Source organism: Pseudomonas sp. S09G 359 (assembly GCF_002843605.1).
Taxonomy (GTDB): Bacteria; Pseudomonadota; Gammaproteobacteria; order Pseudomonadales; family Pseudomonadaceae; genus Aquipseudomonas.
Genome location: NZ_CP025263.1, coordinates 1,445,048 through 1,502,718, shown reverse-complemented (window position 1 = coordinate 1,502,718; position 57,671 = coordinate 1,445,048). Strand labels below are relative to the sequence as shown.

General features: G+C 60.1%; 51 protein-coding genes (2 of these 51 running past the window's edge). 17 read left to right on the top strand and 34 right to left on the bottom strand.

Translation table 11 applies throughout. From position 1 onward, the window contains the following. The 6 genes in view from CXQ82_RS06780 to pdeM are tightly spaced (at most 57 nt apart) and all read left to right on the top strand, a layout consistent with a single transcriptional unit that may run on beyond the window. Positions 1 to 501 carry the 3' portion of an ABC transporter permease gene (locus CXQ82_RS06780; protein ID WP_053137181.1) on the top strand. The gene continues 228 nt to the left of window position 1, outside the view, so the window shows 501 of its 729 coding nt (coding positions 229-729); its start codon lies off the left edge, out of view; its stop codon occupies positions 499 to 501. Beyond that, on the top strand, positions 498 to 1,208 hold the full coding sequence (locus tag CXQ82_RS06775) for an ABC transporter permease (RefSeq protein WP_101267306.1): 711 nt from the start codon (positions 498 to 500) through the stop codon (positions 1,206 to 1,208). The genes CXQ82_RS06780 and CXQ82_RS06775 overlap by 4 nt, the downstream gene beginning before the upstream one ends. 9 nt (positions 1,209 to 1,217) lie before the next feature. After that, on the top strand, positions 1,218 to 2,336 hold the full coding sequence (locus CXQ82_RS06770; protein ID WP_101267304.1) for a succinylglutamate desuccinylase/aspartoacylase family protein: 1,119 nt from the start codon (positions 1,218 to 1,220) through the stop codon (positions 2,334 to 2,336). Between the two features lie 13 nt (positions 2,337 to 2,349). Then, positions 2,350 to 3,114 (top strand): ABC transporter ATP-binding protein, encoded by a 765-nt coding sequence (locus tag CXQ82_RS06765; RefSeq protein ID WP_101267303.1) that lies wholly within the window; start codon positions 2,350 to 2,352, stop codon positions 3,112 to 3,114. Between the two features lie 57 nt (positions 3,115 to 3,171). Beyond that, entirely contained in the window at positions 3,172 to 5,652 is a 2,481-nt protein-coding gene (locus CXQ82_RS06760) for a ligase-associated DNA damage response DEXH box helicase (RefSeq protein ID WP_101267301.1), read from the top strand. Continuing rightward, positions 5,652 to 6,302, top strand: coding sequence for a ligase-associated DNA damage response endonuclease PdeM (gene pdeM / locus CXQ82_RS06755; protein ID WP_101267299.1), 651 nt, complete (start codon positions 5,652 to 5,654; stop codon positions 6,300 to 6,302). Before CXQ82_RS06760 ends, pdeM begins: the two co-directional genes overlap by 1 nt. Before the next feature lie 280 nt (positions 6,303 to 6,582). Here pdeM and CXQ82_RS06750 read toward each other — a convergent pair whose 3' ends face one another. Both CXQ82_RS06750 and dcd read right to left on the bottom strand, forming a co-directional pair. After that, a complete protein-coding gene (locus CXQ82_RS06750; protein ID WP_010212420.1) occupies positions 6,583 to 6,780 on the bottom strand; it encodes a hypothetical protein in 198 nt (65 codons plus the stop codon). A 107-nt stretch (positions 6,781 to 6,887) separates the two neighbouring features. Beyond that, on the bottom strand, positions 6,888 to 7,454 hold the full coding sequence (gene dcd, locus CXQ82_RS06745; protein WP_003189215.1) for a dCTP deaminase: 567 nt from the start codon (positions 7,452 to 7,454) through the stop codon (positions 6,888 to 6,890). Between the two features lie 389 nt (positions 7,455 to 7,843). Between dcd and CXQ82_RS06740 the strand changes: the two genes are divergently transcribed. Continuing rightward, complete coding sequence (locus tag CXQ82_RS06740) at positions 7,844 to 8,053, top strand: cold-shock protein (protein WP_002554837.1); 210 nt, start codon at positions 7,844 to 7,846, stop codon at positions 8,051 to 8,053. A gap of 213 nt (positions 8,054 to 8,266) precedes the next feature. Here CXQ82_RS06740 and rpoS read toward each other — a convergent pair whose 3' ends face one another. From rpoS to CXQ82_RS06700, 8 genes are all read right to left on the bottom strand, one after another. After that, on the bottom strand, positions 8,267 to 9,271 hold the full coding sequence (gene rpoS / locus CXQ82_RS06735) for an RNA polymerase sigma factor RpoS (protein WP_101267297.1): 1,005 nt from the start codon (positions 9,269 to 9,271) through the stop codon (positions 8,267 to 8,269). A gap of 106 nt (positions 9,272 to 9,377) precedes the next feature. Beyond that, entirely contained in the window at positions 9,378 to 10,214 is an 837-nt protein-coding gene (locus CXQ82_RS06730) for a peptidoglycan DD-metalloendopeptidase family protein (protein ID WP_101267295.1), read from the bottom strand. Between the two features lie 208 nt (positions 10,215 to 10,422). After that, positions 10,423 to 11,058, bottom strand: a complete 636-nt coding sequence (locus tag CXQ82_RS06725) for a protein-L-isoaspartate(D-aspartate) O-methyltransferase (RefSeq protein ID WP_177343936.1) — start codon at positions 11,056 to 11,058, stop codon at positions 10,423 to 10,425. Positions 11,059 to 11,099: 41 nt separating this feature from the next. Then, positions 11,100 to 11,849: a 5'/3'-nucleotidase SurE gene (surE, locus tag CXQ82_RS06720; protein ID WP_101267293.1), complete on the bottom strand. Its 750-nt coding sequence runs from the start codon at positions 11,847 to 11,849 to the stop codon at positions 11,100 to 11,102. Then, positions 11,837 to 12,895, bottom strand: a complete 1,059-nt coding sequence (gene truD / locus CXQ82_RS06715) for a tRNA pseudouridine(13) synthase TruD (protein ID WP_101267291.1) — start codon at positions 12,893 to 12,895, stop codon at positions 11,837 to 11,839. Before truD ends, surE begins: the two co-directional genes overlap by 13 nt. Continuing rightward, positions 12,892 to 13,365 carry a 2-C-methyl-D-erythritol 2,4-cyclodiphosphate synthase gene (ispF, locus tag CXQ82_RS06710; protein ID WP_012722614.1) on the bottom strand — a complete coding sequence of 158 codons (474 nt, stop codon included), beginning with the start codon at positions 13,363 to 13,365 and terminating at the stop codon, positions 12,892 to 12,894. Before ispF ends, truD begins: the two co-directional genes overlap by 4 nt. 54 nt (positions 13,366 to 13,419) lie before the next feature. Continuing rightward, complete coding sequence (gene fghA / locus CXQ82_RS06705; protein ID WP_101267289.1) at positions 13,420 to 14,265, bottom strand: S-formylglutathione hydrolase; 846 nt, start codon at positions 14,263 to 14,265, stop codon at positions 13,420 to 13,422. An 8-nt stretch (positions 14,266 to 14,273) separates the two neighbouring features. Next, positions 14,274 to 15,386 (bottom strand): S-(hydroxymethyl)glutathione dehydrogenase/class III alcohol dehydrogenase, encoded by a 1,113-nt coding sequence (locus CXQ82_RS06700; RefSeq protein ID WP_101267287.1) that lies wholly within the window; start codon positions 15,384 to 15,386, stop codon positions 14,274 to 14,276. Between the two features lie 109 nt (positions 15,387 to 15,495). On the opposite strand from CXQ82_RS06700, the gene CXQ82_RS06695 reads away from it, so the two are divergent. Together CXQ82_RS06695 and CXQ82_RS06690 are read left to right on the top strand one after the other, a co-directional pair. Then, on the top strand, positions 15,496 to 16,395 hold the full coding sequence (locus tag CXQ82_RS06695; protein WP_101267285.1) for a LysR substrate-binding domain-containing protein: 900 nt from the start codon (positions 15,496 to 15,498) through the stop codon (positions 16,393 to 16,395). Positions 16,396 to 16,461: 66 nt separating this feature from the next. Then, positions 16,462 to 19,509 (top strand): membrane-targeted effector domain-containing toxin, encoded by a 3,048-nt coding sequence (locus CXQ82_RS06690; RefSeq protein ID WP_101273730.1) that lies wholly within the window; start codon positions 16,462 to 16,464, stop codon positions 19,507 to 19,509. Between the two features lies 1 nt (position 19,510). On the opposite strand, the gene ispD is transcribed toward CXQ82_RS06690, so the two are convergent. The 23 genes from ispD to rpsB all read right to left on the bottom strand — a co-directional run bounded on the left by ispD (position 19,511) and on the right by rpsB (position 45,662). Beyond that, positions 19,511 to 20,221: a 2-C-methyl-D-erythritol 4-phosphate cytidylyltransferase gene (ispD, locus tag CXQ82_RS06685; protein WP_101267282.1), complete on the bottom strand. Its 711-nt coding sequence runs from the start codon at positions 20,219 to 20,221 to the stop codon at positions 19,511 to 19,513. Further along, positions 20,218 to 20,496: a cell division protein FtsB gene (ftsB, locus tag CXQ82_RS06680; protein WP_003172294.1), complete on the bottom strand. Its 279-nt coding sequence runs from the start codon at positions 20,494 to 20,496 to the stop codon at positions 20,218 to 20,220. The genes ispD and ftsB overlap by 4 nt, the downstream gene beginning before the upstream one ends. Positions 20,497 to 20,667: 171 nt before the next feature. Then, the gene (eno, locus tag CXQ82_RS06675) at positions 20,668 to 21,957 is read right to left on the bottom strand and encodes a phosphopyruvate hydratase (protein ID WP_003189193.1); all 1,290 of its coding nucleotides are present in this window, start codon (positions 21,955 to 21,957) and stop codon (positions 20,668 to 20,670) included. A 157-nt stretch (positions 21,958 to 22,114) separates the two neighbouring features. Then, positions 22,115 to 22,960 carry a 3-deoxy-8-phosphooctulonate synthase gene (gene kdsA / locus CXQ82_RS06670; protein WP_065877156.1) on the bottom strand — a complete coding sequence of 282 codons (846 nt, stop codon included), beginning with the start codon at positions 22,958 to 22,960 and terminating at the stop codon, positions 22,115 to 22,117. Positions 22,961 to 22,965: 5 nt separating this feature from the next. Beyond that, the gene (locus CXQ82_RS06665) at positions 22,966 to 24,597 is read right to left on the bottom strand and encodes a CTP synthase (RefSeq protein ID WP_101267280.1); all 1,632 of its coding nucleotides are present in this window, start codon (positions 24,595 to 24,597) and stop codon (positions 22,966 to 22,968) included. Between the two features lie 273 nt (positions 24,598 to 24,870). Then, positions 24,871 to 26,181: a tRNA lysidine(34) synthetase TilS gene (tilS, locus tag CXQ82_RS06660; protein WP_101267277.1), complete on the bottom strand. Its 1,311-nt coding sequence runs from the start codon at positions 26,179 to 26,181 to the stop codon at positions 24,871 to 24,873. Positions 26,182 to 26,342: 161 nt separating this feature from the next. Next, entirely contained in the window at positions 26,343 to 27,290 is a 948-nt protein-coding gene (locus CXQ82_RS06655) for an acetyl-CoA carboxylase carboxyltransferase subunit alpha (protein WP_003172288.1), read from the bottom strand. 138 nt (positions 27,291 to 27,428) lie between these two features. Next, positions 27,429 to 30,950 (bottom strand): DNA polymerase III subunit alpha, encoded by a 3,522-nt coding sequence (gene dnaE / locus CXQ82_RS06650; protein WP_101267275.1) that lies wholly within the window; start codon positions 30,948 to 30,950, stop codon positions 27,429 to 27,431. 76 nt (positions 30,951 to 31,026) lie between these two features. After that, positions 31,027 to 31,659 carry a ribonuclease HII gene (gene rnhB, locus CXQ82_RS06645; protein ID WP_101267273.1) on the bottom strand — a complete coding sequence of 211 codons (633 nt, stop codon included), beginning with the start codon at positions 31,657 to 31,659 and terminating at the stop codon, positions 31,027 to 31,029. After that, the gene (gene lpxB, locus CXQ82_RS06640) at positions 31,656 to 32,795 is read right to left on the bottom strand and encodes a lipid-A-disaccharide synthase (RefSeq protein WP_101267271.1); all 1,140 of its coding nucleotides are present in this window, start codon (positions 32,793 to 32,795) and stop codon (positions 31,656 to 31,658) included. Before lpxB ends, rnhB begins: the two co-directional genes overlap by 4 nt. A 2-nt stretch (positions 32,796 to 32,797) precedes the next feature. After that, positions 32,798 to 33,574 carry an acyl-ACP--UDP-N-acetylglucosamine O-acyltransferase gene (gene lpxA, locus CXQ82_RS06635; protein WP_101267269.1) on the bottom strand — a complete coding sequence of 259 codons (777 nt, stop codon included), beginning with the start codon at positions 33,572 to 33,574 and terminating at the stop codon, positions 32,798 to 32,800. Continuing rightward, positions 33,571 to 34,011, bottom strand: coding sequence for a 3-hydroxyacyl-ACP dehydratase FabZ (fabZ, locus tag CXQ82_RS06630; RefSeq protein WP_003172281.1), 441 nt, complete (start codon positions 34,009 to 34,011; stop codon positions 33,571 to 33,573). The genes lpxA and fabZ overlap by 4 nt, the downstream gene beginning before the upstream one ends. Before the next feature lie 111 nt (positions 34,012 to 34,122). Then, positions 34,123 to 35,178, bottom strand: coding sequence for a UDP-3-O-(3-hydroxymyristoyl)glucosamine N-acyltransferase (lpxD, locus tag CXQ82_RS06625; RefSeq protein WP_101267266.1), 1,056 nt, complete (start codon positions 35,176 to 35,178; stop codon positions 34,123 to 34,125). A 3-nt stretch (positions 35,179 to 35,181) separates the two neighbouring features. After that, the gene (locus CXQ82_RS06620) at positions 35,182 to 35,685 is read right to left on the bottom strand and encodes an OmpH family outer membrane protein (protein ID WP_003172279.1); all 504 of its coding nucleotides are present in this window, start codon (positions 35,683 to 35,685) and stop codon (positions 35,182 to 35,184) included. Between the two features lie 45 nt (positions 35,686 to 35,730). Continuing rightward, complete coding sequence (gene bamA / locus CXQ82_RS06615) at positions 35,731 to 38,118, bottom strand: outer membrane protein assembly factor BamA (protein ID WP_101267264.1); 2,388 nt, start codon at positions 38,116 to 38,118, stop codon at positions 35,731 to 35,733. Positions 38,119 to 38,192: 74 nt separating this feature from the next. Then, positions 38,193 to 39,545: a sigma E protease regulator RseP gene (gene rseP, locus CXQ82_RS06610; protein ID WP_101267262.1), complete on the bottom strand. Its 1,353-nt coding sequence runs from the start codon at positions 39,543 to 39,545 to the stop codon at positions 38,193 to 38,195. A gap of 40 nt (positions 39,546 to 39,585) precedes the next feature. Next, the gene (gene ispC / locus CXQ82_RS06605) at positions 39,586 to 40,776 is read right to left on the bottom strand and encodes a 1-deoxy-D-xylulose-5-phosphate reductoisomerase (protein ID WP_101267260.1); all 1,191 of its coding nucleotides are present in this window, start codon (positions 40,774 to 40,776) and stop codon (positions 39,586 to 39,588) included. Next, positions 40,773 to 41,579, bottom strand: coding sequence for a phosphatidate cytidylyltransferase (locus CXQ82_RS06600; RefSeq protein WP_101267257.1), 807 nt, complete (start codon positions 41,577 to 41,579; stop codon positions 40,773 to 40,775). Before CXQ82_RS06600 ends, ispC begins: the two co-directional genes overlap by 4 nt. Continuing rightward, the gene (gene uppS / locus CXQ82_RS06595) at positions 41,580 to 42,335 is read right to left on the bottom strand and encodes a polyprenyl diphosphate synthase (RefSeq protein WP_101267255.1); all 756 of its coding nucleotides are present in this window, start codon (positions 42,333 to 42,335) and stop codon (positions 41,580 to 41,582) included. 17 nt (positions 42,336 to 42,352) lie between these two features. Further along, positions 42,353 to 42,910 (bottom strand): ribosome recycling factor, encoded by a 558-nt coding sequence (gene frr / locus CXQ82_RS06590; RefSeq protein WP_003189163.1) that lies wholly within the window; start codon positions 42,908 to 42,910, stop codon positions 42,353 to 42,355. Beyond that, positions 42,907 to 43,650 (bottom strand): UMP kinase, encoded by a 744-nt coding sequence (gene pyrH, locus CXQ82_RS06585; protein WP_003172271.1) that lies wholly within the window; start codon positions 43,648 to 43,650, stop codon positions 42,907 to 42,909. Before pyrH ends, frr begins: the two co-directional genes overlap by 4 nt. A 208-nt stretch (positions 43,651 to 43,858) precedes the next feature. Then, entirely contained in the window at positions 43,859 to 44,722 is an 864-nt protein-coding gene (gene tsf, locus CXQ82_RS06580) for a translation elongation factor Ts (RefSeq protein ID WP_053254736.1), read from the bottom strand. Between the two features lie 202 nt (positions 44,723 to 44,924). Further along, entirely contained in the window at positions 44,925 to 45,662 is a 738-nt protein-coding gene (rpsB, locus tag CXQ82_RS06575) for a 30S ribosomal protein S2 (RefSeq protein ID WP_003189158.1), read from the bottom strand. 1,255 nt (positions 45,663 to 46,917) lie between these two features. Here rpsB and map point away from each other — a divergent pair. The 4 genes from map to CXQ82_RS06555 all read left to right on the top strand — a co-directional run bounded on the left by map (position 46,918) and on the right by CXQ82_RS06555 (position 52,702). Then, positions 46,918 to 47,700 carry a type I methionyl aminopeptidase gene (gene map / locus CXQ82_RS06570; protein WP_101267253.1) on the top strand — a complete coding sequence of 261 codons (783 nt, stop codon included), beginning with the start codon at positions 46,918 to 46,920 and terminating at the stop codon, positions 47,698 to 47,700. A gap of 69 nt (positions 47,701 to 47,769) precedes the next feature. Further along, on the top strand, positions 47,770 to 50,466 hold the full coding sequence (locus tag CXQ82_RS06565) for a [protein-PII] uridylyltransferase (RefSeq protein ID WP_101267250.1): 2,697 nt from the start codon (positions 47,770 to 47,772) through the stop codon (positions 50,464 to 50,466). 158 nt (positions 50,467 to 50,624) lie between these two features. Beyond that, on the top strand, positions 50,625 to 51,824 hold the full coding sequence (dapC, locus tag CXQ82_RS06560) for a succinyldiaminopimelate transaminase (protein ID WP_101267247.1): 1,200 nt from the start codon (positions 50,625 to 50,627) through the stop codon (positions 51,822 to 51,824). A gap of 161 nt (positions 51,825 to 51,985) precedes the next feature. Continuing rightward, positions 51,986 to 52,702 (top strand): M12 family metallopeptidase, encoded by a 717-nt coding sequence (locus CXQ82_RS06555; protein ID WP_101267245.1) that lies wholly within the window; start codon positions 51,986 to 51,988, stop codon positions 52,700 to 52,702. Positions 52,703 to 52,788: 86 nt separating this feature from the next. On the opposite strand, the gene CXQ82_RS06550 is transcribed toward CXQ82_RS06555, so the two are convergent. Further along, positions 52,789 to 54,432: a Na+/H+ antiporter gene (locus tag CXQ82_RS06550; RefSeq protein ID WP_101267242.1), complete on the bottom strand. Its 1,644-nt coding sequence runs from the start codon at positions 54,430 to 54,432 to the stop codon at positions 52,789 to 52,791. A gap of 281 nt (positions 54,433 to 54,713) precedes the next feature. Here CXQ82_RS06550 and CXQ82_RS06545 point away from each other — a divergent pair, with 281 nt between their 5' ends. The 4 genes from CXQ82_RS06545 to CXQ82_RS06530 all read left to right on the top strand — a co-directional run. Then, positions 54,714 to 55,022, top strand: coding sequence for an arsenate reductase (locus tag CXQ82_RS06545; protein ID WP_229999207.1), 309 nt, complete (start codon positions 54,714 to 54,716; stop codon positions 55,020 to 55,022). A 32-nt stretch (positions 55,023 to 55,054) separates the two neighbouring features. Beyond that, positions 55,055 to 56,089, top strand: coding sequence for a 2,3,4,5-tetrahydropyridine-2,6-dicarboxylate N-succinyltransferase (dapD, locus tag CXQ82_RS06540; RefSeq protein WP_101267240.1), 1,035 nt, complete (start codon positions 55,055 to 55,057; stop codon positions 56,087 to 56,089). A 69-nt stretch (positions 56,090 to 56,158) separates the two neighbouring features. Further along, positions 56,159 to 57,364 (top strand): aminotransferase class V-fold PLP-dependent enzyme, encoded by a 1,206-nt coding sequence (locus CXQ82_RS06535; protein ID WP_101267237.1) that lies wholly within the window; start codon positions 56,159 to 56,161, stop codon positions 57,362 to 57,364. Beyond that, a protein-coding gene (locus CXQ82_RS06530; RefSeq protein ID WP_101267235.1) for a SufE family protein crosses the window boundary here: on the top strand, positions 57,361 to 57,671 show its 5' portion. 133 nt of this gene lie beyond the right edge of the window; only the first 311 of its 444 coding nucleotides appear in the window; its start codon is at positions 57,361 to 57,363; its stop codon lies beyond the right edge, outside the window. Before CXQ82_RS06535 ends, CXQ82_RS06530 begins: the two co-directional genes overlap by 4 nt.

Sequence of the window (57,671 nt, the reverse complement as noted above, 5' to 3'; positions counted from 1 at the left end):
GTGCTGATGCTGCTGATTTTCTACAGCCTGCAAACCTGGCTCACCGGCCTTACCGACTTTATGGAATGGGAGTACATCGAGATCGACCCATTCAGCGCCGGGGTGATCACCCTGGGCTTTATCTACGGTGCGTATTTCACCGAGACGTTTCGCGGCGCGATCCTCGCCGTGCCCCGTGGCCAACTGGAAGCCGCCACCGCCTATGGGCTCAAGCGTGGCCAGCGGTTTCGCTACGTGACCTTCCCGCAAATGATGCGCTTCGCGTTGCCTGGCATCGGCAATAATTGGATGGTGATGCTCAAGGCCACCGCGCTGGTGTCGATCATCGGCCTGGCAGACCTGGTCAAGGCCGCCCAGGACGCCGGCAAGAGCACCTACCAACTGTTCTATTTCCTGGTGCTCGCCGCGCTGATCTACCTGTTGATCACCAGCGCGTCCAACTTTGTCCTGCGCCGTCTTGAACGTCGCTACTCGGCAGGCTCCCGGGAGGCAGTGCGATGATCGAACTCTTGCAGGAATACTGGCGCCCCTTCCTTTATAGCGACGGCCAGCACATCACCGGCCTGGCCATGACCATGTGGCTGCTCAGCGCCGCCCTGGTGATCGGCTTCCTGGTGTCGATCCCGCTGTCCATCGCCCGGGTTTCGCGCAACCGCCTGGTGCGGTGGCCGGTGCAGTTCTACACCTACCTGTTTCGTGGCACGCCGCTCTATATCCAGTTGCTGATCTGCTACACCGGCATCTACAGCATCGCTGCGGTGCGTGAACAACCGCTGCTGGATGCGTTCTTTCGCGACGCGATGAACTGCACCATCCTGGCCTTCGCGCTCAATACCTGCGCCTACACCACGGAGATTTTCGCCGGTTCCATCCGCAGCATGGCCCACGGCGAAGTCGAGGCGGCCAAGGCTTACGGGCTCAGCGGCTGGAAGCTCTACGCCTATGTGATCATGCCGTCGGCGCTGCGCCGCTCGCTGCCGTACTACAGCAATGAAGTGATCCTGATGCTGCACTCGACCACGGTGGCGTTTACCGCGACGATCCCCGACATTCTAAAAGTGGCACGGGACGCCAACTCGGCTACCTTCATGACGTTTCAATCATTTGGCATCGCCGCGCTGATCTACCTGACCGTGACCTTTGCCCTGGTCGGTCTGTTTCGGCTGGCGGAGCGCCGTTGGCTGGCGTTTCTCGGGCCGAGTCACTAAGGAGATCGTATGCGTCATCAGGTACATGAACTGATCGCGCCAGTGCCAGGCACGGCGCGGCAGATTCACAGTTTTCACTTCGGCCCGCAGCAGGCCCAAGGCAAGATTTATATCCAGTCATCGCTGCATGCCGATGAGCTGCCGGGCATGCTGGTGGCTTGGCACCTCAAGGTGCGTCTCGCCGAGTTGGCGGCGGCCGGGCGGTTGTTGAGCGAGATCGTGCTGGTGCCCATTGCCAACCCGGTAGGCCTGGAACAGGTGTTAATGGATATCCCGCTGGGCCGCTACGAGCTGGAGAGCGGGCAGAACTTCAATCGCCTGTTTGTCGACCTCAGTGAAACCGTCGGCAATCAGGTCGAGGAGCTGCTTGGCGATGACCCGCAGCAAAACCTCGAACTGATCCGTACCGCACTGAGCAACGCCCTGGCCGCGCAAACCGCCGACACCCAGTTGCAATCCCAGCGCCTGGTGCTGCAACGCCTGGCCTGCGATGCCGACATGGTGCTGGACCTGCATTGCGACTTCGAAGCCGTGGCTCACCTGTACACCACCCCCGAAGCCTGGCCGCAGGTGGAAGCGCTGGCGCGGTATATAGGCTCGGAAGCCAACTTGCTGGCCACCGACTCCGGGGGGCAGTCCTTCGATGAATGTTTCACGCTGGTGTGGTGGCAATTGCAGCAACGTTTCGGCGCGCGCTTCCCGATCCCCATGGGCAGCTTTTCGGTAACCGTCGAGCTGCGCGGCCAGGGGGATGTCAACCATGGCCTGGCAGCCCTCGATTGCCAGGCGATCATCGACTACCTGATTCACTTCGGCGCCATCAGCGGCGAAGCGGCGCCCTTGCCTGACCTGCCCTACCCGGCCACCCCGCTGGCGGGCGTCGAACCCGTGGCGACGCCGGTCGGCGGCCTGCTGGTGTTCAGCGCCCTGCCCGGAGAATACCTGGAAGCCGGGCAACTGATCGCCGAAATCATCGACCCCATTACCGACCGCGTAACGCCTGTGCACTGCCAGAAGGCCGGCCTGCTTTACGCCCGTTCGCTACGCCGCATGGCCACTGCCGGGATGGTCATCGGCCATGTCGCCGGCACCGAGGCCTACCGTAGCGGCTACCTACTTTCGCCTTGAGGATGCACGCCCCATGTACAAATTGACCGTTGAAGGCCTGCATAAAAGCTATGGCGACAATCAGGTGCTCAAAGGTGTTTCGCTCAAGGCCAAGACCGGTGACGTGATCAGCCTGATCGGCGCCAGCGGCTCGGGTAAAAGCACCTTTTTGCGCTGCATCAACTTCCTCGAAACCCCCAACGACGGCGCCATGACCCTCGACGGCCAGCCGATCCGTATGGTCAGCGACCGCCACGGCATGCGCGTGGCCGACGACGCCGAGCTGCAACGCCTGCGCACCCGCCTGGCGATGGTGTTCCAGCACTTCAACCTGTGGAGCCACATGAGCGTGCTGGAAAACATCACCATGGCCCCGCGCCGGGTGCTGGGTTGCAGCAAAAAGGACGCCGAAGACCGCGCCCGTCGCTACCTCGACAAAGTGGGTTTGCCTGCCCGCGTGGCCGATCAATACCCGGCGTTCCTGTCCGGCGGCCAGCAGCAGCGGGTGGCCATCGCCCGCGCATTGGCCATGGAGCCGGAGGTCATGCTGTTCGACGAACCCACCTCGGCCCTCGACCCGGAGCTGGTGGGCGAAGTGCTGAAGGTGATCCAGGGCCTGGCCGAGGAAGGCCGCACGATGATCATGGTGACCCACGAGATGAGCTTTGCCCGCAAAGTGTCGAGCCAGGTGCTGTTTCTGCACCAGGGCCTGGTGGAGGAGCAAGGCGCGCCAGAGGATGTGCTGGGCAACCCCAAGAGCGAGCGGTTGCAGCAGTTCCTGAGCGGCAATTTGAAGTAAACCTTTGCAGCACCTGGAGGGTCTGTGGAATAGGCCCTCCAGAGTGTTCGCAGCCGCATGGCAAAACCCCTCGATTTCGCCAAACAGTGGTTTGCCGCCAAGGGCTGGAAACCGTTCGCCTTTCAGAAAGACGTGTGGGCCGCGGTGCGCAACGGCCAATCGGGCCTGCTGCATGCCAGCACCGGCGCGGGTAAAACCTATGCCTTGTGGTTTGCCGCGCTCAATCGTTTCGCCATCACCCGTGCGCCCGCCACCGGCAAACGCAAGGCGCCGGCGGAGCCGCTGACGGTACTGTGGATCACGCCCATGCGTGCGCTGGCCGCCGACACCGCCCGCGCCCTCGAGGCCCCGCTTGAAGCCCTGCAGATTCCCTGGAGCGTCGGCTTGCGTACCGGCGACACCAGCAGCAGCGAGCGCGCGCGCCAGACCCGCCGCCAACCCACCGCACTGGTGACCACCCCCGAAAGCCTGACCCTGATGCTCGCCCGCGCCGACAGCGAAGTGAGCCTGGCGCACCTGCGCATGGTGGTGGTGGATGAATGGCATGAACTGATCGGTAACAAACGCGGCGTGCAGCTACAACTGGCCTTAGCGCGGCTGCGGCGTTGGCATCCCGAACTGATGGTGTGGGGGATTTCGGCGACCTTGGGTAACCAGTCCCACGCCTTGGAGGTGTTGGTCCCACAAGGCGATGGGATCAATGTGCAGGGGCAAACGGCCAAGCAATTGCGGGTCGACACCTTGCTGCCACCGGTCGCCGAGCGCTTTCCCTGGGCCGGGCATATCGGTTTGAAGATGCTGCCGCAAGTGGTGGCCGAGGTCGAAAGCAGCAGCAGTTGCCTGGTGTTCACCAATACGCGCGCGCAGTCGGAGATCTGGTACCAGGCCCTGCTGGAGGCGCGTCCGGATTGGGCCGGTTTGATTGCCCTGCACCATGGCTCACTGTCCCGGGAAACCCGCGACTGGGTCGAGCGCGCACTCAAAGACGGTCAGCTCAAGGCGGTGGTGTGCACCTCCAGCCTGGACCTGGGGGTGGATTTTCTGCCGGTGGAGCGGGTGCTGCAGATCGGCTCGGCCAAGGGCGTGGCGCGCCTGATGCAACGCGCCGGGCGTTCGGGGCATGCGCCGGGGCGGCCCTCGCGGGTGACGCTGGTGCCGACCCACAGCCTGGAATTGGTCGAGGCTGCAGCAGCACAGGACGCGATAGCCCAGCGGCGCATCGAAGCGCGGCAATCGCCGCACAAGCCGCTGGATGTTCTCGTACAGCATCTGGTGAGCATGGCCCTGGGCGGTGGGTTTACCCCCGAGGCGTTACTGGCGGAAGTCCGGGGGGCGTGGGCCTATCGCGACCTCAGCGACGCCGATTGGGCCTGGGCCCTGGGGTTTGTGCGCCATGGCGGCCTGTCGCTGACCGCCTACCCGGATTACCGCCGCGTGGAGCCCGATGAGCATGGCATCTGGCGGGTTCCCGATGCACGGCTGGCTCGGCGCCATCGCATGAGCGTAGGCACCATTGTCAGTGACGCCAGCATCCAGCTGAAATTTTGGAGCAAGGGCGGTGGCGGCAAAAACCTGGGCAGTGTCGAAGAAGGTTTTATCGCGCGGCTCAAGCCCGGCGATGGTTTTTTGTTTGCCGGGCGCTTGCTGGAATTGGTCCGGGTGGAAAACATGACCGCCTATGTGCGCCGCAGCACCGCGAAAAAAGCCGCCGTACCGCGCTGGAATGGCGGGCGCATGCCGCTTTCCAATGAGCTGGCCCAGGCGGTGGTCGAGCGTTTCGACGCGGCAGCACACGGGCATTTCGACGGCCCGGAGATGCAGGCGGTGCAACCGTTGTTACAGACGCAGTTGCGCTGGTCTGGGTTGCCGACGCGCGAGCACTTGCTGGCCGAGGCGTTGAAATCGCGTGAAGGCTGGCACCTGTTTCTCTACCCGTTTGCCGGGCGCCAGGTGCACCTGGGGCTAGCGAGTTTATTGGCGTGGCGGGTGAGCCGGGCGCAGCCGGTGACCTTCTCGATTGCCGTCAACGACTACGGGTTGGAATTGCTGAGTGCCACGCCGGTGCAGTGGCCGCTTTTATTGGACGAGACGCTGCTGAGTCCTGAACATTTGCTGGCTGACGTAGCAGCCAGCCTGAATGCCGGGGAACTGGCCCTGCGCCGCTTTCGCGAGATCGCGCGGATCGCCGGGCTGGTGTTTGCCGGTTATCCCGGCGCGCCGAAAAGTACGCGCCAGGTGCAGGCATCCAGCGGGTTGTTCTTCGAAGTGTTCAAGCAATATGACCCGCAGAACCTGTTGCTGGCCCAGGCCGGGGAAGAAGTCCTGCGCGATGAGCTGGATATTCGTCGGCTGGAAGAGACGTTACGCCATCTGTCGGCGCTGAAACTCGACCTGCATAGGATCGAACGGCCTACGCCGCTGGCGTTCCCACTGCTGGTGGAGCGCATGCGCGAGAGCATGAGTTCGGAAAAACTCTCGGAGCGCATTGCGCGGATGGTCAAGGACCTGGAGAAGGTCGCGGATAACGGGAAGCGCTGATGCACTGCACACTGACGCTCGAGGGTGAAGAGCTATGGTTGCTGGCGGACAAGGCGGTGTACTGGCCTGCACGCCGCTGCCTGCTGATTGCCGATGCCCATTTTGGCAAGGCTTCGGCGTATCGCAGCCTGGGGCAGCCGGTGCCGCAGGGCACCACCAGCGAGAACCTTGCGCGGCTGGAGCGGCTGATAACGGCGCTGCCGTGCGAACGGCTGATCTTTCTCGGTGACTTCCTGCACGGCCCCGGCTCCCATGCCAGCAGCACGCTGGACGCCTTGAGGGGCTGGCGTGAGCGGAATGCGGAGATTGGCATGACCTTGATTCGTGGCAATCACGACAAACGCGCTGGCGACCCGCCTGAGGATTTGAGGATCGATGTGGTCGCCGAGCCACTGTTGATGGGCCCTTTCGCCCTGCAACACGAACCGGACGCCCATCCCAGCCACCACGTGCTGGCAGGGCATGTGCACCCGGTGTATCACTTGCGCGGCAAAGGGCGGCAGCGTTTGCGCCTGCCGTGTTTCCTGATTGGCTCGAGGATCAGCCTGCTGCCGGCGTTCGGCGCATTTACAGGAGGTTATGCGGTGGAGCAGGAAGCAGACTGCCGAATCTTCGTGACCGGCGATCACGAGGTGTGGCCAGTGGGTTGACTGGTTTGCCAGATCTGTCGCAGATCAGCTTCTGTGGCGAGCGGGCTTGTTGTGGAGAGCGGCTTCTTGTGGAGAGCGGGCTTGCTGTGGCGAGCGGGCTTGCCCGCGTTGGGCTGCGTAGCGGCCCCAGTAAAGTCACTGCATTTTTCCTGAAAGAACATTAGCGGCTGGTTTTGGGGCTGCTTCGCAGCCCAACGCGGGCAAGCCCGCTCGCCACAAGAAGCCGCTCGCCACAACAAGCCCGCTCGCCACAAGAAAGGTGTCTGAGTTTAAGCAGGTATCAGGCAACAGGCGCCGGTGGTGGCTCGTCCGGAAGGGTCGGCTCACCGGGTTCGGTAGGCTGTGGGTAATCCGGCTCGGGTTGGCCAGGGATGCCGCCCGCGTAGGCGGGGTCGGCCATCAGGGACCAGGCCAGAACACCAATCTGGTTGGGTTCAAGCCGGGCAAGTTCGGCGCTGATTCGCGGGTCGATCTTCATAAAGTACTCCTCAAGCGTGGCCCAGCGCGTTTTGCACGCGCCGGGGCAGTACACCCAATAGAGTCACTTTCTGCAGACTAATTCCCTTGGCGTGTAGGACCTTTCGATCAAGCGCGTGGGAGGGTAACGCCGCGCTGGCCCTGGTACTTGCCTGCGCGGTCTTTGTAGGACACTTCACAGGCCTCGTCGGACTGCAGGAACAGCATCTGTGCCACGCCTTCGTTGGCGTAGATTTTCGCCGGCAAAGTGGTGGTGTTGGAGAACTCCAGGGTCACGTGGCCTTCCCACTCCGGCTCAAGCGGCGTCACGTTGACGATAATGCCGCAGCGAGCGTAGGTGCTTTTACCCAGGCAGATGGTCAGCACGTCGCGGGGAATACGGAAGAACTCCACAGTGCGCGCCAGGGCGAAGGAGTTTGGCGGGATGATGCACACGTCGCTTTTAACGTCGACGAAGCTTTTTTCGTCGAAGTTCTTCGGATCGACGATCGCCGAGTTGATGTTGGTGAACACCTTGAACTCATCGGCGCAACGCACATCGTAGCCGTAGCTGGAAACCCCGTAGGAGATCACGCGTTCGTCGCCTTCGCCACGGATCTGGCGCTCTACGAAGGGCTCGATCATGCCGTGCTCTTGCGCCATGCGGCGAATCCACTTGTCCGATTTGATGCTCATGGCGGGTGTCCTGAATAGCGAGGTGGAAAAATTCTGTTGAGCATCTTACCGGGGCCGGCGTTGGGGTTCAAAGGGCATGGGGGATTTGTTGATGAATGCACCACCACCTATAAGCCGCAGCCAGCGGGGCTGGGACCGACGCCCCGTCCGGTAGCGACGGTAAATACCACCGCCAGTCACGAAAATAGAGAAACCTTCTGAAATACCATTGGCACGTCCCGGAAAAAGGGTTAAGGTGGCGCCACTGTGCTGCTTGTGTCACTGAGAATCTCTACACGATATGTTGAATTTCGATCCAACCATCTCCAAGAATTTTTCCTGCTCTTTGCACTCAGTCTCGGCCAGGGCTTTTCCTGAGTCGCAGTTAACTTTGTCCAAGGAGATACACCATGTCTAATCGCCAAACTGGTACCGTTAAGTGGTTCAACGATGAAAAAGGCTTCGGCTTCATCACTCCACAATCCGGTGACGACCTGTTCGTTCACTTCAAAGCTATCCAATCCGACGGCTTCAAAAGCCTGAAAGAAGGCCAACAGGTTTCTTTCATCGCTACCCGCGGTCAGAAAGGCATGCAAGCTGAAGAAGTTCAAGTTATCTAACTTGTACTGACTTAGTCGAAAAAACCCCGCCCTTAAAAGCGGGGGTTTTTTATGCCTGGATTTTGGCCCCGACACCAAAGTAATGCCAGGCACAAAAAAATGTGGGAGGGGGCTTGCCCCCGATGGCGGTGGATCAGTCGATACCTGCATTGACTGACACACCACTATCGGGGGCAAGCCCCCTCCCACATTCAAGCATTCAAGCTGCGTCGCCTATTGGAACAACGACTCACTCGACAATCCGTTCTTCTCCAGGATCTCACGCAAGCGCTTGAGCCCTTCCACTTGGATCTGCCGCACCCGCTCACGGGTCAGGCCGATCTCCAGGCCTACGTCCTCCAGGGTGCTGCTCTCATGGCCACGCAGGCCGAAGCGGCGAATCACCACCTCACGCTGCTTGTCGGTAAGCTCAGACAGCCACTGGTCAATGCTTTGGGAAAGATCATCGTCCTGCAACAGCTCGCAAGGATCTGTAGGGCGATCATCCGTCAGGGTGTCCAGCAGGGTTTTATCCGAATCCGGACCCAGCGAGACATCGACCGAAGACACCCGCTCATTCAGGCCCAGCATACGCTTGACCTCCCCTACCGGTTTTTCCAGCAGGTTGGCGATTTCTTCGGGCGAAGGTTCATGATCGAGTTTTTGTGTCAGCTCACGTGCCGCCCGCAGGTAGACGTTGAGCTCCTTCACCACATGGATCGGCAACCGGATCGTGCGGGTCTGATTCATGATCGCCCGTTCGATGGTCTGGCGGATCCACCAGGTGGCATAGGTTGAGAAGCGGAAGCCGCGCTCAGGGTCGAACTTCTCCACTGCCCGGATCAAGCCCAGGTTGCCTTCCTCGATCAGGTCCAACAGGGATAGCCCACGATTGACGTAGCGTCGGGCGATTTTCACCACCAGGCGCAGGTTGCTTTCAATCATGCGCTTGCGCCCAGCCGGATCGCCCTTTTGCGACAAGCGCGCAAAATGGACTTCTTCTTCAGGGGTAAGCAGAGGGGAAAAGCCGATTTCATTGAGGTACAGCTGGGTCGCGTCGAGCGCCCGTGTGTAATCAATGTATTTGTGTTGCTTTAACGCGGAGGAGTTCTTGGATTTGGTGCGAACTGAAGGTACTGCAGGTCCCTCATTCGACATCGATTCCGTAGCGATACCGGTCTCCATAAGGAGAACCTCATCGTCGATGTCAAACTCCGGCGCTTCTTTACTGAGAGCCATTGTTATAGTCCTTTGGTGAGTTCGACCTCAAGCTCAAGCGACGCCTTTATCCTTGGCAACGCTGGAGCCTGTTCCTTCTACGTGAGGGAACAGGCTGTGCAACACATCAACGACGAGGCAGGAATTGCAGCGGATCTACAGGCTTCCCTTGACGGCGAATCTCAAAGTGCAGTTTCACCCGGTCTGTACCAGTTGACCCCATTTCGGCAATTGTCTGTCCGACTTTGACCTGCTGCCCCTCCCGAACCAACAGCCTACGGTTATGACCGTAAGCACTGACGTAGGTATCGCTGTGTTTGATGATGACCAGCTCGCCGTAGCCCCGTAAACCACTCCCGGCGTACACCACTGTCCCATCAGACGCAGCTAAAACAGGCTGTCCCAAATCCCCGGCGATATCAATGCCTTTATTCAAACTACCGTTTGAAGAGAATTTTCCAATTAACACCCCGTTTGAGGGCCATCCCCAGCCGGTCGGCGCAGGCCCTGCAGGTGGCAGCGGCGCGGGCGCCGGCTTGTTCGCAGGCGCGGGCGCAGCGGTGCCTGCAGGCCGAGTGATGATCGTGGTTTTGCTCGAAGACGAGGGTGAAGATCCGGTATTTGTCACAACTGTCGTAGGCGCTGAACCGGTACGCCCGTCGAAGCGAATCGTCTGACCTGGATGAATGGTGTAAGGCACAGGAATATTGTTACGCGCTGCAAGCGCCTTGTAGTCCCAACCATAACGGAAGGCGATCGAGAACATCGTATCGCCCTTGCGCACGACGTACTGGCCGGTGGTGACTGTAGGTTTTTGCGGTGCGGCACTGTTACGGTCAACGACCCGTGCGCCACTGCTCGGCGAGCTGGAACACCCTACCAACACGGAACTGAAGACAAGGCCAAGCACCAGTCGCTGAAAGCTTGTTTTACTCATACGCTGCGCAAGACCTGTGAGACTCACCCGCCGCTCCCTTTGTGGTGGCTGAACATGAACGCCTGTATCAGGCTTGAAATATGTCGCAAGTATAACTGGGCATTGGCTTTTTACCGGCACGCGAATGAAACGAAACATTCTTCGCGTTAAACACCGCCGCCAATCATGTTGACTTGATAGACCCCGCCGTAAGACACATCCCCACCAGCAGAATTCACTGCCGGTGAATAAATGATCAGGCCAACGGACCGTTCAGCAACGGCACGAACCGGACAGCCCCCAGCACGTGCCGGGAAAAGCCGTCGTCCTCACGGATAATGAGCATCAATTGTTGCACTTCGCCGGAGCCCACCGGGATCACCAGGCGCCCGCCCGGGGCCAGTTGATCGAGCAACGCTTGCGGTACATCGGTGGCCACCGCCGTGACGATGATGCCGTTGTACGGCGCCAGCGCCGGCCAGCCTTCCCAGCCGTCGCCCCAGCGGAACACCACGTTACGCAGGTTCAGCTCCACCAGGCGCTCCTTGGCGCGGTCTTGCAGGACCTTGATGCGCTCCACCGAGAACACCCGCTCCACCAGTTGCGCGAGCACGGCCGTCTGGTAGCCGGAGCCGGTGCCGATTTCCAGCACCTTGTCCAGAGGCCCCGCCGCCAGCAGCAGCTCGCTCATGCGCGCGACCATGTACGGCTGGGAGATGGTCTGGTTATGGCCGATGGGCAATGCCGTGTCTTCATAGGCACGGTGGGCCAGGGCCTCATCGACAAACAGGTGCCGCGGCGTGCGGCGGATCACTTCCAGCACCTGGGCGTTGGACAAGCCCTCTTCGTACAGCCGCTGGATCAAGCGCTCGCGGGTACGCTGGGAGGTCATCCCGATGCCGCGGCGCAGCAGGTCGTCTTGTTCACGAGCCATCAGCGCAGGCCCTCCAGCCATCCATCGAGACCACTGAAGGCGTCACTGAAGGTGCGATCAAGTTGCAATGGAGTAATCGAAACATAACCTTGCATCACCGCGTGAAAGTCCGTGCCCGGGCCGCCGTCTTCAGCGTCGCCGGCTGCGGCGATCCAATAGCCTTCCTTGCCACGCGGATCGACCACCTTCAACGGCGGCTTCGCGCGGGCGCGATGGCCCAGGCGCGTGAGCTGAATGCCGCGAATGTGGTCGAGGGGCAGGTTGGGAATATTGACGTTGAGCACCGTACGCGGCGGCAGCACCAGGGAGCCATGGGCCTCCACCAGCTTACGCGCGAAATAGGCGGCAGTGGCCAGGTTATCCAATTGGCGCGAGGCAAAGGAGAATGCAAACGCAGTCCGCCCCAGGAAGCGCCCTTCGAGGGCCGCCGCTACGGTACCGGAATACAGCACGTCGTCGCCCAGGTTGGCGCCGAGGTTGATGCCCGACACCACCAGGTCCGGCTCATGCTCCAACAGGCTGTTGATGGCCAGGTGCACGCAATCGGTGGGGGTGCCGTTAACGCTGATAAAGCCATTGGCCAGGACCTGCGGGTGCAGCGGACGGTCAAGCGTCAGCGAACTGCTGGCGCCGCTTTTGTCCTGGTCAGGGGCAACCACCACGCACTCGGCATAGTCTTCCAGCGCGGCATAGAGCGCGGCAAGGCCGGGTGCGGTGGCACCGTCATCGTTTGATATCAGAATACGCATGGGTTGTCCGTCTGCCCCACCGGCACCAGATCAACAAGCTCGCGCACCAAGATAGTGGCGAAGCATCCGGCCGGCAGGACGAATTCCAATTGCAGAATGTCCAGCGACGGATAATGCCACGTCAACCCGCCAATGGGCAGTCGCAGAATGCGACGTTCCTGGCTCATGCCGGCATTCACCAGCCAATCGCGCAGGTCGGCCTCACTGGCCGCGACTGCTTGCTCAAGCGCGTGGGTTGCACCCGTGGCCGGCGAGTCGCCCTCGCCCCACTGCGGGCCGGTGGGGTGCAGGTCCAGGATCGCCAGGCGTGGGTCGCTGCATTCAGCCTCCCCCGCCGGGAAAAAACTGCGGCTGTCGGTAAACGCCAGCAGGTCGCCGACCTGGGCGCGCTGCCAGGAACCATCGGCCACGCGTGCCGCCAGCACCTTGTTGAACAGGTAGCTGCGCGCGGTGGACAGCAACCGCGAACGCACATTGCGCTGCTCCGGCAAGGCTTTGCGCGCGGCCCATTCACGGGCATCGACGACATTGCCACCGTTGTGGCCGAAACGCTGGGCGCCGAAATAGTTGGGAATGCCGTGTTGTGCAATCAGTTGCAACCGCGCGTCGATGGCGGCGGTATCACCGGCCAACTGGGTCAGGCGCAAGGTGAAACCATTGGCTGAATGCGCGCCGCGTTGCAGCTTGCGTTTATGCCGGGCGGTCTTGAGGATCTTGAGGGTGTCGTTTTCCGCGCCGCTCATGTCCGGGTCGGCCTTGCCCGGCAGTTGCACACTGAACCACTGGCGGGTCAACGCCTGGCGATCCTTGAGCCCGGCATAGCTGACGGTGCGCAGCGGCACGCCGGCGGCCTTGGCTATCCGACGCGCAGCCTCTTCGGTATTCAGACCGCGCTTCTCGACCCACAGCCACAGGTGCTCACCCTCGCCGGTCAGCGGGATATCCAGCACTTCATCAACCTGGAAATCTTCAGCCGTGGCCTTCAGTACCGCGCTGCCCAGGGCCTCGCCATAGGCCCGCGGGCCCAGCAGTTGCAGGTCATTCATGCGCGCAGCAACAAGGCGACGGAGTGCACCGCGATGCCCTCTTCACGACCGGTAAACCCGAGCTTTTCGGTGGTGGTGGCTTTCACGTTGACTTGATCCAATTCAATTTGCAGGTCTGCGGCAATCAGCGCGCGCATCGATTCGATATGGGGCGCCATTTTCGGCGCCTGGGCCACGATGGTGTTGTCGACGTTGCCGACCTTCCACCCCTTGGCGTGGATCAGGCCGACCACATGGCGCAGCAGCACACGGCTGTCCGCGCCCTTGAAAGTCGGGTCGGTGTCCGGAAAGTGCTTGCCGATATCCCCCAGCGCCGCTGCGCCGAGCAAGGCATCGCTCAAGGCGTGCAACACGACGTCGCCGTCGGAATGAGCGAGCAACCCATGGTGGTGTGCAATGCGCACGCCGCCCAGGGTGATGAAATCGCCTTCAGCGAAACGGTGCACATCGTAGCCGTGGCCAATACGCATAAAAAAACGCCCCGATTTAATTCAGGGCGTGATTCTACCTACTTTTGCCTCACATTAACCGAGCAAAGCACGACCATGGTGTCGCAAATGGTCCTCGATGAAGCTGGCGATAAAGAAGTAGCTGTGGTCATAGCCGGGCTGCAGGCGCAGTTCCAGCGGATGGTTGGCCGCCTTGGCCGCTTGCATCAGGGCCTCAGGCTTGAGCTGTACGGCGAGGAAGTCGTCGCGGTCGCCCTGGTCCACCAGCAATGGCAGTTTTTCCGAGGCTTCGCTGATCAGCACGCAGGCATCCCACTCGCGCCATTTAGCGCGCTCTTCGCCCAGGTAACGGGAGAAGGCTTTCTGGCCCCACGGGCAATCCATCGGGTTGTTGATCGGCGAAAACGCCGACACCGACTGATAACGCCCCGGGTTGCGCAAGGCACACACCAGCGCCCCGTGACCGCCCATGGAGTGGCCGCTGATACCGCGCTTATCCGAAGCCGGGAAATGCGCCTCAACCAAAGCAGGCAATTCCTGCACCACGTAGTCATGCATCCGATAATGCTTGGCCCAGGGTTCCTGCGTGGCATTCAGGTAGAAGCCGGCGCCCAGGCCGAAATCCCAGGCATTGTCCGGGTCACCCGGCACGCCAGGGCCACGGGGGCTGGTGTCGGGTGCAACGATGATCAACCCCAGCTCGGCGGCCATGCGCTGGGCGCCGGCTTTCTGCATGAAGTTTTCATCGGTGCAGGTCAGCCCGGACAGCCAGTACAGCACCGGCAACTTGCCGCCCTGCTCCGCTTGCGGCGGCAGGTAGACGGCGAAAGTCATGTCGCAACCGAGTACATCGGAGTGATGTTTATAGCGTTTATGCCAGCCGTCGAAGCTCTTCTGGCACGACAGGTTTTCCAGACTCATGGCCGACCTCAGAAGTGGATGACGGTACGAATGCTCTTGCCTTCATGCATCAGGTCAAACGCTTTGTTGATGTCTTCCAGGCCCATGGTGTGGGTGATGAAAGTATCCAGCGGGATCTCGCCGGTCTGGGCCATTTCCACGTAGCTTGGCAATTCGCTGCGGCCGCGCACACCACCGAACGCCGAACCGCGCCAGACGCGGCCGGTCACCAGCTGGAATGGGCGCGTGGCGATTTCCTGGCCAGCACCGGCAACGCCGATGATCACCGACTCGCCCCAGCCTTTGTGGCAGCACTCGAGGGCAGCGCGCATCAGTTGCACATTGCCGATGCACTCGAAGGAAAAGTCCACGCCGCCGTCGGTCAAGTCGACGATCACGTCCTGGATCGGGCGGTCGTAGTCTTTCGGGTTGATGCAGTCGGTGGCGCCCAATTGCTTGGCAATTTCAAACTTGGCCGGGTTGATATCGATGGCGATGATGCGGCCAGCCTTGGCCTTGACCGCACCGATGATGGCCGACAGGCCAATACCGCCGAGGCCGAAGATGGCCACGGTGTCGCCCGGCTTGACCTTGGCGGTGTTGATCACTGCACCGATGCCGGTGGTCACGCCGCAACCCAGCAGGCAGACTTTTTCCAGGGGCGCTTCTTTAGGAATCTTGGCCACGGAAATTTCCGGCAACACGGTGTACTCGGAGAAAGTCGAGGTACCCATGTAATGGAAAATCGGCTGGCCCTTGTAGGAGAAACGCGTGGTGCCGTCTGGCATCAGGCCTTTGCCTTGGGTAGAGCGAATGGCCTGGCACAGGTTGGTCTTGCCCGACAGGCAGAATTTGCACTTGCCGCATTCCGGCGTGTACAGCGGGATCACATGGTCGCCGACCGCCACCGAAGTCACGCCCTCGCCAATGGCTTCAACTACCGCACCGCCTTCATGGCCGAGGATCGACGGGAAGATACCCTCCGGATCGGCGCCCGACAGGGTGTAGGCGTCGGTGTGGCACACGCCGGACGCGACCACCCGCAGCAGCACTTCGCCAGCCTTGGGCATGGCGACATCCACTTCAACGATCTCGAGGGGCTTCTTGGCTTCGAAGGCTACGGCGGCGCGGGACTTGATCATCCGGGTTTCTCCATGGAGTAAAAAACTGAGACCGGCAGTGTAAAACACTGCCAACTGATTAATAATCGGACCAAAAGCAAAACATTATTGCTGTATAGGGACAATCATCATGCTGGAGAACCGCTGGGAAGGTATCGACGAATTTGTCGCCGTGGCCGAATGCTGCCAATTCACGGCAGCGGCGGAACGTTTAGGGGTGTCGTCGTCGCACATCAGCCGCCAGGTAGCGCGCCTCGAAGAACGTTTGCAGACGCGCTTACTGTATCGCAGCACCCGACGCGTCACGCTGACGGAGGCCGGGCAGACCTTTTTGCAACATTGCCAGCGCCTGCAGGATGGCCGCGAGGAAGCCCTGCGTGCCGTGGGCGACCTGGCCAGCGAGCCCAAGGGCATGTTGCGCATGACCTGCGCGGTGGCTTACGGCGAACGGTTTATCGTGCCGCTGGTGACACGCTTTATGGGCCGGTATCCGCAATTGCGGGTGGACGTGGAACTGAGCAACCGCCAGCTGGACCTGGTACATGAGGGCCTCGACCTGGCTATTCGTCTGGGGCGCCTCGCCGACTCGCGCATGGTTGCCACTCGCCTGGCGCCACGGCGCATGTACCTGTGCGCATCGCCCTCCTACCTTGAACGGTATGGCCGCCCACACAGTTTGTCGGAGCTGAGCCGGCACAATTGCCTGATCGGCAGTTCGGATATCTGGCAACTGGAACAGGACGGGAGGGAATTTTCCCAACGCGTACAAGGAAACTGGCGCTGCAACAGTGGACAGGCTGTGCTGGATGCGGCACTCCAGGGCGTCGGCCTGTGCCAGTTACCCGATTATTACGTGCTGGAACACTTGAAAAGCGGCACCCTGGTGTCGCTGCTGGAAGGTCACCAGCCGCCAAACACGGCCGTTTGGGCGCTTTACCCGCAACAACGCCATCTGTCGCCAAAAGTACGCAAGCTGGTGGAGTTTCTCAAAGAGGGCCTGGCGCAACATGCGGTCTACACCACCATATAGATAACGCCCTGCCCTTAGCCGTTTGCCTGCAAATACATGCAGTTTCCACTGCACGAAGGCAAGCAGATGAGCACCAATACCCCACAGATTCAACGTACCAACCACTTTGTCCGCAAGGTGCTGGCCGACTTCCCGGTGCCCGGCGAAATCGCCGCCCGACTGATTCGCGAGCGCGCGCAACCGTTCAGCAACGAAGAGCTGGACCCTGATAACACCCTGCTGGTCACCCTCGAATACAACACCGACAACCCCGATGCCCCCTTCACCGCCGCCATCGTCCAGTCAATGACCTTGACCGAGGCGATGATCGCCAACGCTCCGCCGGCTCCTGGCGGCCTGGTTAACATCACCGGGTTTTCCATGACCGCGCCTTATTTCACGATTGTCCCCGAGTTACCGCGCCTGATGGATAACCGGATTCCAGCAATGTTCAACGAGGAGTTCATTGCTGCCGGCTGGATCGCACCCCGTCGCTATGAAGCGATTTACCTGCGCAGCGAGCCGCAGGCTTACGGGCCAAGCACCCAACTGGGCATCTCCCCGCAAACCTTTCGCAATGTCGTGCAATCGAGCAATTTCGAACAGGTTTACAGCGAGGCCATCACGGCGTTCTGGGACAAGCACCAGGAAAACTACAAAACCCTGATGCGTATGTCCTTTATCGAAGGCTATCTGAATCAATTCGACGAATTCACCCTGACCGATGAGGAGCGCAGGTTGGCAGCGCGGGCGGCGGGCGTCGCCAACACCAAGGACTTCAGCAACTTGTCCCTTGAAGACCTGCAGGCGCCGTATGTCCTGGATAAAAATCTGTCTATGCGTCTGCTGCGCATCCATACCCGCGAAGCCACCGACATTCTCACCATCACCGACAACCAGAGCCAGGTCACCCTGCTTTACATTCCGGGCAACTCTTCGCCGTTTCACGGTTTTGTTGACCCGGCATCCATGCGCAAATGGCTGGTGAGCATGGCCAAAACAGCCAACCAACGTAAAGCGCTGACTAACCATTTCGAAGCCGAAACCGTCGACTCCGGGTTGATTTACAGCGGCGTCGAGGAGGCCTTGGTCGGTATGGCGGCCTTTCCTGGCCCCGCGCCGAAGTCCGGCTTTTTCAATAGTTTGCTGCCAGCCACCTATTGGGACCCGGACCAATACATCAACAGTGCCATGTACCCGGCGCTGAACGGCAACCCTTTCGACTATATAACCCGACAGGTCAAGGCACGTATCAGCAAGCTGATGGCGCGCACCCTTGTCTCGCCCCTGGATACCCACAAAGCCAACACCCTCGACGCCCTGGAAAAAGGCTGCCTGCTGGCGATCCCCTTAGCCCTCGCCATGCGATCAGCCCTGCTCGCGGAGTTTTGCTTCCTGACGCAGGGCATCACCGAGATGGCAATTGGTACCGACGACATACTGAAAGGCAAACCCATGGGTACAGAACGGATTATCTTCGGCGCTCTGAACGCAATGCCCGTGGTCGTCCACGGTATCGGCACCCAGGCCGCCGCCACCCTCAACAGCTTGCGCAGCCAACTGGGCAAGGCTGTCCGCCAGGTGAGCGGCAATATCAAGGTCAATGTCGTCGCCAGCAGTTCGACACAAGCGCAGGAGCCGGGCCGGGTACTGAATACACGGCCCAAACCCAGCGGCTTGCAAACCGTGAGAATCCTCGGCGAATCGTTTATTACCTACCTCACCCCCAACGAAAGCGGCTTTTTCGAACTGTTCATGAGCGAGACGCAAACCCCATTGACGATCCACGCTACCGGGCTCTTCGCCATCCAGAGCCCTGACTTGAAATGGCGGATAGCGGGGCTGAGCGGTGGTGGTGCGTTTCGCAACGGCTGGCAGCGCATTTACCGTTTTTTTGGCGGCCCGGCCCATTCAAGCTTGTTCAACGCCTATGAAATGCCTACCCCGTTGCGCGAAACCATATCGGGCATGATGAGCGACAGCAGTTCGTTTTCCGAAGACTTCGAACCGCTGGGTAGCGAGCAGCAGCCGCTCAGAAATGCTCGCAACCTGTTCTTTGAGAAAAGAAACAAGTTGGACCAAGACTCGACGGCCTTTTTTAACAACCGCACGCTGCCCCCGGTACGACCGGTGCTGCCGAGTTTCAATGTCGACGAGCCCCAAACCAGCATCATCCACAAACTGTTGAGTGCCAGCGATGGGCTGGTATTGGGCGAAAGTCACGATGCGCTGTCGAGCAAGGCTTTTCTGATGGACAACATGCAGGCGCTGGCGCGAGAAGGGGTCAAGCGGATCTATTTCGAGCACCTGCTGACGGACGTCCACACGCCGCTGATCAAGCTGTTCTACCGTTCCAGGACGGCAGCCATGTCGGATGAATTGAGAAGCTACCTGAGGGGCATTTATCCGCCTCGCAGCGACAGCCATTATTCGTTTCTGAATATTCTGATCAAAGCCAGGGAGGCCGGGATCAAGATCCAGCCCATCGACTGCACCGCCAGCTACATGATCAGGGACATGACCGACGCCAATGGCACGTTGCGCCAGCGAATGATGAATTTCTACGCGACCGAGGTGATTCAATGGGTCCAGACCACCAAGCGCCATCCGGGGAAGTGGGTCGCGCTGGTGGGCGACAGCCATACCAACACCTATCGGGGCATTCCTGGCGTGGCCGAGTTGACCGGTGGTATCGGCCTGCGAATCGAGGATGCGCGCGTCGGGCATCGGTTGGGGATCGAGGCCGACCCAGGTCGAACCTCAAGCATGGGGATTGGCAAAGGTAACGCGACGGTCAAGGCCGATTTTGTATTACGGGTGGATGCCGCCTCACTGCAAAGGCCGGCGCAAGCACTACCTGGCCCGTCACATAGCCTGGTGTTGCTGAACACGCCTGACTCACAGCTGAGCAAACCCGGGCAGTTTTTGCTGTCGGCCGCCACAGGCACAATGCCGGCGAAAATTCTCTACCGATCACGTCGGGGCAATATCCAAAGCATTACGATCAATCAGGCCGACACACGGTTTTCCATCAACGTACCGGGTTGGTCGATTGATCAAAAACCTTTCAATACCCTGCAAGCCTTGGTGGATACCTTGAAAACCCGGCCCGGCGTGGAACAGGTGCCCGGCTGAATCAAACGGACTGGCCGGCCCGACGCTGACGCAGCCATTCGAGGTCTTCCGGGCGGGTGACCTTGATATTGTCGGAGCGGCCCTCGATCAGGCGCGGCGCGTGCCCGGCCCATTCCATGGCCGAGGCTTCGTCGGTGATCACCACGTCGGAGACCAAGCTGTCGGCCAGGGCCTGATGCAAGGCGCCCAGGCGGAACATCTGCGGGGTGTAGGCCTGCCAGATTTCGCTGCGATCGATGGTTTGCGCTACCCGACCATGCTTGTCGGCACGCTTTAGAGTGTCCCGCGCCGGCACTGCCAACAGCCCGCCGACTGCATCGTTGGCCAGCTCATCGAGCAACGTGTCGAGGTCATCGCGACTGAGGTTGGGCCGCGCCGCGTCGTGGACCAGCACCCAATCGTCATCGCTGGCGCCCTGTGCATGCAGGTACAACAAAGCGTTCAGCACCGAACCCGAGCGCTCTGCGCCGCCATCCACCCGCACGATACGCGGGTCGGTGGCGCAGGCCAGGGTTGGCCAATAGGGGTCATCCACAGCAACGCTGACCACCAGCCCCTTGAGGCCGGGGTGGTCGAGAAAACAGCCAAGGCTGTGTTCAAGAATAGTGCGCCCGCCCAGCTGCAAGTATTGCTTGGGACGGTCCGCGGCCATACGGGCACCGACGCCCGCGGCAGGAATCACGGCCCAGAAGGCCGGTGACGAAAGACTCATTGGGCCAACTGGTAGAGGGTTTCGCCCTCCTTGACCATGCCCAGTTCATGACGGGCCCGCTCTTCAACGGTCTCCGTACCTTTTTTCAGCTCAAGCACTTCGGCATCGAGGACGCGGTTGCGCTCCAGCAGGCGTTCGTTTTCGGCGTGCTGGTCGGCAATTTGCTGGGTCAGGTCTTTTACCTGCGCAAAGCTGCCATTACCCACCCATAGGCGGTATTGCAGGCCAGCCAGCAACAAGAGCAAGACGAGGAACAACCAATTGGGACTGCGCATCGAATATCGGGTATCCAGTGAAAAAAGACAGCCATGCAAAACTTTTGAAGCAACTGATAGCACGAAGCCTGGATGAACCAGGCTTGTGCTAGGTAGCCATCAGATTAGCGCCGAAATCCGCTCTCTCGAGCTTTTCGCGACGCACTCCGTCGGCTTTTTACCCTTTAGCAATCAGCCGCGAAACTCACCCCGACCGTTGTACTTGGCTTTGCCGGCCAGTTGCTCTTCGATACGCAGCAATTGGTTGTACTTGGAAACGCGGTCGGAACGGCACAGCGAGCCGGTCTTGATCTGGCCAGCCGAAGTGCCCACGGCCAGGTCGGCAATGGTCGAATCTTCGGTTTCGCCGGAGCGGTGCGAGATCACCGCGGTGTAGCCCGCAGCCTTGGCCATCTGGATGGCTTCCAGGGTTTCGGTCAGGGTGCCGATCTGGTTGAACTTGATCAGGATCGAGTTGGCGATCTTCTTGTCGATGCCCTCTTTCAGGATCTTGGTGTTGGTCACGAACAGGTCGTCACCCACCAGCTGGATTTTCTCGCCGATCTTGTCAGTGAGGATTTTCCAGCCATCCCAGTCGGACTCGTCCAGGCCGTCTTCGATCGAGATGATCGGATAGCGCTGGGTCAGACCCTTGAGGTATTCAGCGAAACCTTCGGAGTTGAACACCTGGCCTTCGCCGGACAGGTTGTATTTACCGTCCTCGTAGAACTCGCTCGCCGCGCAGTCCAGGGCCAGGGTCACGTCGGTGCCCAGCTTGTAGCCAGCGTTGGCCACGGCTTCGGAGATCACTTTCAGTGCATCTTCGTTGGACGCCAGGTTCGGTGCAAAACCGCCTTCGTCACCCACGGCAGTGCTCAGGCCACGGGCCTTCAGTACAGCCTTGAGGTGATGGAAAATCTCGGTGCCCATGCGCAGGCCTTCGGAGAAGGACTTGGCGCCAACCGGCTGCACCATGAATTCCTGGATGTCGACGTTGTTATCAGCGTGCTCGCCACCGTTGATGATGTTCATCATCGGCACCGGCATCGAGTAGACACCCGGGGTACCGTTGAGGTTGGCGATGTGAGCGTACAGCGGCAGGTCCTGGTCCTGGGCAGCGGCCTTGGCAGCAGCCAGGGACACGGCGAGGATGGCGTTGGCGCCCAGGCTGCCTTTGTTTTCGGTGCCGTCGAGCTTGATCATCGCGTGGTCCAGGGCTTTCTGGTCCAGCGGGTCCTTGCCCAGCAACAGGTCACGGATTGGGCCATTGATGTTGGCTACAGCCTTGAGTACACCCTTGCCCAGGTAACGGCTCTTGTCGCCATCACGCAGTTCCAGCGCTTCGCGCGAACCGGTGGAAGCACCGGACGGCGCGCAGGCGCTGCCGATGATGCCGTTATCGAGAAGCACGTCGGCTTCGACGGTGGGGTTGCCACGGGAGTCGAGAACTTCACGACCTTTGATGTCGACGATTTTTGCCATTGTTGTAAACACTCCAAAGTTGACGAAAACGACGCAGCTGAAGGGAAACTTTTGACCGACCGCAAGGGTGGAACAACGGGGCAGGCTTGCAGGCGACAAGGCCCAGGCCCGTGGGCCTGAGCATAAAACGTGGGAAAGTCTACCGGAGAAACGATGCTTACGCGGTCTCTACCGTCGGAAAACTCTTGACCAGTTCGTCCAATTGCTTGAGCTGGGCCAGGAATGGCTCCAGCTTGTCCAGGCGCAGGGCGCATGGGCCGTCACATTTGGCGTTATCCGGGTCCGGGTGGGCTTCCAGGAACAAGCCCGCCAGGGACTGGCTGAGGCCAGCCTTGGCCAGGTCGAGCACCTGGGCACGACGCCCGCCAGCGGAATCGGCGCGACCACCGGGCATTTGCAGCGCGTGGGTCACATCGAAGAACACCGGGTATTCGAACTGTTTCATGATGCCGAAACCGAGCATGTCGACCACGAGGTTGTTATAGCCGAAGCTCGAACCGCGCTCACAGAGGATCAACTGGTCGTTACCCGCTTCCACGCATTTGTTCAGGATGTGTTTCATTTCCTGGGGCGCGAGGAACTGGGCTTTCTTGATATTGATCACAGCGCCGGTCTTGGCCATGGCGACCACGAGGTCGGTCTGGCGCGACAGGAAGGCCGGCAACTGGATGATGTCGCACACCTCGGCGACCACGGCAGCCTGCTCAGGCTCGTGGACGTCGGTGATGATCGGCACGCCAAAGGCTTGCTTGATGTCCTGGAAGATCCGCATGCCTTCTTCAAGGCCCGGGCCGCGATAGGAGGTCACGGACGAACGGTTGGCCTTGTCGAAGCTGGCCTTGAATACATAGGGGATACCGAGTTTCTCGGTGACCTTGACGTACTCTTCACAGACCTGCATCGCCATGTCGCGGCTTTCCAGCACGTTCATGCCGCCGAACAGCACCATGGGCTTGTCGTTGGCAATCTCGATGTCGCCTACGCGAATGATCTTCTGGGCCATCAGGTTTACGCCTTCTTCTGATGTTGCGTCAGTGCTGCTTTGACAAAACCGCTGAACAACGGGTGACCGTCGCGCGGCGTCGAGGTGAACTCTGGGTGGAACTGGCAGGCCACGAACCATGGATGATCCGGCGCCTCGACCACTTCAACCAATGCGCCATCACCGGAGCGACCGGAGATTTTCAGGCCAGCCTCTTTGATTTGCGGCAGCAGGTTGTTGTTCACTTCGTAGCGGTGACGGTGACGCTCGACAATCACATCCTTGCCGTAGCAGTCGTGAACCAGCGAACCCGGCTCCAGCAGGCAATCCTGCGCGCCGAGGCGCATGGTGCCGCCCAGGTCGGAGGTTTCGGTGCGGGTTTCAACGGCGCCGGTGGCGTCTTCCCACTCGGTGATCAAGCCCACGACCGGGTGGCCGCTCTTGCTGTCGAACTCGGTGGAGTTGGCGTCTTTCCAGCCCAGCACGTTACGGGCGAACTCGATAACGGCCACTTGCATACCCAGGCAGATACCCAGGTACGGCACCTTGTTCTCACGAGCGTACTGCACGGCAGTGATCTTGCCTTCCACGCCACGCAGGCCGAAACCGCCTGGAACGAGGATCGCATCAACACCTTCGAGCAGCGCGGTGCCCTGGTTCTCGATGTCTTCGGAATCGATGTAGCGCAGGTTGACCTTGGTACGGTTGCTGATACCGGCGTGGCTCATCGCTTCGATCAGCGACTTGTACGCGTCCAGCAGCTCCATGTACTTGCCGACCATGGCGATGGTGACTTCATGCTCAGGGTTGAGCTTGGCGTCGACCACAGCTTCCCACTCGGACAGGTCCGCGCCGTTGCACTGCAGGCCGAAACGCTCGACGACAAAATCATCCAGGCCTTGCGAATGCAGGATGCCCGGGATCTTGTAGATGGTGTCGGCGTCTTCCAGGGCGATCACCGCACGTTCTTCAACGTTGGTAAACTGCGCGATCTTGCGACGCGACGAGATGTCGATCGGGTGATCCGAGCGGCACACCAGCACGTCCGGCTGCAGGCCGATGGAACGCAGTTCCTTGACCGAGTGCTGGGTTGGCTTGGTTTTGGTTTCGCCGGCGGTGGCGATGTACGGCACCAATGTGAGGTGCATCAGCATCGCGCGCTTGGCGCCGACTTCGAAACGCAACTGGCGGATGGCTTCGAGGAACGGTTGGGATTCGATGTCACCCACGGTGCCACCGATCTCGACCATTGCCACGTCGGCATCGCCTGCACCCTTGATGATGCGGCGCTTGATTTCATCGGTGATGTGCGGGATCACCTGGATGGTTGCACCCAGGTAGTCACCACGGCGCTCTTTGCGCAGCACGTGCTCGTAGACACGGCCGGTGGTGAAGTTGTTGTTCTGGGTCATGGTCGTGCGGATGAACCGCTCGTAGTGGCCCAGGTCCAGGTCAGTCTCGGCGCCGTCGTGGGTGACGAACACTTCACCGTGCTGGAACGGGCTCATGGTGCCCGGGTCAACGTTGATGTACGGGTCCAGCTTGAGCATGGTGACCTTAAGTCCCCGCGCCTCCAGGATGGCCGCCAATGAAGCGGAGGCAATGCCTTTCCCCAATGAAGAAACAACACCGCCCGTGACGAATATGTAGCGCGTCATGAAAAACCCTAGAAGTCTGCGTTAAAGCGGTCCGAGCCGCCGGGGAAAGCGAAGGAAGGCCGAAGCCCCCGATCACCTGCATTAATCACAGTGCACCTTTCAAAAAAACCGCCGCGTGGTGACAGACCAGCAATGAAACACCGGTACGTTGATCGCTACACATTTTTTGGAATCGCCCAGCAAAGACTGCTTGGTAATCGGCAACTGCTGCGATTCAGGAGAATCCACAGAAGTTGTATCAAGAAGGGAGCGTAGTCTACCGGAAAGGCTCTATCAGCTCAAACCTTGATCGCAGGTCTGTGGCATCCAATGTAATTGCCAGCCATCCGCCGGCATCGGCCATAGCCCCGAAAGGCTTGGGACAGCCAGTAATTGCTCGCCCTGATAGAGCAGCGGCAATCTGCCACGGACGCAGCCCGGCAAGCCACTTTCATTCAGTAGACGCTTCAGGTCACGCCGGCCGCGACCGGGCACGTCGATAATCTCACCCCCTTGTCGATAACGGATCACCAGCGGACCTTCAGGGGCGTTGCCGATAAATCTCAGCCGACCATTGCCAGGTAACTCTAGTGGGTTTTGCGGATCGGGCCAGCTCAGCGTTGCGTCGGAAAATTCCGACCAAGTGGAAGGCACCCACCAGATACGCTCGCCACACCGGTGTAAATCCCCATCAGCCAAGCGCCATACGGGCTGAGCATCGCCCTTGGCATCGCGCAGGGAATACCAACTGGCCCAGTGGTCGCTGTCGGGTAGACGGGTCAGCGGGTTCAGCCAGTGGCGTAAGGCGTTGCGCTGGCGGGCGTCGGAAAGCTCGCGCAATGGCGCCAGGGCCAAGGACGGCAAAGGCAGCCACGGAAACGGCGAAGGCTGATCGGCGGCCTGCAAGTCCAATAGCGCCAACTCATCGAGCAGGCCCTGGGCCTCGCTCAGGTGTTCGGCACTACGGGCCAGGCTTGATAGCGCTTGCGGCCAGCGCTCGGTCAGCGCCGGGAGCACGCGATGGCGCAAGTAGTTACGCGAAAACCGTGGGTCGGCGTTGGAAGGGTCTTCGATCCACTGCAACTGGTGTTCGCCGGCGTAGGCTTCCAGTTCAACGCGCGAGGTACCCAGCAACGGCCGCACCAAGAGCCCGGCCGCCAATGGGCGATGAACGGGCATCGCCGCCAACCCGCGCACACCTGCCCCACGCAACAGGCGGAACAACAGGGTTTCGGCCTGATCGTCGCGATGTTGCCCTGTCAGTATCACCTCCCCTTCCCCAACGACCGCGCTGAAGGCCTGATAGCGCGCATCGCGGGCGGCACGCTCAAGGCTTGCGCCGGGCTGCACCTGCACGCGCAGCACCTGCAGGGGCACGCCCAGGCTGTCACATATCACTTGGCAATGACTTGGCCAGGCATCGGCGGCAGCCTGCAGCCCGTGGTGAACATGCACAGCACGCAGAGGTGGAATGTTTGGCAGAGAGGCCAGGAGATGCAGCAGGACAGTGGAATCGAGCCCGCCAGAAAAGGCGACATGCCAGACCGGGGCGTTGCGCCAGGGGGCGAGGGTTTGCAGAAGTTTGGCGGTCAAGAGGCGCTTCATCGAAAAATACCGCCATCAATCTGGAATGCGACAACCCAGCATACACAAAGCAAATGTGGGAGGGGGCATGCCCCCGATAGCGGCGGGCCAGTCACCCGATAGGTTGACTGACACTCAGCAATCGGGAGCAAGCCCCCTCCCACATTGGTACTGCTGCGACTTTAGAGACCGTAGCTCATCAACCGCTCATAACGACGGGCCAGCAGCGCTTCGTTATCCAGCTTCTTGAGCATCGCCAGTTGCGAACCCAGCTCGGCACGGATGGTCGCGGCGGCAGCAGCCGGGTCGCGGTGCGCGCCGCCCAATGGCTCGGCGATGACTTTGTCGACGATACCCAGGCCCTTGAGGCGGTCGGCAGTGATGCCCATGGCCTCAGCAGCGTCCGGCGCCTTTTCTGCGGTTTTCCACAGGATCGAGGCACAACCTTCCGGCGAGATCACCGCGTAGGTCGAATACTGCAGCATGTTCAGCTGGTCGCACACGCCAATGGCCAGTGCGCCGCCGGAACCACCTTCACCGATCACGGTGGCGATGATCGGGGTTTTCAGGCGCGACATGACACGCAGGTTCCACGCAATCGCTTCACTCTGGTTACGCTCTTCGGCGTCGATACCCGGGTAAGCACCCGGGGTGTCGATGAAGGTCAGGATCGGCATTTTGAAACGCTCGGCCATCTCCATCAGGCGGCAGGCCTTGCGGTAGCCTTCCGGACGCGGCATACCGAAGTTGCGGCGCACTTTCTCGCGCACTTCACGGCCTTTCTGGTGACCGATCACCATCACCGGCTGGTCGTCCAGGCGAGCGATACCGCCCACGATGGCCGCGTCGTCGGAGAAGTGGCGGTCGCCATGCAGCTCGTCGAACTCGGTGAAAATGTGCTGAATGTAGTCCAGCGTATACGGACGGCGCGGGTGGCGGGCCAGGCGCGCGATCTGCCAGCTGGTCAGCTTGCCGAAGATGTCTTCGGTGAGCGTGCTGCTCTTGTCTTGCAGGCGAGCGATCTCATCGCCGATATTCAGCGAATTGTCATTGCCGACCAGGCGCAGTTCTTCGATCTTGGCTTGCAGGTCAGCGATCGGCTGTTCGAAATCAAGAAAATTCGGGTTCATAAGCGTCCGTCTTGGGTCGACGGCCAGGGCGTGCCTGGCCAGCCGGTGGTCTATTCGCGCCCTACCTTAAGGGAGAGGCGCGTTTAGGTCGAGATTAAATGTTCAGTCGAGATCAGGCTCAATACGATCGCCTGACCGTCAACGGTATTGGAGGAAGACGTTGTCTCGCCCGAACTGGTCACGCAAAGCTTGAATCAAGCCATCGGCGGGATCAATTCGCCACGTCTCGCCAAACTGCAACATGGCCTTGGCGTCGCTGCCGGTGTACTCCATGGTCACCGGGCACGCACCCCGGTGACGTTTGAGCAGGTCACCCAACCAGCGTAGCTGATCACCCTTGAGCGCCTCGGTTTTCACCTTCAAGCGCAGGCTTTCGGCCAAATTGGTGCGCGCGTCTTCCATGCTCATCACCCGCTTGATCCGCAGGCGCAGGCCGCCGGAGAAGTCGTCGTTGCTGACCTCGCCTTCCACCACCACCATGGCGTCGGTCTGCAACAGCGACTGCGCCGAATGGAACGCATCGGCAAACAGCGACGCTTCGATGCGGCCAGAGCGGTCGTCGAGGGTGATAAAGCCCATCTTGTCGCCCTTTTTGTTCTTCATCACCCGCAGGGCGATGATCATACCGGCAACGGTCTGGGTGTCGCGCGCCGGTTTCAGGTCGATGATGCGCTGGCGAGCGAAACGGCGGATCTCGCCTTCGTACTCGTCAATCGGGTGACCGGTGAGGTACAGGCCCAAGGTGTCTTTCTCACCCTTGAGGCGTTCCTTGAGGGTCAGCTCCTTGGCCTTGCGATGGTTGGCGTACACATCGGCGTCTTCTTCGACGAACAGCCCGCCAAACAGGTCGGCGTGGCCGCTGTCATGGGTGCGGGCAGTCTGCTCGGCGGCTTTGATCGCCTCTTCCATGGCGGTCAGCAGCACCGCCCGGTTGCGGTCGATATTCGCCTGGTAAGCCTTCGGCTCATCGTGGAAGTACGGGCCGAGGCGGTCAAGTGCGCCACTGCGGATCAACCCGTCGAGGGTGCGCTTGTTGATACGCTTGAGGTCCACCCGCGCGCAGAAGTCGAACAGGTCCTTGAACGGCCCATGCTGACGCGCTTCGGTGATCGCTTCCACCGGGCCTTCGCCCACGCCCTTGATCGCGCCCAGGCCATAGATGATGCGGCCTTCGTCGTTCACCGTGAACTTGAACTCCGAGGCGTTCACGTCCGGCGCGTCGAGGCGCAGCTTCATGGTGCGCACTTCCTCGATCAAGGTCACGACCTTGTCGGTGTTGTGCATATCCGCCGAGAGTACCGCCGCCATGAACGGCGCCGGGTAGTGGGCTTTCAGCCAGGCGGTCTGGTACGACACCAGGCCGTAGGCGGCGGAGTGGGATTTGTTGAAGCCATAACCGGCGAATTTCTCCACCAGGTCAAAAATGTTACCGGCCAGGTCGGCGTCGATATTGTTGGTTGCACAACCCTCAATGAAACCGCCGCGCTGCTTGGCCATTTCCTCGGGTTTCTTTTTACCCATGGCGCGACGCAGCATGTCTGCGCCACCGAGGGTGTAACCGGCCATGACCTGGGCAATCTGCATCACCTGTTCCTGGTACAGGATGATGCCGTAGGTCGGTGCCAGTACCGGCTTGAGGCCTTCGTACTGGTAATCGGAGTGCGGGTACGCCAGCTCGGCACGCCCGTGCTTACGGTTGATAAAGTCATCCACCATGCCCGATTGCAGCGGGCCCGGACGGAACAGGGCCACCAGTGCGATCAAGTCTTCCAGGCAGTCGGGCTTGAGCTTTTTGATCAGCTCCTTCATGCCGCGCGACTCAAGCTGGAACACCGCCGTGGTCTCGGCTTTTTGCAGCAGAGCGTAGGTCGGCTTGTCGTCGAGCGGGATAAACGCGATATCCAGGGGCGCTTCGTCGACCTTGGCGCGCTCGCGGTTAATGGTCTTGAGCGCCCAATCGATGATCGTCAGGGTCCGCAGGCCGAGGAAGTCGAACTTCACCAGGCCGGCCGCCTCCACGTCATCCTTGTCGAACTGGGTTACCAGGCCGTCGCCTTCCTCGTCGCAATAGATCGGCGAAAAGTCGGTCAGCTTGGTCGGCGCGATTACCACACCCCCGGCGTGTTTACCGACGTTACGCACCACGCCTTCAAGCTTGCGCGCCATGTCCCAGATTTCGGCGGCTTCTTCATCGATCTTGATGAAGTCGCGCAGGATTTCTTCCTGCTCGTAGGCCTTTTCCAGGGTCATGCCGACTTCGAACGGGATCATCTTCGACAGGCGGTCCGCCAGGCCGTAGGACTTGCCCTGCACCCGCGCCACGTCACGGATTACCGCCTTGGCCGCCATGGAACCGAAGGTGATGATCTGGCTTACCGCATTGCGGCCGTATTTCTCGGCCACGTACTCGATCACGCGGTCGCGACCATCCATGCAGAAGTCGACGTCGAAGTCGGGCATGGATACCCGTTCCGGGTTCAGGAACCGTTCGAACAGCAGGTCATATTCCAGTGGGTCGAGGTCGGTAATCTTCTGCACATAGGCCACCAGCGAGCCGGCACCCGAGCCCCGGCCCGGGCCTACCGGCACGCCGTTACTTTTGGCCCACTGGATAAAGTCCATTACGATCAGGAAGTAACCGGGGAACCCCATCTGGATGATGATATCCAGCTCGAAATTCAGCCGATCGACATAGACCTGGCGCTTGGCGTCGTAATCTTCGGTGGTGTCCTTGGGCAGCAGAACGCTCAGACGTTCTTCCAGGCCGTCGAACGACACCTTGCGGAAATACTCGTCGATGGTCATGCCATCGGGGATCGGGAAGTTGGGCAGGAAGTGCTTGCCCAGCTTCACTTCGATATTGCAGCGCTTGGCGATCTCGACGGAGTTTTCCAGGGCCTCGGGCAGGTCGCTGAACAGCTCGGCCATCTCGTCGGCGCTTTTGAGGTACTGCTCTTCGCTGTAGTTCTTCGAGCGGCGCGGGTCATCCAGGGCCCGGCCTTCGCCGATGCACACGCGGGTTTCGTGGGCTTCGAAATCTTCTTTCTTGATAAAGCGCACATCGTTGGTTGCGACCAGCGGCGCGCCCAGCTTGTCGGCCAGGGCCACGGCGGCGTGCAGGTGCTCTTCATCGTTGGGGCGGTTGGTGCGCTGCACTTCCAGATAGAAGCGGCCCGGGAACACCTGCATCCACTCGCGCGCCAGTACCTCGGCCTCCTGCGGGTTGCCGCCGAGCAGCGCAATACCGACTTCACCCTCTTTGGCGGCCGACAACATGATCAGGCCTTCGCTGGCCTCGGCCACCCATTCGCGCTCGATGATCACCGAGCCGTTGCGCTGGCCGTCGATAAAGCCACGGGAAATCAATTCGGTAAGGTTGCGGTAGCCCACGCCGTTCATCGCCAGCAGGCTGATGCGGCTCAGGGCGTTGTCCGGGTCTTTGTTGGACAACCACAGGTCGGCGCCGCAGATCGGCTTGATGCCCGCGCCCATGGCGTTCTTGTAGAACTTGACCAGGGAGCACATGTTGTTTTGATCGGTCACCGCAACCGCAGGCATATTCATGCCCACCAGGGTTTTGACCAGCGGTTTGATCCGTACCAGGCCGTCGACCAGGGAGTATTCAGTGTGCAGGCGCAGGTGAACGAATGAAGCCGGCATAAAGATCCTGTCTTGATACATGGAAACAACAAGGCCCGGATTGTACCGGGCCTTGAGCAAAACATCAGCCTCGCGACTAAACCTCGCTGAGGCTCTCACGCAGCTCATACGCCTGGCGTACCGGGGCGAACGAGCGGCGATGGATCGGCGTAGGACCGAGCCGGGCCAAGGCTTCCAGATGAACGGGCGTTGGGTAGCCTTTGTGGCCGCCAATGCCGTAGCCCGGGTAGATCAGTTCGAACGCGGCCATTTCCCGGTCGCGGCTGACCTTGGCCAGGATCGAAGCGGCGGCGATGGCCGGCACCTTGCTGTCACCCTTCACCACCGCTTCAGCCGGCATCGCCAGCTTGGGGCAACGGTTGCCATCGATCATCGCCAGCTTGGGCGTGATGTGCAGGCCTTCCACCGCGCGCTGCATGGCCAGCATGGTGGCGTGGAGGATATTCAATGCGTCGATTTCTTCGACTTCGGCCCGCGCGATGTGCCAGCTCAGGGCTTTTTCACAGATCTCATCAAAGAGCTTTTCGCGGCGCGCTTCGGTGAGTTTTTTCGAGTCGTTGAGGCCGAGAATCGGGCGATTCGGGTCGAGGATCACCGCCGCCGTCACCACCGCGCCGCACAATGGGCCACGGCCTACTTCGTCAACGCCGGCCACCAGTTCGTGGGCTTCGGCAACCAGGCTGAAATCCAGGCCCATTTGCGCACTCATAAAGCTTCCTGTTTTTGGCCGATCAAGCTCAATACGGCGTCGGCAGCCTGATTCGAGGCATCGCGACGCAGGGTGCGATGGATCTCGTCAAAACCACGAGTCTGTTCTTCGCCGTCGTCGATCAAGGGTAGTAGGGTTTGCGCGAGAGCCTCGGGCGTTGCAGCGTCCTGCAACAACTCCGGCACCAACAGGCGCTGGGCCAGCAGGTTGGGCAAGGAGATATAAGGGCTCTTGACCATGCGCTTGAGAATCCAGAACGTCAGCGGCGCCAGGCGATAGGCAACGACCATCGGGCGCTTGTACAGCAAGGCCTCCAGGGTGGCCGTGCCCGACGCGATCAGCACCGCATCACACGCTGCCAGGGCCAGGTGCGACTGGCCATCGAGCAGGGTCAATGTCAGGTTGCGGCCTGCCAGCAGCGTTTCGATCTGCGCACGGCGTTGCGGGCTCGCACAGGGCAACACGAAACGCACGCCGGGTTTCAAGGCTTGCAGGCGCTCGGCGGCATCGAAAAATACACTGGCCAGGCGGCCGACTTCGCCGCCACGACTGCCCGGCATCAATGCCACGAGCGGGCCGTCAGGCAAGCCCAGTTCGGCACGCGCGGCTGCACGATCAGCGTGCAGGGGAATGGCGTCGGCCAGGGTATGCCCGACAAAACGCACCGGCACGCCCTTCTCTTCGTAGAACCTGGCCTCGAACGGCAACAGGGTCAACATCAGGTCGCAGCCTTCGCGGATTTTCAGCACGCGCTTCTGCCGCCACGCCCACACGGACGGGCTGACGTAGTGCACGGTCTTGATCCCGGCCTGACGCAACTTGAGTTCGATATTGAGGGTGAAGTCCGGTGCGTCGATTCCGATAAAGACGTCGGGCTTTTCTTCGATCAGGGTATGAATCAGCAGCTTGCGGCGGGCCAACAGCTCGCGCAAGCGGCCCAGCACCTCGACCAGACCCATGACCGACAGGCGCTCCATGGGAAAGTAAGAAGTCAGGCCTTCGGCCTGCATCAGCGGGCCACCCACGCCGATAAACTCCACCGCGGGATGCTGGGCCTTGAGCGACCGCATCAGACCTGCACCGAGAATATCGCCGGAAGCTTCCCCGGCCACCAGCGCGATACGCAGAGTGGCCATGATCAGCGGGTGATGCCGCGGGTCGACGCCTGGATCGTGTCACGGAACACCGCGACTTCCGGGAACAACGCTGCCGACTCGGCCAGTTGGGTCAATGCCTGGTCCACCGTCAACCCCTGGCGGTAAACCACCTTGTAGGCGCGGCGCAGGGCGTGGATCGCCTCTTCGCTGAAACCACGACGGCGCATGCCTTCGAAGTTCATGCTACGGGCTTCGGCCGGGTTGCCGAACACGGTGACAAACGCCGGGACGTCCTTGCCGATGGCGGTGCCCATGCCGGAGAAACTGTGGGCGCCGATATGGCAATACTGATGCACCAGGGTAAACCCGGACAGGATCGCCCAATCGTCAACGTGCACATGGCCTGCCAACGCGGTGTTGTTGACCAGGATGCAGTGGTTGCCGATCACGCTGTCGTGGCCGATATGGGCATAGGCCATGATCAGGTTGTGATCACCCAGGGTGGTCTCGGCACGATCCTGCACAGTGCCACGGTGAATGGTCACGCCTTCACGAATGATGTTGTGATCACCGATTACCAGGCGTGTTTCTTCACCCTTGTACTTCATGTCCGGGGTGTCTTCGCCTACCGAGGAGAACTGGTAGATGCGATTGTGTTTGCCAATGCGGGTCGGACCTTTGAGGATCACGTGCGGCCCGATGACAGTCCCCTCGCCGATTTCCACACCTGCGCCGATGATCGACCAAGGGCCGACCTCAACGTCGGCGGCCAGAACGGCCGACGGATCGATGATTGCGCGAGGGTCAATCAAACTCATAGTTTGCGTTCCGCGCAGATGATCTCGGCGGAGCACACCGGCTTGCCATCCACCGAGGCCTGGCATTCGAACTTCCAGATCTGGCGCTTGCAGCTGATGAACTTGGCTTCCAGGATCAACTGGTCACCTGGGGTGACAGGGTTGCGGAAACGCAACTTGTCGGAGCCCACGAAATAGTAAAGCGTGCCGTCGGCAGGCTTGAGGTCGAGCATTTTGAAACCAAGGATACCGGCAGCCTGGGCCATCGCTTCAATGATCAATACGCCCGGCATGATGGGATGCGCGGGGAAGTGACCGTTGAAGAACGGTTCGTTGATGCTGACATTCTTGTAGGCACGAATGCGCTTTTCCTCAACATTGAGGTCCACTACGCGGTCCACCAGCAGGAACGGGTAACGGTGAGGCAGGTATTCGCGAATCTCGTTGATGTCCATCATTTCGGGGGGAAGCCTGTAATAAAGATTGGGGGCGGGCGGACTGAAAGCACGCCCCGCTAGCAAATCAAGGAGGCAGTCTAGCGGCTGTGCACACTTGATATGGAAATGGTATCAGCCTTCTGATGAAGCATTACCGCCAGGGGTCACGTCTCCAACACGCTTTTCCAGCTGTTTGAGGCGTCGAGCCATGTCGTCAAGCTGCCTCAGCCGTGCTGCACTCTTACGCCATTCAGCTGCGGGCTGCATGGCGGTACCGGAAGAATAGGCCCCAGGCTCAGTAATCGAGTGGGTCACCATGGTCATGCCGGTGATGAAAACGTTGTCGCAAATTTCGATATGCCCCACCAGCCCTACGCCACCGGCGAGCATGCAATGCTTGCCGATCTTGGTGCTGCCGGAAATGCCCACGCACGCCGCCATGGCGGTGTGATCGCCAATCTGCACGTTGTGGGCGATCTGGATCTGGTTGTCGAGCTTCACGCCATTACCGATCACGGTATCGGCCAGGGCCCCACGATCGACAGCGGTGTTGACACCGATTTCCACGTCGTCGCCGATCAATACGCCGCCGACCTGGGCAATCTTGTTCCAGATGCCTTTGGAGTTGGCGAAGCCGAAGCCTTCACCCCCAATCACGGCACCGGACTGGATAACCACACGCTCACCGATACGCACATCGTGGTACAGGGTCACGCGGGGCGCCAACCAACCATCGGCACCGATTTCGCAGCGCGCGCCGATAAAGCAATGCGCGCCAACCGTTACACCGGCCGCAATGCGTGCACCGCTCTCGATCACCGCGAACGCACCGATGCTGGCCGCCGGGTCAACCTGGGCATCCTCGGCGATAACCGCTGAAGGATGAATACCGCTGGCTGCCTTGGGTTTCGGATCGAACAGATGCGACACCCGCGCATACGCCAGGTACGGATCGGCCACCACCAGCGCATCCCCGTCAAACCCTTCGGCGTCAGCGGCTTTGAGCAATACGGCTGCGGCCTGGCTGTCGACAAGGTATTTACGGTATTGAGGGTTTGCGAGGAAGCTCAACTGAGCTGGGCCAGCCTCCTGCAAGGTGGCTAGCCCAGTGATTTCTTTCTCCGGGGAGCCACGCAAGGTGGCCCCCAGGAACTCGGCCAACTCGCCGAGCTTGATAGTCGCGGTCATGGCTTACTTCAGCTGGTTCATGCGCTCGATCACCTGGCGGGTGATGTCGTATTGAGGCTTGACGTCGATTACCGCGCCACGCTCGAACACCAGGTCAAAGGCACCTTTCTTGATGACTTCTTCCACTGCGCTGTCGAGTTTCGGCTTCAGCTGTTTCAGCATTTCACGGTCAGCAACAGCCTTGGCTTCGTTCAGCTCCTTGGACTGGAACTGGTAGTCACGGGCCTTTTGCTTGAATTCAAGCTCCAGACGCTCGCGCTCGCCTTGCTGCATTTTGTCGCCGCCAGCTACCAGACGATCCTGGATGCCCTTGGCGCTGCTTTCCAGGGTCTTGAGCTTGGTCAGTTGCGGACCGAATTTTTTCTCGGCATCCACGGCGTACTTCTTGGCCGCATCGGATTCCAACAGGGCCATCTGATAGTTCAGAACGGCGATTTTCATTTCGGCGAAGGCCGGGGTGGTTACCAGCACAGTTGCCAGCAGAACCAATTGAGTCAACTTACGCACGATGTACTCCTACAGAATCCGTTGTCGTTATCTTGGGTCAGACGCTTAGAACGTCTGGCCGAGGGAGAATTGGAAAATCTGGGTTTCAGCGTTATCCGGTTTCTTGATCGGCATGGCCAGAGCAAAGCTCAATGGGCCAAGCGCAGTCACCCAGGTCACACCCACACCCACGGAGCTTGCCAAGTTGCTGAGGCTCACGTCGTTGCATTGAGTGTTGGACTTCACGCCACTCGGGTTGGTGACCTGTTCGCACTTGGAGTCGAACACGTTACCCACGTCCCAGAAGACCGAAGTACGCAGCGAACGCTGATCCTTGACGAATGGCAGCGGGAACAGAATCTCCGCACCACCCTGGATCAACACGTTACCACCGAATGGCAGCGGGTCATCGTCGGAGTCAACTACGGTGCCCTGGTTACCGGTTACACCCGCACCACGGCTCGGTGTACCACGTGGACCCAAGGTACTGTCCTTGAAACCACGTACGGAGTTGAAGCCACCGGCATAGTAGTTCTCGTAGAACGGCAGACCATTGGTAGAGCCATAACCGTCGCCATAGCCCAGCTCTGTGTGCAGGCGCATGGTGTAGTTGTCGCTCAACGGCTGGAACAACTGGCCGCGATAATCAAGTTTGAAGAACGACAGGTCGCTGCCCGGCGTGGTGGTTTCCAGGGTCAGGCTCTGGGAGTGGCCACGGGTTGCCAGTACGCCTTTGTTCAGGGTCGACTCGGACCAGCCGGCAGACGCCTTGAAGTTCAGGAACTTGTCACCTTCACGACGGGTGAAGTCGAAGATCTCGTCCACAGTGTAGACACCGGTCTTGATCTCATCCTGCTGCGCGGTCAGGCCGAAGGTCAGACGCGAAGTCTCACTGATCGGGTAACCGATGTTCACACCGGCGCCGAGGCTGTCGATCGCATAGCTTGCAACGTCAACGTCGAGGTCTTTGTAGTCGGTGGTGCGGTAGAAGGCGTTGTAGCCCAGGCTCACACCGTCAGCAGTCCAGTAGGGGTCGGTATAACCGAAGTTATAGCGGCTCTGGTATTCGCTTCGGGTCAGGCCGATGGAGACACGGTTACCGGTACCGAGGAAGTTGTTCTGCGTAATGGAACCACCGAGGATCAGGCCGGCGCTCTGCGCGAAACCGACGCTGGCGGTGATGGAACCCGACGCTTGTTCTTCCACGGCGTAGTTCACGTCAACCTGGTCATCCACACCCGGTACGGCCGGGGTTTCGACGTTCACTTCCTTGAAGAAGCCCAGGCGCTCAAGACGGGTCTTGGACTGGTCGATCAGGTAAGTCGACGCCCAGCCACCTTCCATCTGGCGCATTTCACGACGCAACACTTCGTCCGCAGACTTGGTGTTGCCACGGAAGTTGATGCGGTTAACGTAGGCACGCTTGCCCGGGTCAACGACAAAGGTGATGTCCACGGTGTGGTCATCATCGTGCGGCGTCGGCACGCCGTTGACGTTGGCGAAGGTGTAGCCCTCGTTACCCAGGCGACGGGTGATCAGTTCGGACGTGGTGGTCATCAGCTTGCGCGAGAACACCTGGTCTTTCTGGACCAGCAGCAAGGCCTTGACCTGGTCTTCAGGTACTTTCAGGTCGCCGCTCAGCTTGACGTCGCGAACCTTGTACTTCTCGCCTTCGTTAACGTTGACGGTGATGTAGACGTGCTTCTTGTCGGGGGTGATGGACACCTGGGTCGAAGCGATGTCCATATTGATATAGCCACGGTCCAGGTAGTAGGAACGCAGGCGTTCCAGGTCACCGGAGAGTTTTTCACGGGCGTACTTGTCATCGTTCTTGAAGAACGACAACCAGTTGGTGGTCTTGAGCTCGAACAGGTCGATCAGGTCTTCATCAGCGAACTTGGTATTGCCTACCACGTTGATGTGCTGAATGGCCGCCACGGTGCCTTCGTTGATGTTGACCTTGAGGCCGACACGGTTACGAGGCTGCGGCACCACTTCCGTTTCCACGGTCGCGGAGTAGCGACCCTGGGCGACGTACTGGCGTTGCAGTTCGTTACGCACACCTTCAAGGGTGGCGCGCTGGAAGATCTCGCCCTCGGCCAGACCGGACTGTTTCAAGCCCTTCATCAAGTCTTCAGTAGAGATCGCCTTGTTGCCCTCGATCTCGATACTGGCGACGGATGGTCGCTCGACGACGGTGATGACCAGGACGTTACCTTCGCGACCCAGTTGGATGTCTTGAAAGAAACCGGTTTTGAACAGCGCACGAGTGGATTCCACCAGGCGACGGTCATCGGCCTGTTCACCAACGTTCAACGGCAAAGCACCAAAGACGCTACCCGCGGAAACCCGCTGGAGGCCGTTGACGCGAATATCGGAGATGGTGAAGGACTCGGCGTGAACTTCGGCGATCATCAATACGGTGAGAACCGCAGTTAGCAGCAGACGTTTCATGAAGTCCTTTCTTATTCCAACTGGCAATAAACAAACTGCCGCAAAATGCGGCAGATTCGCAATTCAGCGAAGCGTTACAGTCGACCCAGATCGTTGACAAGGGCTAACAACATCACCCCGACCACCAAACTGATACCGATCTGTATCCCCCAACCCTGCACCCGATCCGACAAGGGGCGACCACGCGCCCACTCGACCAGATAAAACAACAGATGCCCCCCATCCAATACTGGAATGGGCAGCAAATTCAGAACACCCAGGCTAATACTCAGATAAGCCAGGAAATTCAGGAAATCCGCGACACCCGACTGGGCAGAAGCGCCCGCCACTTTAGCAATGGTTATCGGTCCACTCAAGTTTTTTACCGAGAGCTCGCCGAACAACATTTTCTTGAGCGATTCGAGGGTCAGCACACTCATGGTCCAGGTGCGTTTTGCACCCTCGCCAATCGCTGCCAACGGCCCGAAACTGACCTCACGCACCATCGACGGTGGCCACTCGGGACTCTTGACGCCAGCCCCCAGGTAACCCCCGGCCGCCTTGGCCTCGCCGCGAACCGACAAGGTCACGGGGACGTCGATTTGAGCCCCTTCGCGCTCAACTTTCAGCACAATTTTGGTATCAGGACGTACACGCACCAGGTCGACCACCTGTTGCCAGTCGCCCAGCGCCTGGCCATCGAGGGCCAGGAGGCGGTCGCCGGTTTTCAGGCCTGCCGCCTGCGCCGGCCCCTTCGGATCCAGCTCGGCGAGTACCGGCGGCAACGATGGACGCCACGGGCGAATCCCCAGGGACTTGATCGGATCAGGCTCGTCAGCGCCCTTGAGCCAATGGTCCAGGGTCAGCTCACGCGGGGTCTCGGCGCTGGAATCCTGCTCGCGCACCACCACATTGACGGTACCGCTTTCGCCCAGACGACGAACCAGTTGCAAGTTGACCGCACCCCAACCCGTGGTGGGTTCGCCATCAATGGAAACAATTTCCTGCCCGGCGACCAGGCCAGCCTTGGCCGCCATGCTGTCCGCCTCGACCGCGCCGATCACCGGACGCACCTGCTCACTGCCGAGCATGGCCAGGACCCAGAAGAACACCATCGCCAGCAGGAAGTTGGCGATAGGGCCTGCAGCGACAATGGCAATACGCTGACGAACGGTCTTGCGATTGAAGGACTGGTCCAACTGATCCGCCGGGACTTCGCCTTCACGCTCATCGAGCATCTTGACGTAGCCACCCAACGGAATGGCCGCAATCACGAACTCGGTGCCACGACGGTCGTGCCAGCGCAACAGCGGCATGCCGAAACCGACGGAAAAGCGCAATACCTTGACGCCGCAACGACGCGCCACCCAGAAGTGGCCGAATTCGTGGAAGGTAACCAGCACACCCAGAGCAACCAGGGTGCCGACGATCATGTAAAGCGCACTCATCTAATTTCTCCGCATTCCAATCCAGTGCCTGAAGGTCAGACTAACGCGCGTTGCGGCTCAACCATTGTTCGGCCAGGGCCCGAGCCTTGGTATCCGCTTCGAATACCGCCCCCAGGTCGTCCACCGCCACTACAGGCTCAAGACCCAGAACGTCCTCGATGATACTCGCGATCTGCGGAAAGCGGATGCGCCGTTCGAGAAACGCCGCCACCGCTACCTCGTTGGCCGCATTAAGCATAGCCGGCGCGCTGTTGCCCGCCTGCGCCACTTGCCGCGCCAGGCGCAGGCAGGGAAAGCGCTGCTCGTCCGGCGCTTCGAAGTCCAGCCGGCCGATCGCAAACAGGTCCAGGGGCGCCACGCCAGAGTCAATACGCTCCGGCCAGGCCAGGGCATTGGCGATGGGCGTGCGCATATCGGGGTTACCCAACTGCGCCAGCACCGAGCCGTCCACGTAGTCGACCAGGGAATGAATCACACTTTGCGGGTGGATCACCACCTCGACCTGATCAGGCCGGGCGTCGAACAACCAGCACGCCTCGATCAATTCCAGGCCTTTATTCATCATGCTCGCCGAATCGACGGAAATCTTGCGCCCCATCGACCAGTTGGGGTGTGCGCAAGCCTGATCGGGAGACACATGCTCCAGCTCAGCCAACGGAGTTTGCCGAAAGGGCCCACCGGACGCCGTAAGCAGAATCCGGCGCACGCCCACTTGGCTCAGCCCACGGGCAAAGTCACCGGGCATGCACTGGAAGATGGCATTGTGCTCACTGTCGAGGGGCAACAGCACGGCGCCGCTTTTGCGCACCGCCTGCATGAACAACGCACCGGACATCACCAATGCTTCTTTATTGGCCAGCAGGATCTTCTTGCCGGCGTCGACGGCGGCCAAGGTCGGACGCAGGCCAGCGGCACCGACGATAGCGGCGACCACGGTATCCACCTCGGCATCGGCCGAGACCTGGCACAACCCCTCCTCGCCCACCAGCACTTGAGTGGCCAGCCCGGCAGCCCGCAGATCATCCTGCAGACCCCGCGCGGCGGCAGCCTCAGGCACCACGGCAAAGCGCGGCACATGGCGTACGCACAATGCCAGCAACTCGCTCAGACGGGTGAACCCGGTCAAGGCAAACACCTGATAGCGGTCCGGATGGCGGGCGATCACGTCCAGGGTGCTCAGGCCTACCGAGCCAGTTGCACCCAGCACGGTTACTTGTTGCAGGCGGCTCACGAAGCGATCATCCACAACAGCACGGCGAAGATCGGTATGGCCGCCGTGAGGCTGTCGATACGATCCAGCACACCGCCATGACCCGGCAGCAGGTTACTGCTGTCTTTGATCCCGGCCTGGCGCTTGAACATGCTTTCGGTGAGGTCGCCCACCACCGAAATAAACACAACGATGGCGGTACCCAGCAGCGCCAGGAAGGTTTCCTTCACCGACCAGCCACGCACCACACCCACCCCGAGTGCGATCAGCAGCGTCAACGCGAGGCCACCGTACACGCCTTCCCAACTCTTGCCAGGGCTGACCGCCGGTGCCAGCTTGCGCTTGCCGAATGCGCGACCGGAGAAGTAGGCGCCGATATCGGCACCCCAAACCAGCACCATGACCGCCAGGATCAGCCAGTTACCCAGGGGGTAACGCTTGATATCCACCAACCCCTGCCAGGCCGGCAGCAGGATCAACAGGCCAATCACCAGCTTGCAGGCCACGCTGGACCAATGCGCACTGGTTTTCGGATATGTCAGCACCAGGAATGTCGCCAGCGCCCACCACAGTACCGCTGCGCCCAGCACCCACGGCGCGACGTCCGGCAGGATGTACATCAGGAACAGCAACACCGCCACGACCACGGCATACACCACACGCGGCAATTGTGCGCTGAAGCCCGCCAGGCGCGCCCATTCCCAGGCGCCCAAGGCCACTACCAGGCCGATAAACAGCGCAAAGCCTGCGCCATCGAGCAGGAAAAACCCGCACAAGGCGATCGGCAACAGGATCAGTGCTGTGATGATTCGTTGTTTAAGCATTTAAACCCGGGCTCCAGCTTCGATCTGCTCGCTCGTTTTACCGAAACGACGCTGACGGGAAGCGAAATCGGCCAGCGCAGTACGCATGGCATCGTGTTTGAAGTCCGGCCAGAACAGGTCGGAGAAGTACAGCTCGGTATAGGCCAACTGCCACAACAGGAAGTTGCTGATGCGGTGTTCGCCACCGGTACGGATGCACAAGTCCGGCAACGGCAGGTCGCCGGTGACCAGGCAGGTTTGCAACAGTTCGGGCGTGATGTCGTCCGGCCGCAGATGGCCGGCTTGCACTTCGCGGGCCAGCCGCTGTGCAGCCTGGGCAATATCCCACTGGCCGCCGTAGTTGGCTGCAATCTGCAGCACAAAACGATCGCTGCCTGCGGTAATGGCCTCGGCTTCGCGCATGGCCGCTTGCAGCTCCGGGTGGAACCGCGAGCGATCACCGATGATGCGCAGGCTGATGTTGTTGTCGTTGAGGCGCTTGGCCTCACGACGCAAGGCCTTGAAGAACAGGTCCATCAAGGCACTGACCTCCTCGGCCGGGCGCTGCCAGTTCTCACTGGAGAAGGCGAACAAGGTCAACACTTCGACCTTGGCCTCTGCACACACCTCAATCACAGCCCGTACCGCATCGACACCCGCTTTATGCCCGGCAACACCTGGCATAAAGCGTTTCTTCGCCCAGCGATTATTCCCATCCATGATGATCGCGACATGGCGCGGCACCACAGAAGGTACAGTCTGCTTGGTCTTTTCCATGAAGGCGTCCTGACCCCTTATACGGCCATCAGGTCCTTTTCTTTTTCTTCGGTGGCCTTGGTGATCTGGGCCTCGGCATCTTTGGTCAGCTTGTCGATATCAGCCACGGCACGACGCTCTTCGTCTTCGCTGATTTCCTTGTCCTTGACCAGCTTCTTCAGGTCACCCAAGGCATCACGACGGATGTTGCGCACGGCAACACGCGCGTCTTCAGCTGCACTGCGTGCCTGCTTGGTGAAGCCCTTGCGGGTTTCTTCGGTCAGGGCCGGCATGGAGATCAGCAGCAGCTCACCCAGGTTGGTCGGGTTGAGGTTAAGGCCGGCGCTCTGGATAGCCTTGTCGACGGCAGCGAGCATGTTGCGCTCGAAAGCCACCACTTGCAGGGTGCGCGAGTCTTTCACGGTAACGTTGGCCACGCCGCTCAGCGGGGTGTCGGAGCCGTAGTAAGGCACCATCACGCTACCCAGGATGCTCGGGTGAGCTTTACCGGTACGAATCTGGCCGAATGCATGGCTCAGAGACTCCAGGGATTTCTGCATACGCGCTTGGGCGTCTTTCTTGATTTCGTTGATCATTGTTGGCCTTCCTCGATCAGAGTCCCTTCCGCGCCGCCGTGTACGATATTCAGCAGGGCGCCGGGCTTGTTCATGTTAAATACGCGCAGCGGCATCTTGTGGTCGCGGCACAGGCAAATAGCCGTCAGGTCCATCACACCCAGCTTGCGATCCAGCACTTCATCGTAGGTCAGATGATCGAACTTCTCGGCATGCGGGTCTTTGAATGGGTCTGCGGTGTACACGCCGTCCACCTTGGTGGCTTTAAGCACTACGTCGGCATCGATCTCGATGGCGCGCAGGCAAGCAGCCGAATCCGTGGTGAAAAACGGGTTGCCGGTACCGGCGGCAAAAATAACCACCTCTTTGGCGTTCAAATGGCGCATGGCTTTGCGGCGATCATAGTGATCAGTCACGCCGACCATGGAAATAGCCGACATCACGATAGCCGAGATATTGGCACGCTCCAGGGCGTCACGCATGGCCAGGGCGTTCATCACAGTGGCCAGCATGCCCATGTGGTCGCCAGTGACTCGGTCCATGCCAGCAGCACTGAGTGCCGCACCACGGAACAGGTTACCACCGCCAATTACCAGGCCGACTTGTACGCCGATACCGACCAGTTGGCCGACTTCCAGCGCCATGCGGTCGAGTACCTTGGGATCGATCCCGAACTCTTCCGAGCCCATCAGGGCCTCGCCGCTAAGCTTGAGTAGAATGCGTTTATAGCGAGCCTGATAACCACTGCCCTGCTGAGCCATTGCGAATCTCTCCTGCGGCGTATTTTAAAAATTCTTGGCGAGCCGTTTACGGCTTGCGTTCACTCTAGCTGGACGCTGTCACAGCGCCATCGGAACACGGCTTTGTAAGCCAGTTCCAAGGGGAAGCCAAATAAAATCGGCCTGCCCATTTGAAAAGAGGCTGCGCGCGTGAGCGGGCAGCCTCTTTCGGGCGACAGTTGAAACTGTCTTATTGCTTGGCGGCAGCCAGCTGGGCAGCAACTTCTTCAGCGAAGTTGTCGACCGGCTTCTCGATGCCTTCGCCTACTTTGTAGTAAGTGAAGGAAACGATTTCAGCACCGGCTTTCTTGGCCAGTTCGCCAACCTTGATTTCAGGGTTCTTGACGAACGCCTGCTCAACCAGGCTCGCTTCAGCCAGGAACTTGCTGATACGGCCTTTGATCATGTTTTCAACGATGTTTTCTGGCTTGCCGGCGATCTTGTCAGCATTGAGGCTCAGGAACACGGCTTTTTCGCGCTCGATTGCGTCAGCGGACACTTCCGATGGCAGCAGGAATTCAGGGTTGCTGGCCGCTACGTGCATAGCGATGTCTTTGGCCAGTTCAACGTCGCCGCCTTTAAGGGCAACCACAACGCCGATTTTGTTACCGTGCAGGTAACCACCAACCACATCACCTTCAATGCGAGCCAGGCGACGGATGTTGACGTTTTCGCCAACCTTGCCGACCAGTACCAGGCGATCAGCTTCTTGAGCTTCGATCAACGGCTCAACGGTGGTCAGCTTGTCGTCGAATGCTTTCTTGACGCTGGCAGCAACGAACGCCTTGAAGTCGTCCTGCAGAGCCAGGAAGTCGGTCTGGGAGTTCACTTCCAGCAGAACGGCAGCCTTGCCGTCTTCAACCAGAGCGATAGCGCCTTCAGCCGCTACGTTACCGGCTTTCTTGGCAGCCTTGATGGCGCCCGAAGCACGCATGTCATCAATGGCTTTTTCGATGTCGCCGCCGGCCTTGGTCAAGGCCTTTTTGCAATCCATCATGCCTTCGCCGGTGCGCTCGCGCAGTTCTTTAACCAACGCTGCAGTAATCTCTGCCATTTCAAAATCCTCTTGGATAGGTTTTCAACCATTCCACCCGATCAAACGGGCGATCAATTCTTCCCGAATCACCGTTGTAGGCCGCTGCACGTTACAGTCGCTAGGTTGCGCTGCCACAAGTGGCGCCGACAAACGGTTTTCGAGGTGGCAAAAAGGGGGCCAAGCCCCCTTTTTGCTTACTGAGTCAACGCCAGGGCGTCAATTACTCAGCGGCAGCTACCGGAGCTTCTTCAACGAACTGCTCGGTACCACCAGCAACGTGGTTGCGACCACGGATTACAGCGTCAGCCATCGAACCCATGTACAGCTGGATAGCGCGGATTGCGTCATCGTTGCCTGGGATGATGTAGTCAACGCCTTCCGGGCTGCTGTTGGTATCGACTACGCCGATAACAGGGATGCCCAGCTTGTTGGCTTCGGTGATCGCGATGCGCTCGTGATCAACGTCGATAACGAACAGTGCGTCAGGCAGACCGCCCATGTCCTTGATACCACCCAGGGAACGATCGAGCTTTTCCAGGTCACGGGAGCGCATCAGCGCTTCTTTCTTGGTCAGCTTGGCGAAAGTACCGTCTTCGGCTTGTACTTCAAGGTCACGCAGACGCTTGATGGAAGCACGGATGGTTTTGAAGTTGGTCAGCATGCCGCCCAACCAGCGGTGATCGACGTACGGCGAACCGCAACGTGCTGCTTCTTCAGCAACGATCTTGCCAGCGGAACGCTTGGTGCCGACGAACAGGATCTTGTTTTTGCCCTGGGCCAGACGCTCTACGAAAGTCAGAGCTTCGTTGAACATTGGCAGGGTTTTTTCAAGGTTGATAATGTGAATCTTGTTACGCGCGCCGAAAATGTATTTACCCATTTTCGGGTTCCAGTAACGGGTCTGGTGACCGAAGTGCACACCGGCCTTCAGCATATCGCGCATGTTGACTTGGGACATGATAGTTCCTTAATAAGTCGGGTTTGGCCTCCACGTATCCCAATGACCAACCAGCGGCATCAAGGCCTCCGGCACCCAGGTCATCGTGTCGACACGTGTGTGGATTTAAGCTTTGCGGGGTATCCCCGGAAAGCGGCGCATTTTATACCACACGAAGGGCGAAAACGAAACCCGCAATCACGTTTGCCTTTCGTGATGGTTATGCAAGCCTTTGATTAGAGGCGAGAAGCTCCGGTTTATAGGGGCTTCAGTTGGGCCTCGCTGGTCTGCTGGGGGGGTATATGCGTTGGTGGGGTGATGGCGGCTATGGGTTCCGCCCTTACGGCGGGTCACTTTTGGAAAGGAGCCCCAAAAGTAACCAAAAGGGCTCTTGCCCCACCACTCGGTACCTCGCCTCCGGCTCGGTATGCCCGCACGCAGGCTTGAATTCGTGGGCCGCCGCGATGGGCCATCCTTGGCCCATCGCGGCTAACCTGGCGTCCTGCCAGGTTACCCACGAATTCAAACCCGCGTGCGGCCAGCGTGGTTGATGGGGCGCCTAGATCAAGATCAAGATCAACATCTACAGCACGGCGGCCTGGAAGCCGACCTGAGTGGTTGAAGCAGATCGAGAGCGCAGGCAGAGCGAGAGGCAAAGCAGATCCAGAGCGTTTTTCTGTAGCCGCTGGCTTGCCTGCGATCGCCTCGACTGTTTGTTCCTGATCGACCAAGGCGCCTGCATCGCCGGAAAGCCAGTAAAGGTATCTGCCCTTGATCCAACCACTCAGGTCGACTTTCAGGCCGCCGTGCTCTGCTCTTGATCTGCTTTGGCTTTTGATTTTGATTTAAGGCGCCCCGTCAATCACGCTGGCCGAACGCAGGCTTTGGAGCGTGGGCAACCCGGCAGGACGCCGGGTTAGCCGCGCTGGGCCATGGATGGCCCATCGCGGCGGCCCACGGTCCAAAGCCGGAGTGAGGGCACACCGAGCCGGAGGCGAGGTGCCGAGTGATGGGGCGAAGACCTTTTGGTTACTTTTGGGTCTTTCCAAAAGTGACCCGCTGTAAGAGCGGAACCATACTCAGCCGTTACCACAACAACGGATATGCACTCATCAACATAACCCCCCCATAGATAGAAGCGATGATCAGACGCTCATGACTTGCCCCCATCGTCTGATAGAATCGCGTTTTCTGAGGCTTGTGCGAATTCTGTAACCTTTTGTCGCACGCCCGTAAACCGTATTGATTTCAGCGCGTCGCGCTAGAGAGAGCCTGTATGACCGTTAGTTTGAAAACCGCCGAAGACATCGCCGGCATGCGCATTGCCGGCAAACTGGCTGCCGACGTGCTGGAAATGATCGCCGAACACGTCAAGCCCGGCGTCACCACCGAAACACTCAACCAGATCTGCCACGACTATATCGTCGACGTGCAAAAGGCCATCCCTGCGCCACTGAACTACAAAGGCTTCCCCAAGTCGATCTGCACCTCGGTCAACCACGTGGTTTGCCACGGGATTCCAGGCGACAAGCCGTTGAAGGACGGCGACACCCTGAACATCGACGTTACCGTGATCAAGGACGGCTACTTCGGCGACACCAGCCGCATGTTCCACGTCGGCACCGTGCCGGTCTGGGCCGAGCGTTTGTCCCAGGTCACCCAGGAATGCATGTACAAGGCCATCGAGATCGTCAAACCCGGCTGCCGCCTGGGCGACATCGGTGAAGTGATCCAGAAGCACGCCGAAAAGAATGGCTTCTCGGTAGTGCGTGAATTCTGCGGCCACGGCATCGGCACGGTCTTCCACGAAGAACCGCAGATCCTGCACTACGGCCGCGCCGGCACCGGCATGGAGCTCAAGGCTGGCATGACCTTCACCATCGAGCCGATGATTAACCAGGGCAAGGCCGACACCAAGGTGCTGGGCGACGGCTGGACCGCCATCACCAAGGACCGCAAGCTCTCGGCCCAATGGGAACACACCCTGCTGGTCACCGACACCGGCTACGAGATCTTCACCCTGCGCGCCGACGACACGATTCCACGTATTTCGGCGTAATAAAAGGGTTACCAAGGTTTTCCCAAACTGTGTTGTGACTGACTGATAGATAGAAAGGAAAGCCGATCGATGCCCCAGGTGGATCCCGAACTCTTCGACCGTGGCCAGTTCCAGGCCGAACTGGCCCTGAAGGCGAGCCCCATCGCCGCTTTCAAGAAGGCGATCCGCCAGGCCCGCGAGGTGCTCGATGAGCGCTTTCGCAGCGGCCGGGATATCCGCCGGCTGATCGAGGACCGCGCCTGGTTCGTCGATAACATCCTGCAAAAGGCCTGGGAACAGTTCAGTTGGAGCGAAGACGCCGATATCGCCCTGGTGGCGGTCGGTGGCTACGGGCGCGGCGAGCTGCACCCCTACTCCGACATCGACCTGTTGATCCTGCTGGACAGCGCCGATCATGAGATTTTTCGCGACTCCATCGAGCGTTTTCTGACGCTGCTGTGGGACATCGGCCTGGAAGTCGGCCAAAGCGTGCGCTCGGTGGACGAATGCGCCGAGGAGGCCCGCGCCGACCTCACCGTGATCACCAACCTCATGGAAAGCCGTACCATCGCCGGCCCCGAGCGCCTGCGCCAGCGCATGCTCGAAGTCACCAGCACCGCACATATGTGGCCGAGCAAGGAGTTTTTCCTGGCCAAGCGCGCCGAGCAGAAGGCTCGCCACCACAAGTACAACGACACCGAATACAACCTGGAACCCAACGTCAAAGGCTCGCCGGGCGGGCTGCGGGATATCCAGACGATCTTGTGGGTTGCCCGGCGCCAGTACGGCACCCTGAACCTGCGCGCCTTGGCCGGCGAAGGTTTCCTGGTGGAGAGCGAAAACGCCTTGCTGGCCTCGTCCCAGGAGTTCCTGTGGAAGGTGCGCTACGCCCTGCATATGCTCGCCGGGCGCTCCGAAGACCGCCTGCTGTTCGACCACCAGCGCTCCATCGCCACCCTGCTGGGCTTTGAAGGCGAAGACGCGAAGACCAGCATCGAAAGCTTCATGCAGCAGTATTACCGAGTGGTCATGAGCATTGCCCAGCTCAGCGACCTGATCATCCAGCACTTCGAAGAAGTGATCCTGGCCCCCGAAGACGAAGCGCCGCCGCAGCCGATCAATGCGCGCTTCCAGCTGCACGACGGCTATATCGAAGCGCGTAACGACAACGTGTTCCGCCGCACCCCGTTTGCCATGCTGGAAATCTTCGTGCTGATGGCCCAGCAGCCGGAAATCAAAGGCGTGCGCGCCGATACCATCCGTCTGCTGCGGGAAAACCGTCACTTGATCGACGATGATTTTCGCAACGATATCCGCAACACCAGCCTGTTTATCGAGCTGTTCAAGTGCAAGATCGGCATCCACCGCAACCTGCGGCGCATGAACCGCTACGGCATCCTCGGGCGCTACCTGCCGGAGTTCGGCTTTATTGTCGGGCAGATGCAGCATGACCTGTTCCACATCTATACCGTGGACGCCCACACCCTGAACCTGATCAAGCACCTGCGTAAGTTGCAGTACACCCAGGTGTCAGAGAAATTCCCGCTGGCCAGCAAGCTGATGGCCAAGTTGCCCAAGCCGGAGCTGATCTACCTGGCCGGCCTGTACCACGACATCGGCAAAGGCCGGCACGGCGACCACTCCGAAGTCGGCGCCGTGGATGCCGAGGCTTTCTGCCAGCGCCACCAGTTGCCGCTGTGGGACAGCCGCCTGATTGTCTGGCTGGTGCAGAACCACTTGGTGATGTCGACCACCGCGCAGCGCAAGGACTTGTCCGACCCGCAGGTGATCCACGACTTCGCCGGCATCGTCGGCGATGAAACCCGCCTCGACTACCTGTACGTGCTGACCGTCTCCGACATCAACGCCACCAACCCGACCCTGTGGAATTCCTGGCGCGCCAGCCTGTTGCGCCAGCTCTACACCGAAACCAAGCGCGCGTTGCGCCGCGGCCTGGAAAACCCGGTAGACCGCGAAGAACAGATCCGCCGCACCCAAAGCGCAGCCCTGGATATCCTGGTGCGCGGCGGCAACGACCCGGATGACGTCGAGCAACTGTGGTCGCAACTCGGTGACGATTACTTCCTGCGCCACACCGCCGGCGACGTGGCCTGGCACAGTGACGCGATCCTGCAGCAGCCGGCCGATGGCGGGCCATTGGTGCTGATCAAGGAAACCACCCAGCGCGAATTCGAGGGCGGCACGCAGATCTTCATCTACGCCCCCGACCAGCACGACTTCTTTGCCGTGACCGTGGCCGCCATGGACCAGCTCAACCTCAACATCCATGACGCCCGCGTAATCACCTCCAGCAGCCAGTTCACCCTCGACACCTACATCGTGCTCGACACCGAAGGCGAGTCCATCGGCGATAACCCGGTGCGGGTGAAAAAGATCCGCGAGGGCCTGACCGAAGCCTTGCGCAACCCGGACGACTACCCGACCATCATCCAGCGTCGGGTGCCGCGCCAGCTCAAGCACTTTGCCTTCGCGCCCCAGGTGACCATCTCCAACGACGCCCAGCGCCCAGTCACCGTGCTGGAGCTCAGCGCACCGGACCGCCCAGGCTTGCTGGCACGCATCGGCGGGATTTTTCTGGAGTTCGACCTGTCGCTACAGAACGCCAAAATTGCGACCCTCGGCGAACGGGTGGAAGACGTGTTCTTCATTACCGACGCCGACAACCAGCCGCTGTCCGACCCGGAACTGTGCCGCCGCCTGCAGGAAGCCATCGTGCAGCAGTTGAGCGTGAGCCAGGAACCCGAGCTGACGCGCCTGACCATTTGAGTGGAGCTTATGTGGGAGGGGGCTTGCCCCCGATTGCGGCGGGTCAGCCAATTATTGTGTCTCTGATCGACCGCCATCGGGAGCAAGCCCCCCTCCCAGATTGGATTTTTTTTGCCCGGCAGACCGCGTGCCTACATACGAATTGAGCGAGATTTGCGATGAACAACGCCCTGAACCAGCTGCAGCCCTACCCGTTTGAGAAACTGCGCGCCCTGCTCGGCAGCGTTACGCCCAACCCGGACAAACGCCCGATTGCATTGTCCATCGGCGAACCCAAGCACAAATCGCCGACGTTCGTCGCCGAAGCGCTGAGCAATAACCTCGACCAGATGGCCGTATACCCGACCACCCTGGGCATCCCGGCCCTACGCGAGGCCATCGGCGCCTGGTGCGAACGCCGTTTCAACGTGCCCAAGGGCTGGCTCGACCCGGCGCGCAATATCCTGCCGGTCAACGGCACCCGTGAGGCGCTGTTCGCCTTTACCCAAACCGTGGTCAATCGCGGCGACGACGCCCTGGTGGTCAGCCCCAACCCGTTCTACCAGATCTACGAAGGCGCCGCGTTCCTGGCCGGGGCCAAGCCGCACTACCTGCCGTGCCTGGATGAAAACGGCTTCAACCCGGACTTCGACGCCGTGGCGCCGGATATCTGGAAACGCTGCCAGATCCTGTTCCTGTGCTCGCCTGGCAACCCGACCGGCGCGCTGATCCCGGTTGACACCCTGAAAAAACTCATCGCCCTGGCCGACGAATACGACTTCGTGATCGCCGCCGACGAGTGCTACAGCGAACTCTATTTTGACGAGCAAACCCCGCCGCCGGGCCTGCTTAGCGCCTGCGTCGAACTGGGCCGCGAGGACTTCAAGCGTTGCGTGGTGTTCCACAGCCTGTCCAAGCGCTCCAACCTGCCAGGCCTGCGTTCCGGCTTCGTCGCCGGCGACGCAGATATCCTCAAAGGCTTCCTGCTGTATCGCACCTACCACGGCTGCGCAATGCCAGTGCAAACCCAACTGGCCAGCATTGCCGCCTGGCAGGATGAGGCCCACGTGCTGGCCAACCGTGACCTGTATCGCGAGAAATTCGACGCGGTGCTGGCGATTCTCAAGCCGGTGCTGGATGTACAAGCCCCGGACGGCGGCTTCTACCTGTGGCCAAATGTGAAGGGCGACGATGCCGCCTTCTGCCGCGACCTGTTCGTGGAAGAGCACGTGACCGTGGTGCCGGGTTCGTACCTGTCGCGCGAGGTGGATGGCGTCAACCCCGGCGCAGGCCGCGTGCGCCTGGCGCTGGTTGCGCCATTAGCCGAGTGCGTGGAAGCGGCTGAACGGATTCGGGCGTTTATCACACGCAACCGATAACAGAATACAAGCGTGCACCCCGCAATAGGGTGCACGACTCACAGGCGTTATAGCGGGCTTTTTCACTCGACGCCAATGGAACTCAAATCTTATAAACAACCACACAAGGGGCCGCTTACTAATTCAATTAGTACTTTACTTACGCCTCCTTGGAAATATGCATGACCACTATTCCCGCGTTCGCCCCACAGGCCTACGCCCCGCCATTCAATTCCGAAATAACACCACCGGTTTCAATCAGGCCAACACGCGGCATCGCCAGCCCCCAGTATTTGTGGCCACAAAACGCAACGCTGAATATTTCTTTATTCAACATGTCGGATAAAGCAAAAGACTATATCAAGGAAAGAATAAAGCTCTGGCAGCCTCATACAAACTTGAAATTCAACTTTATTGCGACCCCTGATGGCGACATCAGGATATCCGGAAGAGGAGATGGCTCCGGAAACCAGTCAGTCATAGGTACACAGGCTAGAAATCGCCCGATAGACCAACCTACTATGCACATCGACCTAGTTGACAAAACGGCGCAAGCCCTCAACCATTCAATACGCCACGAGTTCGGACACGCGCTCGGCTTAGAACATGAACACCAACACCCGGATAACACTATCCACTGGAACAAGAAGGAACTACTCGATGCAACTGAACTCTTGGGAATCAATGAAGCTGAAACCAAATTTAATATTCTAACGGTATTTGATCGCAACACTACTATCTATTCAGCTTATGACCAGAAGTCAATCATGCACTATTCGGTCGACTCCGAGCTAACAACGGACAACATCGGTGTGCCCCTTCCTGTAGAACTCTCAGAGGGCGACAAAGCGTTCATGAGATCACTTTATCCGCCCACACTTGAAACACCAGCATCCTGATAACTCTTGCTACTGCGCATTAAATATGACCGCCCGGCTTTATCTCGTTAATGACAACGCCATGAGGCTATAGCCTGCGCTGTAACTTATTTCAGAGTGCCCAGGTTCGCCTCACTCATATCCAACTCCGCCAACACTTCCCTCAACACGTCATCACCAATCTGGTGATGACGGCTCAGGCTATACAACTCCAACCGCTGCGCACGCAATGCCTTGAGGCGCAACTTACGCTCAAGCAAGTCCATCTGCTGCGCCAGGGCCTGGGCTTCGGCGGAGTCGTTGAACACGTCCAGTTGATGGCGATATTCCGACATCAACCGCGCCTTCAGTTCGGCGGCCAGCGCGGCTTGGGCGGCGTCCGGGGTTTCGGCCTCTGCGGGCTCCTCGGCCTCAAGGGCATGGATGGCCGCCACGGCGGTCTTTTTCCAGGCCTCGCGCACTTCATTGTGGCGCTTCTCATCCGGACTTTTTTCGATGCCACGCAACAACAACGGCAGCGCGATGCAGGCGGCAATCAACGACAGCAGAATCACCCCGGCGGCGATGAAGATCAGCAGGTCACGCTCGGGAAAGTCCTGACCCGGCGCCAGCAGTAAAGGCACCGACATCACACCGGCCAGGGTCACGGCACCGCGCACACCGCCAACGGTCAACAGCCAGCAGGAGCGCGCGGTTGGCACCATTGTCAGCTCACTTTTCCCACGGATTCGACGTAATAGGCCCGACAGCCGCCAGATGCTCTGCACCCAGATAAAGCGCAACACCACCAGCACCAGGAAGATCGCGATCACATCCAGGCAGCGATACAACAGGGTTGGCCACAGTGTCGGCTCTTGGCTGACCACCGCCTTGATGATGTCCGGCAGTTGCAGGCCCAGCAGCAGGAAGATCAGGCCATTGAAGGCAAACTCCAGCAGCGACCAGACGCTGCGGTTGAGCAAGCGCGTGCTGGTCTGGCGTGGCAGCAGGTCGAGCCAGCTCTGCATCATGCCCGCGGCCACCGCCGACAGAATACCCGACACCCCCAGGCGCTCAGCCAGCACATACGCGGCGAACGGCAACAGCAACATGAACACCACGTGGGTCGCCGGGTCGTCCCAGCCCCGCGCGATCATCCAGGCACGCAAGCGGCCCACCAGCCAACTCAGTGCCACCCCCACCGCCAGGCCACCCACGGCCACCAGTACGAAGGTCAGGCTGGCATCTGCCAGGGAAAACACCCCGGTCAACGCCGCTGCCAGAGCGAACTTGAAGGTCACCAGACCCGAAGCATCGTTCATCAAGGCTTCACCTTGAAGCATGTGCATCAACGGCGTGGGCAAACGGTTCTGGGAAATGGCCGACACCGCCACGGCATCCGTCGGCGACAACACGGCGGCAAGGGCGAAGGCGACCGGCAGCGGGATCGTAGGCAATATCCAATGAATGAAGTAGCCGGCGCCCACTACGGTGAACAGCACCAGCCCGACCGCCAACGTCAGGATCGGCCCGCGCAGTTTCCATAACTCGCGCTTGGGCATGCGCCAGCCATCGGAGAACAACAGCGGCGGCAGGAATAGAAACAGAAACAACTCAGGGTCCAACGCCACATGCAGCCCCAGCGTAGGCCAGGCCAGCAGGGCACCGGCGGCGATCTGCACCAAGGGTAACGGCAGGGGAATGACACGCCCGACAAGACGCGAAACGCTGACCAGCATCAGCAGGATTAGAACGGTGTAGGCGGTTTGCATAAAGCGGGTTTCCCGGACAATCGACTTGCAACGACACACATCAGGCAACAACTGAACTTTGAAGTGCCATATTACCCAGCCATATTACCCAGCTATGTTACTCGCCTGTGCCGTGCGCTGACTTTTGCACAAAAGTCGCACAGTGCTTACCAGCGGCACCCAAAGCCGCTGGTCGTGGCATAATCCGTGATCTTTCATTTTCCATTTGTCCAAAAGGGGGCAATTCCTTGACCGCTTCAAGCAAAACGTTGCACCTTTTCGGCATCAAAGCCTGCGACACCATGAAAAAGGCGCGCACTTGGCTCGATGAGCACGGCGTGAGCTATGAGTTCCACGACTACAAAACGGCCGGTATCGACCGCGAACACTTGACCCAATGGTGCAACGAGCACGGTTGGCAGGTGGTTTTGAACCGTGCGGGCACCACCTTTCGCAAACTCGAAGACGAACGCAAAGCCGATCTCGATCAGTCGAAAGCCATTGAATTGATGCTCGCACAACCTTCGATGATCAAGCGCCCAGTGCTTGATCTCGGTGACAGAACCCTGATTGGCTTCAAGCCAGATAGTTATTCGGCGGCCCTCAAGTAGGCCTGCCATTCCATTTTTGTAGAGGTAACAGCATGTCCAATTCCCTGTTCAGCCTGGGCTTCGGCGTCGGCACTCAGAACCGCCAAGGTGCTTGGCTGGAAGTGTTTTACGCACAACCGTTGCTCAACCCGTCGGCTGAAATCGTCGCCGCCATCGCGCCGATCCTCGGTTACACCGAAGGTAACCAGGCGATCACCTTCACCGTGACCCAGGCCCTGCAACTGGCTGACGCACTCAAAGGTGTCGACGCTGCGCAAGCCGCCCTGCTGAGCCGCCTGGCGGAAAGCCACACACCGCTGGTCGCCACCCTGCTGGCCGAAGACGCCGCACTGACCTCAACGCCTGAGGCCTACCTCAAGCTGCACCTGCTGTCCCATCGCCTGGTCAAGCCGCACGGCCTGAGCCTGGCCGGTGTGTTCCCGCAGTTGCCGAACGTGGCCTGGACCAGCCAGGGCGCGATTGACATCAGCGAACTGGCCGAGCGCCAGCTGGAAGCGCGCCTGCGTGGCGAGCTGCTGGAAGTGTTCTCGGTGGACAAGTTCCCGAAAATGACCGACTACGTGGTACCGGCCGGCGTACGTATCGCTGATGCCGCACGCCTGCGCCTGGGTGCCTACGTGGGCGAAGGCACCACCGTGATGCACGAAGGTTTCGTCAACTTCAACGCCGGCACCGAAGGCCCGGGCATGATCGAAGGCCGTGTATCGGCTGGCGTATTCGTGGGCAAGGGCTCGGACCTGGGCGGCGGTTGCTCCACCATGGGCACCCTGTCGGGCGGCGGCAACATCGTGATCAAGGTTGGCGAAGGCTGCCTGATCGGCGCCAACGCCGGTATCGGCATCCCGCTGGGCGACCGCAACACCGTGGAATCGGGCCTGTACGTCACCGCCGGGACCAAGGTTGCGCTGCTGGACGAGAAGAACCAACTGGTCAAAGTGGTCAAGGCGCGTGAACTGGCCGGCCAACCGGACCTGCTGTTCCGCCGTAACTCCGAGACCGGTGCCGTGGAGTGCAAAACCCACAAATCGGCCATTGAACTGAACGAAGCGCTGCACGCTCACAACTAAGCAGCCACTCGATGCCACTAGCGGGTCGTGCCTTCCGGGGCCGGCCCGCTTATACGAGTCTTGATCACCATGCTTGTGCCCTCCCCTTGGCGCGCTGACTTTCCGGCCATCGCCACCCTGCAGCGGCAAGACCAGACCTACCTGGACAACGCCGCCACCACACAAAAACCTCAAGCCTTGCTGGATGCGATCAGCCATTACTACGCCAATGGCGCAGCCAATGTGCACCGTGCCCAGCATCTGCCCGGCGCCCATGCGACCCAGGCCTTCGAGGACAGTCGCAGCAAGGTCGCGCAGTGGTTGAATGCAGGTGACAGCGGGCAAATCGTGTTTACCCACGGCGCGACCTCAGCGCTGAACCTCCTGGCCTATGGCCTTGAGCACTTATTCAATGCGGGCGATGAGATTGTCATCAGCGCCCTGGAACACCACGCCAACCTGCTGCCCTGGCAGCAACTGGCCAAACGTCGCGCACTGACCCTGCAGGTATTGCCACTGGGTGATGATGGCGTGATCGACCTGCAAGCCGCCGCCGAGGTGATTGGCCCGCGCACGCGGTTGCTGGCCGTGAGCCAGTTGTCCAACGTGCTTGGCGCCTGGCAACCGCTGGAGGCCTTGCTGGCACTCGCCAAGGCACACGGCGCGCTGACAGTGGTGGATGGCGCCCAAGGCATCGTCCACGGCCGCCACGATGTGCAGGCACTGGGCTGCGATTTCTATGTATTTTCCAGCCACAAACTCTACGGCCCGGACGGCGTCGGTGTGCTGTTTGGCCGCAACGAAGCCCTGCACCACCTGCGCCACTGGCAGTTTGGTGGCGAGATGGTGCAACAGGCCGACTACCACAGCGCCAGCTTTCGCCCCGCACCGTTGGGGTTCGAGGCCGGCACGCCGCCGATTGCCAGCGTGATCGGCCTGGGCGCCAGCCTCGATTACCTGAGTTCGCTGGATCAGCAGGCCGTAGTCGCCCATGAAGCGGCGTTGCATGACTACTTGCTGCGCGGGCTTAAAGCACGCAATGGCGTGCGCATATTGGGCGCGCCGCAGGTGGCGCTGGTCAGTTTTGTGGTGGACGGCGTGCACAACGCCGACCTCGCACACCTGCTGACCGAACAAGGCATTGCCGTACGTGCAGGCCATCACTGTGCGATGCCGCTGTTAAAGGCGATGAACCTGTCTGGGGCGATCCGCGTGTCCCTGGCGCTGTACAACGATTCCGATGACCTTGAGCGTTTTTTTGAAGCGCTGGATCAGGCATTGGACATGCTGCGATGAGCTTGCCACTGGAGGCGCAGACCGCGCTGGACACCTTCCAGGCCATCGGCAGCTGGGAGCAACGCGCGCGAATGCTGATGCAATGGGGCGAGCGGCTGCCGGTATTGGCCGATGACGAGAAGGTCGACGCCAACCTGGTACAAGGCTGCGAGAGCCTGGTGTGGTTGGTCGGGCGTTTGCACGACGGCCATTGGCAGTTCGCCGCCAGCAGCGAGGCGCGAATGATTCGTGGGCTGGTGGCGTTGCTGCTGGCGCGGGTCAATGGGTTGTCGGCGGCGGAGTTGCAGGCGGTGGATTTGCCGGATTG

Coding starts and splice junctions, on each gene's coding strand:
- CXQ82_RS06775 (WP_101267306.1), top strand. CDS start 498: ATGATCGAACTCTTGCAGGAATACTGGCGCCCCTTCCTTTATAGCGAC.
- CXQ82_RS06770 (WP_101267304.1), top strand. CDS start 1,218: ATGCGTCATCAGGTACATGAACTGATCGCGCCAGTGCCAGGCACGGCG.
- CXQ82_RS06765 (WP_101267303.1), top strand. CDS start 2,350: ATGTACAAATTGACCGTTGAAGGCCTGCATAAAAGCTATGGCGACAAT.
- CXQ82_RS06760 (WP_101267301.1), top strand. CDS start 3,172: ATGGCAAAACCCCTCGATTTCGCCAAACAGTGGTTTGCCGCCAAGGGC.
- pdeM (WP_101267299.1), top strand. CDS start 5,652: ATGCACTGCACACTGACGCTCGAGGGTGAAGAGCTATGGTTGCTGGCG.
- CXQ82_RS06750 (WP_010212420.1), bottom strand. CDS start 6,780: ATGAAGATCGACCCGCGAATCAGCGCCGAACTTGCCCGGCTTGAACCC.
- dcd (WP_003189215.1), bottom strand. CDS start 7,454: ATGAGCATCAAATCGGACAAGTGGATTCGCCGCATGGCGCAAGAGCAC.
- CXQ82_RS06740 (WP_002554837.1), top strand. CDS start 7,844: ATGTCTAATCGCCAAACTGGTACCGTTAAGTGGTTCAACGATGAAAAA.
- rpoS (WP_101267297.1), bottom strand. CDS start 9,271: ATGGCTCTCAGTAAAGAAGCGCCGGAGTTTGACATCGACGATGAGGTT.
- CXQ82_RS06725 (WP_177343936.1), bottom strand. CDS start 11,058: ATGACCTCCCAGCGTACCCGCGAGCGCTTGATCCAGCGGCTGTACGAA.
- surE (WP_101267293.1), bottom strand. CDS start 11,849: ATGCGTATTCTGATATCAAACGATGACGGTGCCACCGCACCCGGCCTT.
- truD (WP_101267291.1), bottom strand. CDS start 12,895: ATGAATGACCTGCAACTGCTGGGCCCGCGGGCCTATGGCGAGGCCCTG.
- ispF (WP_012722614.1), bottom strand. CDS start 13,365: ATGCGTATTGGCCACGGCTACGATGTGCACCGTTTCGCTGAAGGCGAT.
- fghA (WP_101267289.1), bottom strand. CDS start 14,265: ATGAGTCTGGAAAACCTGTCGTGCCAGAAGAGCTTCGACGGCTGGCAT.
- CXQ82_RS06700 (WP_101267287.1), bottom strand. CDS start 15,386: ATGATCAAGTCCCGCGCCGCCGTAGCCTTCGAAGCCAAGAAGCCCCTC.
- CXQ82_RS06695 (WP_101267285.1), top strand. CDS start 15,496: ATGCTGGAGAACCGCTGGGAAGGTATCGACGAATTTGTCGCCGTGGCC.
- CXQ82_RS06690 (WP_101273730.1), top strand. CDS start 16,462: ATGAGCACCAATACCCCACAGATTCAACGTACCAACCACTTTGTCCGC.
- ispD (WP_101267282.1), bottom strand. CDS start 20,221: ATGAGTCTTTCGTCACCGGCCTTCTGGGCCGTGATTCCTGCCGCGGGC.
- ftsB (WP_003172294.1), bottom strand. CDS start 20,496: ATGCGCAGTCCCAATTGGTTGTTCCTCGTCTTGCTCTTGTTGCTGGCT.
- eno (WP_003189193.1), bottom strand. CDS start 21,957: ATGGCAAAAATCGTCGACATCAAAGGTCGTGAAGTTCTCGACTCCCGT.
- kdsA (WP_065877156.1), bottom strand. CDS start 22,960: ATGGCCCAGAAGATCATTCGCGTAGGCGACATCGAGATTGCCAACGAC.
- CXQ82_RS06665 (WP_101267280.1), bottom strand. CDS start 24,597: ATGACGCGCTACATATTCGTCACGGGCGGTGTTGTTTCTTCATTGGGG.
- tilS (WP_101267277.1), bottom strand. CDS start 26,181: ATGAAGCGCCTCTTGACCGCCAAACTTCTGCAAACCCTCGCCCCCTGG.
- CXQ82_RS06655 (WP_003172288.1), bottom strand. CDS start 27,290: ATGAACCCGAATTTTCTTGATTTCGAACAGCCGATCGCTGACCTGCAA.
- dnaE (WP_101267275.1), bottom strand. CDS start 30,950: ATGCCGGCTTCATTCGTTCACCTGCGCCTGCACACTGAATACTCCCTG.
- rnhB (WP_101267273.1), bottom strand. CDS start 31,659: ATGAGTGCGCAAATGGGCCTGGATTTCAGCCTGGTTGCCGAAGCCCAC.
- lpxB (WP_101267271.1), bottom strand. CDS start 32,795: ATGGCCACTCTGCGTATCGCGCTGGTGGCCGGGGAAGCTTCCGGCGAT.
- lpxA (WP_101267269.1), bottom strand. CDS start 33,574: ATGAGTTTGATTGACCCTCGCGCAATCATCGATCCGTCGGCCGTTCTG.
- fabZ (WP_003172281.1), bottom strand. CDS start 34,011: ATGATGGACATCAACGAGATTCGCGAATACCTGCCTCACCGTTACCCG.
- lpxD (WP_101267266.1), bottom strand. CDS start 35,178: ATGACCGCGACTATCAAGCTCGGCGAGTTGGCCGAGTTCCTGGGGGCC.
- bamA (WP_101267264.1), bottom strand. CDS start 38,118: ATGAAACGTCTGCTGCTAACTGCGGTTCTCACCGTATTGATGATCGCC.
- rseP (WP_101267262.1), bottom strand. CDS start 39,545: ATGAGTGCGCTTTACATGATCGTCGGCACCCTGGTTGCTCTGGGTGTG.
- CXQ82_RS06600 (WP_101267257.1), bottom strand. CDS start 41,579: ATGCTTAAACAACGAATCATCACAGCACTGATCCTGTTGCCGATCGCC.
- uppS (WP_101267255.1), bottom strand. CDS start 42,335: ATGGAAAAGACCAAGCAGACTGTACCTTCTGTGGTGCCGCGCCATGTC.
- frr (WP_003189163.1), bottom strand. CDS start 42,910: ATGATCAACGAAATCAAGAAAGACGCCCAAGCGCGTATGCAGAAATCC.
- pyrH (WP_003172271.1), bottom strand. CDS start 43,650: ATGGCTCAGCAGGGCAGTGGTTATCAGGCTCGCTATAAACGCATTCTA.
- tsf (WP_053254736.1), bottom strand. CDS start 44,722: ATGGCAGAGATTACTGCAGCGTTGGTTAAAGAACTGCGCGAGCGCACC.
- rpsB (WP_003189158.1), bottom strand. CDS start 45,662: ATGTCCCAAGTCAACATGCGCGATATGCTGAAGGCCGGTGTGCACTTC.
- map (WP_101267253.1), top strand. CDS start 46,918: ATGACCGTTAGTTTGAAAACCGCCGAAGACATCGCCGGCATGCGCATT.
- CXQ82_RS06565 (WP_101267250.1), top strand. CDS start 47,770: ATGCCCCAGGTGGATCCCGAACTCTTCGACCGTGGCCAGTTCCAGGCC.
- dapC (WP_101267247.1), top strand. CDS start 50,625: ATGAACAACGCCCTGAACCAGCTGCAGCCCTACCCGTTTGAGAAACTG.
- CXQ82_RS06555 (WP_101267245.1), top strand. CDS start 51,986: ATGACCACTATTCCCGCGTTCGCCCCACAGGCCTACGCCCCGCCATTC.
- CXQ82_RS06550 (WP_101267242.1), bottom strand. CDS start 54,432: ATGCAAACCGCCTACACCGTTCTAATCCTGCTGATGCTGGTCAGCGTT.
- CXQ82_RS06545 (WP_229999207.1), top strand. CDS start 54,714: ATGAAAAAGGCGCGCACTTGGCTCGATGAGCACGGCGTGAGCTATGAG.
- dapD (WP_101267240.1), top strand. CDS start 55,055: ATGTCCAATTCCCTGTTCAGCCTGGGCTTCGGCGTCGGCACTCAGAAC.
- CXQ82_RS06535 (WP_101267237.1), top strand. CDS start 56,159: ATGCTTGTGCCCTCCCCTTGGCGCGCTGACTTTCCGGCCATCGCCACC.